The following is a 43,899-nucleotide window of genomic DNA, read 5'->3' as shown; positions in this document are numbered from 1 at the left end:
GCCCAGCTGCTGCGGGCCGACCTGCTGCCGGAGGCGTGGATCGCCCCGCTTCAGGTGCGGCAGCAGCGGGCCCTGCTGCGGCACCGCTGTCAGCTGGTGCGGCTGCGGACCCTGTTGCGCAACCGAATCCACGCCGTCCTGGCGGACCAGGGCAGCGACCGGCCCGGCGGCTGCTTCACCGCCCCCGGCCGGGCCTGGCTGGGCGGCCTGGACCTGCCGGACGCCTCGCGTCACGTGGTCGACGATCTGCTGGGCCTGATGGACGCCCTCAAAGAGCCGATCGACGCCCTCGACCGGCAGCTGCTCGCACAGGCGCGGGGCGACCCCCGGGTCAAGGCGCTCACCCGGCTGCCGGGGGTCGGCACGCTCACCGCCTCGGTGATCGTGGCCGAGGTCGGGGACATCAGCCGCTTTTCCTCCGCGCGCAAGCTCACCGCCTGGGCCGGGCTGACGCCCACCGTCCGCGGCTCGGACCTGACCGTGCGGCACGGGCACATCTCCAAACAGGGCTCGCCCTGGCTGCGGTGGATCCTGTGCGAGGCCGCCCAGACCGCCAAGCGGTCGCCGGAGTTCGCCGATGCCTACCAGCGCCTCGCGCACCGCCGCGGCAAGAAGATCGCCACCACTGAGGTGGCCCGCCGCCTGCTGGCCCGCGCCTACCACCTGCTGCGCGATGTGCAGGCCCCACACGACCGGCGGGGGGCGCGATGACAGCAGCCGACAACCGCCACGGGCGGTCGCAGCCCCCGGGTGAGCTCGCCTTTCCGCATGAGACGGCCGGATGGCCGCGCTCGATGACCTGACTGAGCAGCCCGGATCCCCGCACCATGGTCATGGCGCCGGCCCTGGCGGCCGGACGCCGAATGGGTGCTTGTGAGACCACTCTGCCGACCAGCACGGACTCCGGGGATCGCAACGACCGTATCCACGACCAACGGTGACGCTTCCTCGGCCTCCATTCTCGATCGCCGCTCGTCGGCCTCCACCTCGTTCGTCCTCGCCCCGCTCGTTTCTCGCGGGGCTCCGGGCGCTCCAACTGGACCCCTCCCATGCGGCGATCCCACGGCCTGACACGAGGAAGATCCGCAAGGAAAACGCCCCGGCATCCCACCGAAAAGCCGCAGGCGGGGATCGTCTGCGCCTCTTGACGGGCCCGGCCCTCATGGGTGCGGAAATGTTCTTTCGGTTGTTTCAGGCTCGTGCCCGTTCATGCAGCCGGAAGTCCCAGAAAAGTCCCAGGGGACTCCCGCGGTCCGCGGCCACTCTTTCGGCTCTATGCAGCTTGTGCAGGTGCCGTGTGAGACGGTGATCACGCTTCGATGTCCACGTTCGGCTTTGCCCTGCGCGATCGTGGGCTGACGTGTTCGCGGCGACGCGCGCGGAGTCCACTGAGGCCGGCCGGTGCCACCTCCGGTAGGGACGTTATCCCGATGACCGGGCTGTGCAGACAGTCGCGACCAGTCGGTCATCGCCGGGACTGTGCCTTCGGCGGGCGGCGTCGTGTGGCGCGGGCGGACGGGCCGAAAGCGCACTCGAGATCCGGCTGTATCCCGACCTCCCCATGGTCAGCACCGACCACGCTGACGCCCGTCGGCACCTGATCCGTCACGGACCTCGGTCCGCCACCGTCATTCATGGCGATACAGCCATGAATGGTCACATCGCCCGGAATCCCGTACGGCCACGTTACGTTCGCCATGAACGGCACAAAGTGATTGCTCTCCGATGCGTGTTCGAGAATTCTTGAGCGCGCACTGCGAAGGAATCCATGAGGTCGCCCGGCCACTGTCGAACCTTGAGCGGAGTCCACTGTGATCGACCTGCGGGTGCTGGGACCGGTACGAGCCTTGGCCGACGAGCACGACCTGGACATCGGGCACGCGCGCCAGCGCAGCCTGCTGGCCATGCTGCTGGTGGACGTGAACAACGTGGTGCCCAGCGAGCGGCTCGCCGAACTCGTCTGGGACGACCGGCCGCCGCGGCAGGCACGCAACACGCTGGCCGGGTACGCGACCCGGCTGCGCAAGGTCCTGGCCGCCGCCCCCGGACGACCGGTCCTGTTGTCCGAGGGCGGCGGGTACGTCCTGCGGGTCGACCCGGCGGCCGTGGACCTGTACCGGTTCCGAGACCTGGCGGGCCGGGCCGCCGCGGTCCGGGACGACGAGGAGCGCTGCGGGCTGCTGCGGTCCGCGCTGGCACAGTGGTCGGGGGCCGCGCTCGGCGACCTGTGGGGCACCCGCGTCGAGTCGCTGCGCACGACGCTGGACGGCGAACGGCGGGCCGCCCTGCTGGACTTCTTCGACGCACAGCTGCGACTCGGCCGGCCCCAGGAGATCCTCACGCAGCTCCAGGGACTGACCGAGGAGCGGCCGTACGACGAGGAGCTGGCACTCCGTCTGGTCCTGGCCCACCGCGACAGCGGGAACCCGGCGGCGGCGCTGCGCACGTACGAGGCGGTCCGGGCGCGGCTGGCCCGCGAGCTGTCGACACGTCCCGGTGAGGCGCTGCGCAGGGCGGGTGAGCGGCTGCTGCGCCCGGAGCGGCCGCCGGAGGACGGGGGCGCCGCGCCGTCCGTCACCGCGCGGGCCCACGAGCAGTTACGGATGCCCGACGACACCGGGTACTTCGTCGGCCGGGAGAGGGAACTGCTGGAACTGGACGCGCTGTTGACGCCGCCCCGCGCCTCGACGCCGGCCACCGGGCCACAGGGCGGCAACCTCGCCGTGATCAGCGGCATGGCCGGGGCCGGCAAGACGACGCTGACACTGCGGTGGGCGCAGCGGGCTCGCGCGTCCTTCCCCGACGGGCAGTTCTTCGTGGCACTGCGGGGGCACGACCGGCATCTACCGCCCCTGGAACCCGCCGAGACGCTTGCCCGGGTCCTCCTCGCGCTGGGGCTGCCGGCCGCCGACATCCCGTTCGGGCTCGACGAACGGGCAGCGCTGTACCGTACGTTGCTCGTCGGACGGCGGGTGCTGCTCGTCCTGGACGACGCGGCGGGCCCCGAGCAGGTGCGCCATCTGCTGCCGCCGAGCGTCGACAGCAGCGCGGTCCTGGTGACCTGCCGGGACCGGATGCCGGGGCTGACCGCCGCCTACTTCGCCGGTGAGGTGCTGCTCGACGCCCTGGACGACACCTCGGCGCTCGACCTGCTGGCCTCGCTGGTCGGCAGCGCGCGCGTGGCGAGGGAGCCGGAGGCGGCGGCCGGGATCGTACGGGCCTCCGGGCGGCTGCCGCTGACCGTGCGGCTCAGCGGTGCCTATGCCGCGAACCACCCCGACGAGCCGCTGGACAAGGTGCTCGCACGGGTCCCGATCGCGGACAGCACGGACGCGCGCGGGGCGATGGGCCGGGCGCTGGACCTGTCGTACGGCAAGCTGGCGGCGGCCCAGCGGCAGCTGTTCAGACAGCTGGGTGTGATCCCCGGCACCGAGTTCGGGCGGGACGCGGTGGCGGCGCTGGCGGACTGCTCGTTCGCCGTGCTGGAGGACCGGCTCGGTGCGCTGGTGCGGGCGAATCTGCTGTCCGAGTGTGCCCCGCGCCGGTACCGGATGCACCACATGGTCAAGGAGTACGCCATGGGGCGCGCGGCCGAGGAGGACCCCTGGGAGACGCACCGGGACGTCCTGCTGCGCCTTCTGGAGTGGTACCGGAAGTCGGTGGAGCGGGCCAGCCTCGCCAACGGCATCCAGATGTCGGGGGCGCACCGGGCCGCGGTCGGGGCCTCCCTCGGTCAGGGGGGCGGCCGGGCGGAGGAAGGGCCCGAGACGGGGCCGGATCCCGTGACGGACGATCCGTACGACCCCGGAATGCTGAACGGCAAGGACGGCGAGGTCGGCATCGCCTGGCTCGACCGGGAGAAGGCCAACCTCTGTGCGGCCATCAAGCTCGCCTCGGAGCTGGGGCTGGGACCGGCGAGCTGGCGGCTGGCCGACGCGATGCTCGGCTTCATCCGGCTGCATCCGGGCGGCGACGACTGGTCGGCGGCGGTGGAGGCGGCGCAGAACGCGGCGGCCAAGTCGGGCAACCCGCGGGCGAACACGGCGATGCTGCTCAACATCGCCGACTCGCGGTACCGCAAGGGCCGGTACTCCAGCGAGCGGCGGCTGGCCCGGGAGGCGCTCACCATCAGCCGGGACTCGTCGTGGCGGGCCGGGGAGGCGCTCTCCCTGGCCGTCCTCGGCCGGTCGTATTGGTCAGTGGGGGCGATAGGGCTGGCGAACCGGTACCTGCGCGCCGCGCTGCGCATCCACGAGAGTCTCGGCGACCTGGCGGGGCAGGCCAACGCCCTGGGCCGACTGGCCCGCAACGCCTACGACGCGGGCGACCCGGTGTCCGCCCTGCGCGACTTCCGCAGCTCGCTGGAGCTGGCGGAGCACGCCGGTTCCCGGTTCGGGCAGATCCGGCTGCCCGCCTACATCGCGCTGTCACTGCGTCAGCTGGGTCAGTACGCGAAGGCGGACCAGTGGTGCGAGATGGCGATCACGGCAAGCCACGAGATGGACTTCCACGAGGGCGTGGCCATCGCGTTGACCTGCCGGGCGACCCTCTTCAGCGACCTCGGGGAGCACACCCGCGCGGTGATCACCGCGCGGGAGGCGCACGTCGCCGTGCCCCATCTGTCGGACCCGCGCATCGAGGCGGACTGCCTGATCAGGCTGGGCAGCGTCGAGGCCGCGGCGGAACAAACGGATCTGGCCATGCACAGCTTCGGCAAGGCGCTGTTGCTCTCGGAGCAGATCCACTACTGGCAGGCAGCGGCGCGCGCCCAGGCCGAGAGTGCCGCCGCCTATGTACGGCTCGGCCTGTACGAGGAGGCGCTGGCGGCCGGACGACGCGCCCGGCGCGTCCTCCAGCGATGCGACATGCGCCTGGTCACGGCGCAGACGCTCGTCTCGGAGGCGGACTGCGCGATGGCTGCCGGACGCTGCGCGGCCGCCATCGCCGGCTACCGCCGGGCGGCCGCGCTGTACCGGGCGGCGGGCCACCCCCTGGGTGAGGTACGGGCCCTGCTGTCCTGGGGCCGCGCCGCCGGCACCGCGCCGGACCACGGCCGCCCCGACCGTCCCTGGCGCCGTGCGCTGCGGCTGGCGGAGACCCTCGCCGTGCCGGAGGCGGACACTTTGCGGACCCTGCTGGGCACCTGAGCGCTCAAGGCATGCGTACCACCATCCCGGCGTACGTCAGTCCTGCCCCGAAGCCCACCAGTGCCGCGAGGTCTCCCTGACGGAGGGTGCCGGAGGTGCGCATGCGGTTGAGGGCCAGGGGGATCGACGCCGCCGAGGTGTTGCCCTGGTCCACGATGTCGCGGGCCACGGCGACCCCGGCGGGGAAGCGCACGCTCTCGGTGACCGCCTCGATGATGCGCAGGTTGGCCTGGTGCGGGACGAACGCCTGGACGTCGCCGGGGCCGACACCCGAGCGTGCCAGCACCTCCCGTACGACCTCGGGCAGGTGCGTCACGGCCCAGCGGAAGACCGACGAGCCCTGCATCCGGATGACGGGACCTCCGTGCTCCGGCTCCTCCCGTACGGTGATCGTCTCGCGCAGCCCGGGATCCGTGCCCCACACCACGGTGCCGATGCCCGGCTCCGTGCCGCGCCCCACCAGGGCCGCGCCCGCCCCGTCCGAGAACAGAAAGGCGGTCGAGCGGTCGAGCGGGTCGAGTATGTCCGACATCCGCTCCACGCCGACGACCAGACAGGTGCGGGCCCGGCCGGCCGTGACGGACGCGGCTGCCAGGGCTAGTCCCACGGTGAAACCCGCGCAGGCGGCACCGAGCTGCCAGGCGGGGGCCGGTATCCCCAGCCGGCGTCCGATCTCCGCGGCGAGCCCGTCCGCCGCCGCCCCGGTGCCCGCCGCGCCGATGTCCGACATGGTGGCGACCAGCACCTGGTCGACCTCGGCCGGTGCGACACCGGCGTCGGCGAGCGCCTTCCCGGCGGCCGTGGCCCCCATCTCCGCGAGTGTCTCGTCGGGCCCGGCGAAGCAGCGGGTGCGGATACCGCTGCGGCGCTGGATCCACTCGGGTGAGGAGTCGAGGGTGCGGCAGATCTCCTCGTTGGTGACGATCCGTCGGGGCCGGTAGTCCCCGATGCCGAGCAGAACCGCATGGTGGCGATCCGGCCCGGGGGCATGCGCGGCGTGCGTGGTGTTCACACGGGACTCCTGTCGTCGCCGGCAGCAGCGGCCTCGCTCCCCGCCTGCTGCCTCGCTGGCTGCCTTCCCCTGGGCTACGCGCGGGGACCGCCCCATCCCCCGTGGCTTCCGCTTGACAGTCACATACCTACGGTATGTACTCACATACCCAAGGAATGTTAGTTGGAAGGATCGACAGTGACCTCAGGCACGCTCGCGTCTAACGCCGAGCCCTCGACCGCGGGGAAGACACTGCTGCTCACGTCGGCAGCCACGTTCATGGCCTTCCTCGACACGACGATCGTCAACGTGGCCTTCCCGGCCCTGCACGAGGACTTCCCGAAGGAGTCCGTGACCGACCTGACCTGGGTGGTGACCAGTTACGGCATCCTCTTCGCCGCCCTGCTGACCCCGGCCGGGCGCTTCGCCGACGTCCTGGGACGGCGCAAGCTGTTCCTGTGGTCGGTCGCGCTGTTCAGCGTCGCGTCCCTCGCCTGCGCCGTCGCACCCGACATCGAGACGCTCATCGCCGCCCGCGCGGTCCAGGGCATCGGCGCGGCCGGCATGATCCCCGCCGCGCTGGGGCTCGTCCTGTCCGAGACACCCGCGGAGAAGCGGGCCGAGGCCATCGGCATCTGGGGCGCGGCCGGCTCCATGGCCGCCGCCGCCGGCCCCTCGCTCGGCGGTCTGCTGGTCAGCGAGATCGACTGGCGCGCGGTCTTCGTCCTGAACGTCCCGATCGGGCTCGCCGTGCTCTTGGGCGCCCTGCGTCTGCCCGAGCGCCCGGTGGAGAACTCGAAGCTGCCCGACCTGCTCGGCACGGCCACCGTCACCCTCGGCATCGCCGGCGTCGTCATCGGCCTCACCAAGGGCGGCGACTGGGGCTGGGACGCGGTCAGGACATGGGGCTGGATCGGCGCCGGTGTCGTCCTCGTGGCCTACTCGCTGCTGCGCTCCGGCAAGCACCCGGCTCCGGCCGTGGAGACCGGGCTGTGGCGCACGCCGATGTTCGCTGCGGCCAATCTCACCGCGTTCCTGCTGGGTGCCGGTCTGTTCGTCTGGTTCCTGTCCGGGCCGCTGTATCTCACCACCATCTGGCACTACTCCGTGCTCAAGGCGGGTCTCGCCGTCACCCCGGGCGCGGTGCTCTCCGCGGTCGCGGCCATCTGGGTGGGCCGCCGTCTGAAGCCGGAGCAGCAGCGGCCGGTGGTCATCGTGGCCGCCGCCGCCTTCCTCGGGCTGAGCATCTGGGCGTACACGGGTCTCGGCTCCGAGCGGGAGTTCCTGGCCCTGTGGCTGCCGTACGGCGCCCTCGGCGGGGCGGTGCTCGGTGCGGCGCTCACCAGTGTGACGACCGCGGCGTCCATCTCCGTACACCCGCTGAAGTTCGCCACCGGCACCGGTATGAGCACCACCGCCCGGCAGTTCGGCGGGTCGGTCGGTGTCGCCTCAATGGCGGCGGTGTTCGCGGCGGGCGACCTGAGCAAGCCGCAGCCGTATCTCAACGCCTTCCTGCTCGCGGGCATCTTCATCGCCGCCTCCGCGGTGCCGGCGCTCTGGATGTTCACCAAGAAGTCGATGGCGCAGATCGCCGAGACCCAGCAGCAGATCCATGCCCATATGAGGGCGCAGGCCGAGGCCGCCGCCACGCCGTCCGCGGACCGGGGCTGATACCTGCACCACTCCGAACGCCGGCCACGGTCACATCCCCCGCGGCTGCGGCCGGCCCGGGCGGGGCCGCGACTCCGAAGGAATCGCGGCCCCGCCCCACAGGGTGGCGCGCCCGGCCGACGTCCTCTCTGTTCCCCCGTCACCGGAGCTCACCGGGCGCTTCAGGAAAACCGCGATTGCCGCGAGGGGTGGCATCCCCCAGCCCGTAACACAGGACGAGAGCCCATCGGTTCGATGAGGGGAATTGATGAACGCAGTCCTCGACTGGCTGGACTCCCCCGCGCCCGAGCGTGGAATCCACTACTACCGAAACGGCGGCTGGCACCTGAGCGACTACGCGGGCATCGCCTCGGCGGCCCGCCGGACGGCCGCCTTCCTGCACGCGAACGGCGTCACCAAAGGAGTCGTGTCCCTGCTCATCGAGGAGCCCGAGACCTTCGTCCCGGCGTTCCTCGGCACCATGTACGCGGGAGCCACCCCGTCCCCGATCGCCTCACCCGTCGCCTTCGGCGGGCACGAGGCCTTCACCGAGCACGCGGCCGCGGTCCTCGGCGCCGCCGCCCCGGCCGCCGTGCTGACCGACGGCCGGCTCGCCCCGCTCGCCGGCGCGGCGTGCGCGAAGGCCGGGGCGGGCAGGCCCCTGGTGCTGCCCGCCCCGGCCGGACTGCCCGACGCCGACGGCCTGGCCCGCCGTACGGCGGAACTCGCCCTGCTCCAGTTCACGTCCGGCTCCAGCGGTACCCCCAAGGGGGTCCGAGTCACCGGCGACAACCTCACCGCCAACGTCCGCGCCATCCACGGCTGGCTCGGGGTGACGAGCGAGGACTCGTGCTCGTCGTGGCTTCCGCTCTACCACGACATGGGCCTCATCGGGACGTTCCTGGGCTCCGTCGTGGCCCAGATCGACCTGTGGCTGATGAGCCCGGTCGACTTCATCCGCTCCCCGGCCCGCTGGCTCGACTGCCACGGTCGGCACGGGGTGACCATCACCACCGCACCCAACTTCGGCTACGGATACGCGACGTCCCGCGTGCGCGACGAGGAACTGGAGAACACCGACTTCTCCAACTGGCGGGTCGCGATGAGCGGCGCCGAGCGGGTGGACGCGCGGGTGGTCGCCGACTTCACCGAGCGGCTCGCCCCGTACGGCTTCGACTCCCGCGCTCTCACGCCCTGTTACGGCATGGCCGAGACGACGCTCGCCGTCACTGGCGTCCGCCCGGGCGTCGGGGCACGCATGGTCCGGCCGGCCGGCCCGCTGAACACCGGGGTGCCGGTGACCGTCGTCGGCTCGGGCACCCTGGGCCTCGACCGGCCGGAGGACGCCGCGGGCTGGATCGCCTCCTGCGGCACGCCGGTGCCCGGGACCGCCGTCGATGTCGTCGACGACGACGGGGCACCGCTGCCCGACGGCACGTTCGGGGAGATCCGGGTCCGGGGCACGTCCGTGGCAGACGGCTACGAGTCGTCCGACCCCGCTGCCAACAGGCCCTTCGGCGAGGACGGACTGCGCACCGGCGACGCCGGTTTCCTGCTCGACGGCGAGCTGTACGTGGTCGGAAGGATCGGCGACAGCCTCAAGGTCCGCGGGCGCAAGGTGCACGCCGAGGACCTGGAGGCGGCGCTCGTCTCGGTCCCCGGGGTGCCACCGGGCCGCTGCGCGGTGGCGCTCGGCGCCCGCGACGGACGCCCGGGCGCGGTGATCGTCGTGGAGGCGCCCGGCGACGGCTGGCTGGAGGCCGTGACCGGCACGCTGCGTTCCGCCCTGGACACCTCGGTCGCCGTCACCGTGGTGCGGGCCCGGCGCGGCACGATCCCGCGGACCTCCAGCGGCAAGCCGCGCCGCCGGCTGCTGTGGCGCCGGGCGGGCGAGGGCACGCTCGCCGGCGACGTACTGCACAGCACACACCAGCACCACCACCTGACAGAACCGACCGCACCGACCGCACCGCAACTGGATGGGGCAGCAACATGAGCGTCACGACCGCCGGGCTCGTACTCGACGTCACCGAGACAGCCCCCGAGACCGCCGCCGAGCAGCGCGGCCGACTCGCGAACTCCGCGGCTCTGTACCGCCGCTGGGAGCGCCAGCAGTGGGCCGTCGCACAGGTCGACCCCGCGCGGGACGCGGCGACCTGGCAGGCCCTCACCCCCTTCTCGCGTGAGCAGATGCTCGGCTCGCTCGGCGAGCTGGAGGTGGGCGAGGTCACGGTGACGCACACGCTGGGGGCGCTGATCGACGCGCCGCCCACCGAGGACGACCGGATCTTCCTGTGCACCCAGCTGGCCGACGAGGCGCGGCACGTGCGGTTCTTCCAGACGTATCTGGAGGAGAGCTGCCGGATGACTCTGGACTCGGTCGAGGAGGGTGCCGACTACTCGGACGTGTTCGCCCCCGTGCTCACCCGGGCCACCGACGCGGTGCGGGCCGACGGGGAGGACCGCGAGTCCTGGTACCGCGCGCTCATCTACTACCACCTGATCACCGAGGGCGTGCTCGCGGCGACGGCCCTGCGCACCACCCGCTTCATGGCCCGCCGGCTGAAGCTGGAGGCCCTGGAGGAGGGGCTCACGAACGTCACCCGGGACGAGTCGCGGCATGTCTCCTTCGGTCTGCGCGCCGCGCAGGACGGGGTCGCCGGCGGGTTCGCCCAGGTGATCGAGGACGCGCACTTCGAGTCGCTCGGTGCGGCGGCCTGGGTCCTGATCGGCCCCTCCCGGCACAACCCGGCGCCCGCACTCCGCGCGGCCCTGCTCAGCCGCGCCGCCCAGATCCGGGGCAGCGTCGAGATCGCCCGGGAGCGCCTGGCGAAGCAGCTGCGTCTGGTGGGTCTGCCGCACCTGACCGAGAAGGCCGTCGCCTCCTGGGACCTTGCGGTGGAGACCGCCCTCGACGCCTACGCGGAGCGCTGGAACGCACCGCACCCGATCCGCGCCGCCTCGGCCTGAGGAACGCCGGCCCCGACACACGAAGCAGTCAGCGGGCCTGAGATCAGAGATACACGGAAAGGAACAAAGGGGACATGGACAACGGTACGTTGCGCGCACAGGTCCGTCGGATCGTCGGGGAGATGAGCCCGCTCGGCGCCCGTGAGGCGCACTCCGGGGACCGGCTCGTCGAGGAACTCGGCTACGACTCGCTCGCCGTCATCGAACTCTCGCTCCGGATCGAGCAGGAGTTCACGCTGATCGACCTCGGTACGAGCGCCACGGCCGACATCACCACGGTCAAGGACATCGAGGACTTCGTCGAGCAGCAGCAGGCGGCACCGAGCGACGCCGCCTGATCCACCCACCCGCCCAGAGAGGTACGACGAGAAGATGACGACATTCGATCTGCGCAGCGAGACGGACGACCCACTGACGCTCTCCCGCGAGGAGTCGGTACGCCTGCTGCGCGGGGCCCCGTGGCAGCGGCTCGCCGTGATGGGCGACAGTTTCGCCGCCGGTCTCGGCGACCCCAGCGAGGGGTACGCCCCGGTGCCGTGGCCGCTGCGGATCTCGGCCGCCCTCGGCTCCGGGAAGCCCGACTTCGGCTATCTGAACACCGGAGTCAAGGGCAAACGGACCGGCGAGGTGCGGGTCGAGCAGCTGGACCAGGTCCTCGCCTTCGAGCCGGACCTGGTCAACGTGGCGGCCGGCGGCAACGACCTGTTCGACGCCGAGCCGGACCTGGACGGTGTCGAGGCCGACCTGGACGCCATGTACCAGGCGCTGCGGGCCCAGGGTGCGGACATCTTCACGTTCACCGTGACCAACGTCTTCGAGTCGGTACCGGAACTGGCGGTCTTCAGCGACCGTACGGCAGCCCTCAACGAACGCATCCGCGCGGTGGCCCGGCGCCACGACGCCGTGCTGATCGAGATGTGGCACCACCCCGTACGGCTGCGGCCCAACCTGATGAGCGCCGACGGCATCCACTTCGCGATGGAGGGGCATGCCGCCCTCGCCGCCGAGATCGTCAAGGCCCTCGGCGCGCGGATCGCACACCGCGCGGAGACGTGATGGGCGCCGAACGCACCGTGCGCTACGTCGTCATCGGCGCGGGCTCGGCCGGCTGTGTGCTGGCCGAGCGGCTCAGCGCCGGCGGCGACGGACAGGTGATGCTCATCGAGGCGGGCGGCCCGGACCGGCGCGCCGAGATCAGCATCCCCGCGGCGTTTCCCGCCCTGTTCGGCACGTCGGCGGACTGGGGTTACCGTACGACCCCGCAGCCGGGGCTCGACGGGCGCAGTCTGAACTGGCCGCGCGGGCGCACCCTCGGCGGCTCGTCCTCGCTCAACGCCCAGATCTGGACCCGCGGCCACCGCGCGGACTTCGACGGCTGGGCCGAGGACGACGGGTGCACGGGCTGGTCGGCCGAGGAGGTACTGCCGTACTTCACGCGGGCCGAGGACCGCTCCGGCACGGGCGCCTACGGATCCGGCGGGCCGATCCGCATCGAGAACCTGCGCGATCCGAGCCCGGCCACCGCCGAGTTCCTGGGCGCCTGTGCCGAGGCGGGACTGCCCACCCTGGACGACGGGCATCCGCTGGAACCGGAGGGCGCCGGGCCGGTGCGGGCCACCCAGCGTGAGGGACGGCGGTGGAGCGCGGCCGACGGCTATCTGCGGCCCGCGCTGCGGCGCGAGAACCTCACCGTCCTCACCGACGCCCGCGTCGAGCGGATCCTGATCGAGGACGGCCGCGCGGTCGGCGTCGCCTGCATGACCGCCGACGGACCGGCCGAGGTGCGTGCCGACGGCGAGGTCATCCTGGCAGCGGGGGCGATCGGCTCCCCGCAGCTGCTGATGCTGTCCGGCGTGGGGGACGCGGACGAACTGCGCGGGCACGGCATCACCGTGCACGCCCACTCTCCCCGGGTCGGGCGGGGCCTTGCCGACCACCTCTACGTCCCGCTGGCGTTCGAGGCCCACGGCCGGGTGACCCCGGGGGTCACCGACCGGCGGGGCGAGATCGCCGACTTCCTGCGCGGCCGGCGCGGGCGGCTGACGTCCAACCTCGCGGAGGCCGTCGCGTTCCTGCGCAGCGACCCCGAACTCACGGCGCCCGACCTGGAGTTCGTGTGGATGCTGGTGCCCTTCCTCGACCAGGGGCGGGCCCCGCAGGCACACGGCGTCACCCTGGGCGTCGTGCTGCTGCGGCCGCGCAGCCACGGCACCGTCCGGCTCGCCTCCGCCAACCCGGCGGCGCACCCGGTGATCGACCCGCGCTATCTGTCCGACCCGGACGGCGACGACCTGCGGGTGCTGTCCGAGGGGATGCGCCGGGCCCGGCACGTCCTGACCCGGCCCGCGCTGGCGGGACGGCTCGGGGCGGCGCTGACGCCGGGGGCCCTCGACCCGGACTCCGCCACGGTGCATGCCCTGGCCCGGGCCCACGCGGAGACCCTGTACCACCCGGTCGGCACCTGCGGCATGGGGGCGGAGCCGGACGCCGTACTGGATCCGCTGCTGCGGGTGCGGGGTGTAGCGGGGCTGCGCGTGGTCGACGCCTCCGCGCTGCCGTCCCTGCCGCGTGGGCACACCCACGCGCCCACCGTGATGCTCGCGGAGCGTGCGGCCGACCTGATTCTCGCCGACGCGGCACCGCGCCGCCCCGGTGTCCTGGCCCATCGCTGACCCGCCGCCCTCGATGACCAGCCTTTGACCAGCCTCATGAGACGAAAGGCAGTACGACTGTGACCGTTCAGAACCCGCAACTGTTCATCGACGCCTTCCGAGCGGCCCTCACCGACGCGGAGTTCGCGGCCCTGCTCAAGGAGCGCGACTTCTCCCTCCAGTTCGTCCTGACCGAGGGCGCCGACACGGCCTTCCTGCTGGATTCCGACGGCGTGCACGACAGCGCGCCCCGCCCGGCGAGCCTGCGGCTGGAGGTGCAGCCACAGGCGCTGCACCTCATCCTCCTCGGCCGGCTCGGCGTGACCCGGGCGATCGTCGCCCGCAGCCTCGCCGTGAAGGGCCCGGTGTCCCAGGTTCGCCGGCTGGCGGACTACCTGCCGTCGCTGGGACGCGCGTACGCGCAGCTCGTCCCGGCACCGTCCGCCGCCTGACACAGGTTCCGTGTCGCGCGGCGGCGGGCACGGCACCGGCCGTACCCGCCGCCCGCGACGTCACCGCCACCGTTCACCACCATCGCCCGCCACCACAGAAAGCCGGCTGCTGTGATCGCGACCACCACCACCGCCGTCCCGAACGCCCCGACCCTTTCCGACCTGCGCGCACTCAACGAAGCGGCCATGCCGTCGCTGTTCCAGCTCCCGCCCGAGGTGGAGGAACTGCGCGACGAAGTGCGTGAGTTCGCGCAGACCGTGGTGAAGCCGCGGACCCTCGCCAACGACCTCGCCCCGGCCGACGACTTCGACTGGGAGATGGTCGAAGCCGGCCACCGGCTGGGCCTGCTGCGCCTGACCATCCCCAAGGAGCTCGGCGGCCGGGGCATGGGCGTGCTCGGCGTGGCCGTCGCCATGGAGGAACTGGCCTCGGTCTGCGCCAGCACGGCGCTGATCTTCGGCGCCTCGCTGCTCGGCCAGACATCCGTGCTGTTCTCCGGCGACCAGCAGCTCCAGTCCCGCTTCCTTCCCGCGTTCCTCGGGGACGCGCCGGTCCTGGCCTGCAACGCCATCACCGAGGAGACCGCTGGCTGCGACCTGCTGATACCGGAGCACGCCGAGCTGGCCGAGGACGTGATGACGGCCCGCCGGGACGGCGACCACTTCGTTCTCAACGGCGTCAAGCGCTTCATCACCAACGGCAAGGTCGCCGAGTGGGCGGCCGTGTTCGCCAACATCGAGGGCAACCCGGGCGCCACCGGACTGACCGTGTTCATCGTGCCGCTGGACAGCGGGGGAGTCACCCGCGGCGACGTGGCCGACAAGATGGGCTACCGGGCCTGCCTGGGCACCACACTCCACTTCGAGGACGTCCGGGTGCCGGAGGAGAACATCGCCTTCGGGGAGGGCGGCGGCTGGAACTACCTGACCGTCCAGTCCAACCAGGCCCGTTCGATCGTCGCCGCGCTCTCGACTGGGGTCGCCCGGGGCGCCTTCGAGATCGCCAAGGAGTGGGCGGGCGAACGGGTCCAGGCCGGCAAGCCGCTGTACGAGCACCAGTTCACGGCCCGCAAGCTGGCCGAGATGTCCTCGAAGATCGAGGCCTCGCGGCTGCTGTATCTCCAGGCGGCCCACCAGGCGGACAATATGCTGCCCGCCCCCGTCTACGGCCCGGCCGTCGCGAAGCTGTTCGCCGACCGCGCGGCGATCGAGGTGGCCGAGGAGGCGATGTCCATCGTCGGGGCGCGCGGCTACTGCCGTGACCACGCGGTGGAGAAGCTGGTTCGGGAGTCGTTCGGCGCCCGGATCTACGAGGGCACGCCGGAGGTGTTGGCCCTGGCCATCACCGGTGCGCTGTACGGGCGCCGGCTGTGACGCCGGCACCGCACACCGACCGGCCGACGGCGCCCCGGACGGCGGCGGGCCGGGCCACGGCACCACAGGCAATCACGGCCCGGACCACCGCTCCGCGGACGCCGCCGGCCCGGACCACCGCGCCCCGGGCCCGGGCCGCCGCGTTCTCGGCCGCGTCGTACATCGAGGCCACGGTGGCCTCGGCGGCCCGCTGCACCCGCCTGTCGCTGGACCCGGACCTCGTGCCGGAGTCCGCGCCCGCACCTGCCACGACGCCGCCGTCCTCCGACACCTCCGGGGAGGGGAGGCCGGCATGACCTCGCAGACCGTCACCGGCGCGACGCCGCCGGCCGGGACCCCGGCGGCCGCCGAGGACGCCCGCCGCGCACGCTATGTGGCACACATGCTGGCCCTGCACGACCGGATGAGCCTGGCGGGCCTGGCCGAGCAGGCCGATCCGCTGTACCTGACCCGCCGCCCCGACGGCCTGACCGTGCTCGCGGTCCCGCAGTCCCGGCTGCCCGAGCGCTACCGGCTGGCGATCTACGGGTTCCGGCTCGCGCAGTACCTCCGGTCCCGATTCGCCAGCGACCGTGTCGCCTTCGCCCGTGGTCTCTTCGCCGAGCCGCTCGGCACGGGACACGGCGAGGAGATCCACGTCATCGGCATGGAGGAGTCGGCCGGCGCGATCCTGCGCTACGTGTCGGTCATCGCCACGACCGACACCGCCCCGCTGCCCGTGACCCACCCGGATCGTGCCCCCTTCCCGTGCGAGGTGGCCCACGGCATCAACCTCTTCCACCACGTGCCCCTGGACGAGCCGGTCACGGGGCACGAGGTCTGGGAGATCAAGCGTCTGATGCAGCGCCCCTCGCAGCGTGACACTTCCCCGGCCCTGCGACTGCGGCTGTCGCTGGAACTGATGCTCGGCTTCTACACGGTCCTCTCCGGCCTCTCCCCGCAGCCGCGGTTCCTGGTCGGCGACGGCGAGGAGGGCCTGGCCGTGCGGCGCCTCACGCGCAGCCTCCAGGAGGTCACCGTCATCGAGGGCACCCGCCCCTCGCTGCCCGAGGACGACCTGCTCTTCCCGGCGTACGTGGAGCGCGCGGTGGTCAAGCCGTTCGTGGCGCGCGTCCCCCGCGGGACGGAGCTGGACCGGCTCGTGCACTGGCTGGAGCGCGCGCTGGACGCGTCGAACCCCCTCGCCGGCTTCCAGCAGCTGGTCGGCCGGGTCGGAGGAGAGATCCGGAGGGTGAGGATATGACCACCGCCGCCGCAGCCCCCGCGGCCAGAACGGGCCCGGCCGACGTCCCCGAGGACCCGGAGGCCTACTACCGGGTCCTGACCGAGCGCAACCGGGGCCTGATCCCGGGCGACGTGCAGGAACGGCTGCGCACCGCCACCGTGCTGGTGGCGGGGTGCGGCTCGACGGGCGGCGCGGTCGTCGAACCGCTCGCCCGCCTGGGCACGGGACGCTTCGTGCTCGCCGAGCCCGGGGCGTACGAGCTCAACAACCTCAACCGGCAGAGCGCCACGCACGCCGACATCGGCCGCAACAAGGCGGAGGTGGCCGCCGAGCGCATCCGGTCGGTCAACCCGTTCGCCGAGATCCGGGTCGACACGGTGGGTGTCCGCCCGGACGCCCCCGACCTGCTCCTGGACGGTGTGGACGTGGTCGTCGACGGCGTGGACGTCACGACTCTCGGCGGCTGGCAGGCCAAGTACGCGCTGCACGTGGCGGCGGCACGCCACCGGCTGCCCGTGGTCTCTGGCTACGACCTTTCGGGCACCCAGCACGTGCGCTACTACGACTACCGCGCCGAGCCCGTACCGCTCGCGGACGCGATCAGCGATCGGGACATCACCGAGGGCGCCCTGTGGACGCTGCTGCTGAAGGTGATCCCCCGGGAGATCGTCCCGCCCGACCTGGTCGCCGACGTCACCGCGCACCGCACGGACCCGGACTACAGCGTCCCGCAACTCGTCTACGCATCACACCAGTTCGGCGTGCTCGCGGCCCGCTACGTGGTCGAGATCCTGGCCGGCCGCCCGGTCCGCGAGCAGCTCACGGTCGATGTGCACCAGCTGGTCTCGGCGGACGCCGACCGGCCGGACACCCCTTTGGAAAGCACTCAGCGAGCACAGGACAAGGAGTCGTGATGACCACCGCCACCGACCGCCCGGGCCGCCGCTCGGAGGACCCTCTCGTCCGCCAGACCAAGAAGGCCACGCAACTCCTCGTCGCGTCGGCCCGGCACTCCTACGACCCGCGTGTCGACGTCAACTGGGACGAACCGCTGGAAGAGGGCAAGTGGTTCCTGCCCGAGAAGCGGATCTCCCTGTTCGGCACCGAGCTGTACGACTCCCTGTCCCTGGAGCAGAAGCTGCTGCTCAGTCGTGAGGAGCTGGCGTCGTCGCTGGCCGCGGGCGTGTGGACCGAGCACATCCTGCTTCACCTGGTGTCGCGGTACGCCTACAAGCGGGACATCACCAGCCCGCAGGTCCAGTTCGCGCTGACCGAAGTGGCGGACGAGGTGCGCCACATGATCATGTTCGCCCAGCTGGTGGAGAAGACGGGCTCGGAGTTCTACCCGCTGAACCCGAAGACGCAGCGCGCCGGGCTGCTGCTGAAGACCTTCGCGCCGGTGCCCGCGCTGTGGGCGATGCTGCTGCTCACCGAGGAGTTCTTCGACCGCTTCCAGCGCGAGCAGGCGAACGACGAGACGGTGCAGCCGCTGGTGCGCACGGTGGCCCGCATCCATGTCGTGGAGGAGGCCCGGCACATCAGCTTCGCCCGCACCGAACTGGAGCGGTTCGTGCCGACGCTCTCCAAGCGGCGCCTTCAGCTGCTCCGCGACTTTCTCGCCTCCGTGGTGAAGTCCATCCGCCGGGACCGCTACAACCCGCTGATGTACGAGCGGGCCGGCCTCGACCCGAAGGTCTGCGTCGAAGCGGGCCGCAGCAACCCCGTCGGCCTGGTCAACGGAGCCTACGGCGCCGAGCGGATCGTCCCGTACTACAAGTCCATCGGCCTGATCGGCGGCCGCTCGGAGAAGGTGTGGCGCGAGGCCGGTTGGCTGAAGGACGCCTAGGACGAAGGGAGTCGACTGTGGAGGATGACGGATACGAGGGTCCGGCGGTGCTGGTCGTGGAAGGCCGTACCGAGTTCACGATCCGGGCCCGGCTCACCGGCCGCTTTCAGCCGCTGGACGGCCGCTACCGCTGGTACGGACGGCTGGAGGCGCACGAGGAACTGACCCGTCTGGTGGGGGACCGCAGCGCCGGCGTGGTGCTGCGCACGGCCGAGGGAGACGCGACGGGCCGCATCACCGAGCCCGACCTGTGGAACCGCTACCGGATCGAAGGCATGAGCGTGCCCCCGTTCCGGGTTCCGTTCAGCCTGGAAGAAGTTGGAGAAAGCGATATTTCCGAACACTAGAAACCCGCACTGAACCGAGCGAGAAGAAACACAGAACTACACAGAACGACGGAGGCCCTCGGCCCATGTGCTTCGACGAAGACGCCATTCCACCGGTACCGCAGATTCCGGATTCCGTGATCGAGAGCCGGTATCTGGAATTGACCGCGGACGACGGTAACACCTTCGCCGCTTTCACCGCCGCCCCGGTCGGCGGCACGCGCACCGCGATCGTGATCCTGCCCGACGTCCGCGGGTTGTACGGGTTCTACACGGAGCTGGCGAAACGCTTCGCGGAGAACGGCGTACGGGCGCTCGTCATCGACTACTACGGCCGTACGGCAGGCGCCGGAAAACGGGAAAGGGATTTCCCCTACGCCGAGCACATGGCCAAGCTCAGCCCCCGCCAGCTCTACGCCGACCTGAGCGCGGGCATCGCGCACCTGCGCTCCGAGGAGGGCGGCGCCGCGAGCGCCGTCCTCACGGTCGGCTTCTGCATCGGCGGCCGGCTCGCGGTGATGGCGGCGGCCGGGCACTTCGACCTGGCCGGCGTGATCGGCTTCTACTGCTGGCCGGCGGACGGACCGGACGGCTCCCCCGGGCCGACCAGCCGGGCCGCCGACCTGAGGGCACCGGTCCTGGCCCTGATGGCCGGGGACGACCCGGGCATCCCGCCGGCCCACGTGACGGCGTTCGACGAGGCCCTGGCGGAGGCGGGCGTCGACCGCGAGGTCGTCACCTACCCCGGCACCCCGCACAGCTTCTTCGACGCCAAGCGCGACACGTACGCCGACGCCTCGGCGGACGCCTGGCACCGGGTCCTGCGGTTCGTGAACCGCGTCGGCGCGGGCTGAGGGCCGACGGGACCGGGGACAGCGGCGACCGGAATACATACGTATGGAAGGAATGAAACTGAGTGTAGCCTGGAAGGCCAGCTCAAGGCGGTCCGACCTCGGGAAGTGTGAACATGCCCACGACTCGTACGAGAACGCGTCTGACGCAGCGTGAGCGGTCCGACGGCACCATCGAGGAACTGCTGCGCGCCGCCCGCACGCTGTTCGCGGAACGCGGCTACAGTGCGACCTCGCTGGATGCCGTCGTGGAGGTCGCCCACCTCACCAAGGGCGCCCTCTACCACCACTTCTCCGGCAAGCAGCACCTCTTCAGAGCGGTGTACGAACGCGAACAGACCCGGCTGTCCCACATCGTGGCCCACGCCTACCTGGAGGCGAAGCCGGGCTCCTGGGAGGCGGTGTTCGTGGGCGCGAAGGCCTTCCTCGTGGAGGTCCTCGCGCCCGACGTCCAGCGCATCAACCTGCTCGACGCCCCGGGCGCGCTCGGCACCGAGGAGATGCGCGAGATCAACTCCGGCTGCCTGAAGATGATGGAGGAGGGGGTCCGGCGCGCCACCGAGACCGGCGACATCGCTCCGCACTCGGTGACCGCCCTCACCCACCTGCTGTACGGCGGACTGTGCGAGACAGCGATGGCGGTCGCGCGCGCCGAGGACCAGCAGCAGGCCCTCGACGCGGGCATCACCGAACTGCGCACGCTCTTCGACGCGCTGGCGGTTGCGCCCTGAAAGGGCGCGGCACGTCCGGCTGAACGCTCAGCGGCCCCTGGCCGCCATCGTCGCCGCCAGGTCGGCCAGCGGCAGCCAGGGCCTCACGAGCGCCTGTTCCGCCGCCACGCTGAGCGCCAGCGGAGTACCACGGCACAGCTCGATGATCCGGGACACAGCCCCCGGCTCGGCGTCGACGCGGTGCTCGCCGAGGATCCCGGCGAGCACCCGCTGGGACTGCTGGACACTGAGTTCCCGCAGCGCCACGGTACGTAGCGGGCCGATCCCGGCGAGGCGGTCGGCGTTGCGCGTGGTGACCAGGAGCGCTCCGGCGGACGGGCCCGGCAGCAGCACCTCCAGCTGCTCCGGCGAGGCCAGGTCGTCCAGAAAGACGAGCACCCTCAGGTCCTTCAGGACCTCCCTGCCGAACGCGGCCACATCGGTCTCTCCCCGCGGCACGGTCACGCCGAGGCTGCGCAGCACGAACCGCAGGACGTCCTCGCCCGAGGGGATCCGCTCGCGTGAGGGTGCGGCCGTCCGGACACCCCGGACCGGCTCGGCGGGCACATGCCGCGCGGGCGCCCGCCCCGCCAGGTGCGCGCACGCGTGCCGCACCCCGATGCTGCTGCCGTGCAGGGCCACGAAGATCTGCCCGTCCGGGAAGCGGTGCGCGACCCGGTGCGCCCACTGGACCGCCAGAGCCGTCTTGCCGATGCCTGGCGGCCCCTCGATGACCCGGGTGACCGGCCGGCCGTCGTCGGCGGTGACGAACCCGTCGAACATCGCCAGTTCCTGCTCCCGGCCCACACAGCGGATGCCCCGCGGCAGCTGCCGCGGCACGGTCGGAGGCGCGTCGGCGTGCGACCCGGCCGTGCCGAAGTGCGGGTCAGCGCGCAAGATCCGGGCGTGCAGCGCCTTGGTCTGGTGCGCCGGATCCACCCCCAGCTGGTCGGCGAGCCGCCGGCGCAGCGCCTCGTACGCCTCGACGGCCTCCGCGCGGCGGCCGAAGCGGTGGAGCGCGGTCATGAGGTTGCGGATGACCAGCTCGTTGTCCGGGTGCTGGTCGGCCAACGAGTACAGCTCGTCGAGGAGTGCGATGCGGCAGCCGAGGCGCAACTCGCCCTCGTGGCACTCCACGAGGGCCGACAACCGCTCCCGTTCGAGCAGCCGCCGGGTCCGGGCGGCCCACTCTCCCACGACCCCGGCGAGCGGCCTGCCGCGCCAGATGCCGAGCGCCTCCCGGAACAGCCGTACGGCGGTGCGGGTGTCCGGCCCCGCGGCACGGGCGCTCGCCACGATCCGGCGGAAGCGGTGCAGATCGACCGAATCGGCCTCGACTTCCAGTACGTAACCGCCGTGCCGGCGGCGCAGCGTGGCCCCCTTTCCGCCGTCGGCGCCCTCCAGGGCACCGCGCAGCCGCGATATGTAGGAATGAACCATGTTCCGTGCCGATTGGGGCGGGTCGGCTCCCCACGTCCAGTCGATCAACTCGTCGGGCATGACGGCTTCATTGGCGCTCACCGCGAGCATCGCAAAGATGCAACGCTGCTTGGCCTGTCCCAGTTCGACTCGATTTTCCACGGCGGCCCGGTACTCCACAGGCCCCAACAACTGAACAAGAACCACGCTTGCCCACTCCCCCGTGTGCGCGCTGTCTCGGATCGTTGTGCCACCGATGTGGTCGGCTTCGTGCTCGTGAATGAAGCCCGTCACGATGTGGCTTTTCTCTTTTTTCACTGAACGGTACCTGCCGCCGGCCGAACCGCCGCACGCATACGTCAAGGTTTCCCGCACCGCCCCCGTCGAGGCTGGCCGCTGCCACCACGACCTCGCACGCGGGAGATGATGTGACGCACGCCCTGTCCCACCCCTGCACGAAGACGGAACGGCACCACCACCGCTGGAGCCTGGTACTCGCCGAGCGCGAGCGCCTGCTGCGCCTGGCCACCAGCCGGCTGGGCCACACCACGGACGCCGAGGACTGCGTCCAGGAGGCGATGATCCGCGCGGTGACGTTCGAGGCGCTGGACGAGTCCCGGGTCGCCGCGCTGCTCACCACGATCACGCTGCGCCTCTGCGTGGACCACCAGCGCGGCACCCAGCGCGACCGCCGGCTCGCCCACCGGGTCCAGATCCTGCGCCGCTCCGAGCCGGACACCGGCTCGGAGGTCGAGCACAGGGTCTGCGAACGGGCCGCGGGCGCCTGGCTGCTGACTCAGGTCACGGGCCTCGGCAACCGCGAGCGCGACGTCCTGCTCGCCCGGGCGCGAGGCATGAGCACCTCCGAGACGGCGAATGCGCTGGAGATCACGTACAAGTCGGCGGAGAGCGCCTTCACCCGGGCCCGCAGCCGCCTGCGCGTCCTGTACCACGAGGAGATGGCCCGCTGACGCGCGCAACCCGCGGGGACCGCTCAGGCGTCCCCGTACGCCTCCCCGCCGAGCTCGAACCCGGCCGTCTCCGCGGTCGCGTCGGCGAGCCAGGCGCGGAAGGCCGGCACATCGACGTCCGGGAGGCCGATCCCGATCGTGACCTCCTCGCCGTAGCACACGTCCCGCACCTCGCGTCCGGTGGCGCGCAAGTCGTTCTGGAGCTTGCCGGCCCGCTGGTGGTCGACGGTCACCGTGGCCAGCCGGAAGCGGCGCCGGGTGAGGGTGCCGATCGTGTCCAGTGCCTCGCCGACGGCGCCGCCGTACGCGCGGATCAGCCCGCCCGCGCCGAGCTTGACGCCCCCGTAGTAGCGGGTGACGACCGCGACGACGTACCGCATGTCACGGCGCAGGCGCATCTGGAGCATGGGGACGCCCGCGGTGCCGCCGGGTTCCCCGTCGTCGCTGGCCTTCTGGACGGAGGCATCGGCTCCGATGACGTACGCCCAGCAGTTGTGGGTGGCGTCGGCGTGCTCCTTGCGGACGGCGGCGACGAAGTCCTGCGCCTCCTGTTCGGTGCCGGCCGGGACGGGGACTGACACGAAAATGACTCGTGGGTGAGTCGGTCGGTCAGGCCGTGATGGGCTCGAAGCGGATGGTCAGACCCAGGCTGTTGGCTTCCTTGAGCATGCGCCGCATAGCGCGTTCGGAATCTCGTCGGGTGAAGTGGTCGGCGCCGAGTTCCCGGTAGTGGGTCTTGTCGTGCAGGACGTGCCAGATGGCGATGGCGAGTTTGTGCATCACGGCGACCAGGGCTCGTTTGCCGCCGCGTCGGGCGGCCAGGCGTCGGAAGAAGACGCCGAGGTAGGAGTTCTTGTTCCTGATCGCGACCATGGCGGCGATTCCGAGCAGCCGTTTGAGGTTGCTGTTGCCGGGGCGAGTGCGGCCGGACCGGCTCACCCCGGCCGACTCGTTCTGCCCCGGGCAGACCCCGACCCAGGAGGCCAGGCGGTGAGCGGAGGCGAACTGGGTCATGTCCCCGCCGGTCTCGGCGATGATGATCTCAGCTCCCAGGCGGCCGATCCCGGGGATGGTGGCGAGATTGGCCAGGTCCTGCTCGCGGTCGGCCAGCAGCCGGGCGATCCGGGCGTCGAATCCGGTGATGACCTGCTTCCAGCGGTCGATCTCGTCCAGGCAGTGCCGGACCATGAACGCATGGTGATCGGTGAACTCGCCGTCCAGTGCCTCGACGAGGGCGGGGATCTTGTTGCGGGCCCGGCCGACCGCAAGGTCGGCGAGGCGCCGGGGATCGCGTTCCCCGGCGATGAGGGCCTCCAAAATGGCCCGGCCGCTGGTGCCGGCGATGTCGCTGAGGACCGCCGAGAGCTTCATTCCGGTGTCCTCGAGCTTTTTCTCCAGCCGCTGTGCCTCCCAGCCGGCCGCCCGGACCAGCTCGGTGCGGCGCCGGGTCAGATCACGTAATCCGCGGATGTCCCGCTGCGGCACGAAGGAGGCCATCACCATTCCCGAGGCCCCGGCCCGGGCGAGGAAGGCCGCGTCGTTGGGGTCGGTCTTGCGGCCTCGGATACCTTTCAGGTGAGCGGGGTTGACCAGCATCAGGTTCAGGTGCGGCTGCAGCCGGTAGTAGACGCCGCGCCAGTAGTCCGAGGTCGCCTCCATCACCACCACCTCCACCTGCCGGTCCACCAGCCAGGCCGGCAGGCGCCGTATCTCGGCGGTGGTGGTGCCGAACCGCTGGGTCTCCAACGACCAGCTGCCGACCCGCTTCAAAGACGGGGTGCGTACGCAGGCGAGCAGGAACCGCTTGCCCAAGTCCACTCCCGCAGCCCGCAGATGGATAATGTCGTCCTTCATGTCCTGATGCCGGGGCATCCTCGTCTCCCTCCCGATGCGTCCGTGCTCACGGACGCCCCGGAGGGGCCAAGGGAGAAGGCGGAGTCTGACACGCGTGCTCCCGGCAGCGGATACCGATGCCCTGGCAACAGTCCGTGGTCCCCTGGTCGGCCCCCATCGCCATCCTGCAAAACGAGCTCGCCCGCATCGCAGGCCCATCGGCTGACCGGGACGTCCAACCCCATTTTCCCGTATCCGAGGTGATCAGCGCAGCGATCCCGCCCACCTGTAAAACGTTCGATGGCGTCCCTTGTCGTGGTGTAGCCGATCACGGTAGGGAGTGCGCCGGAGGCGTGTGCCGATGGAGTTTCGCTCCCTGCCCGCAAGGTGGGTCATCGTGCGACTCTCCGTGGTGAACCGGAAGTTCAACGTAGACGGTGCAGGATGCCCCTGTCTCAGCATGACCTAATCCGGCTGCTTGAGTCACTACGTTCAGCAGACGGGCTTGAGCTCGTCCGCAATGTGGCCGAGCGGATGCTCCGGGAGCTGGTCGAGGCCGAGACCACGGCCCGGATCGGCGCGAAGTGGAACGACTCGAGGGGCCGCAGCGGGGGTATTGAGAACGCCATGCCCTGATCGAGACAGGCCAGTCGGCCGTGCTTCCTGGGAACCAGGAAGCACGGGGCGGGCAGGGGCGCAGTGCCTGCAGCACGGTGCACACGGCACGCTGACCTGTTCACGCCGACTTCCAGCCGGGACCATCGAGGCCGAGCGTGTCGGGACGTATGAGGGCTGGCTCCAGTTGATCAGTCGATGTCCGGACTATCGGCCTCTTCGAGGAGACGGGCCGCGAGGCCGTCGGCCCACTCCACGGCCCAAGCGCGGAGTGCGGTGACAGTGGCGTCATCGAGACCGTAGGCGGCGAAGGCTTCGTCGTCGGTCCACTCGGCGCCGGTGAGGTTCGCCTGCAGATCCTCACGCTCGAAGCGGCCGCGGGCGTGGCGGCGGCCGAACTCCTCGAGCTCGGCATTGGTCCATCGGCGGGAGGCTGCGAACACGTCGATCAGATCGCGGGGCGCGCCGCGGTCGGCGAGGGCGCGGACCTTGGTCCCGATCACGTCCTCCTCCGCGAGGACGGGCCCGTACGGGCTCTGGGCGACCGGCCGCCAGAAGATCTCCTTGAGGATGTCGACCTCGCAGTCCTGTCCGGTGGCCGGGTCGGACACGGTGAAGCGGGCGGACAGCGGGGCGGTCTCCAGCGCGTGCACCTTCCAGCCGCGGGCCTCCAGGCCGGCGCGGAGCGTGGCCGCGATGTCGGCCATGGGCGCCGGGTTCTCGGTGGCGACATCGAGGTCCTGGCTGGGGCGGCTCACGAGGCGATGCGCCCGCACGGCGTATCCGCCGGTGAGGACCAGGGGATACGGGGAACCGAGCGCGATCACATCCGCCAGAAGCCGCGTGTGCAGCTCCGGCATGTCCGTCACGCGGCTGCCCGGGTTCGGGAGGTGAGCTGGGGGAAGGCGTCTTCCCATACGGTGCGCACGGTGCGGCCGATTAGGGTGCGCAGCACCGGCCACAGTTGGAGGAGCAGGCCCTGGTTGAGGTAGCGGGGCAGGTCGTCGTGCAGGCCCTCGTGCAGGACGGTGCGGTAGAGGCCCATGCGCTGGCGAGGCTTGCCCAGGTCGTACGACGTCATTCCGGACCAGGCCATGTGCAGCGGTAGCTCCACGACCCCCTGGGCCGGGCCGTGCAACTCGTCCAGTGACTCCGGCAGACGCCTCCGGAACTTCTCCCGATACAGCGCGAGGTCCTCGACGTCCGTGCGAGAGAGGTCCATCGGCGCGGGGGCGGAGTGCTGTGGGCTGGAGGACATGACTCCATTATGACGGCCGGGATGTGGTGCGGGCCATGATCTGCGAGCCGGTGTCTGGAGCGAGCAGCGTGGGCCCGTGCCGGGTGAGCATGGCTGTGGCAGCGTGTTCTGCCCCGACCAGAGGCACGGGCTGTCGGTCATGACGCTCGTCTGACGCTCTGGGCGCCCGCACGCGGGGCAGTGAGCCGGGAAAAGGTCCTGCCCTGACCCTTCTCCCGGAATCGCTCCGGCCCACAAAATGAAGCCTTCGGTTCCGGTCAAAAGTCCCAGAAAAGTCCCAGAGGCGCCGCCACGCCCCCTTTTGCCTCGCGTTCATGCGGGTCAGAAGGGGTATGGCGGCGTCTTTTCCGAAGACCTTCAGATGTCCCGGAAGATCTCGATCTGGGCTCCGACCGAGTTCAGTCGCTCCGCCAGGTCCTCGTAACCGCGGTTGATGACGTAGACGTTGCGGAGCACCGAGGTGCCCTCGGCGGCCATCATCGCCAGGAGGACGACCACGGCGGGGCGCAGGGCCGGGGGGCACATCATTTCGGCCGCGCGCCAGCGGGTGGGGCCCTCGACCAGGACGCGGTGGGGGTCCAGGAGTTGGAGGCGGCCACCGAGGCGGTTGAGGTCGGTCAGGTAGATGGCGCGGTTGTCGTAGACCCAGTCGTGGATGAGGGTCTGGCCCTGCGCGACCGCCGCGATCGCCGCGAAGAACGGGACGTTGTCGATGTTCAGGCCCGGGAACGGCATCGGGTGGATCTTGTCGATCGGCGCCTCCAGCTTGGAGGGCCGGACCGTGAGGTCGACCAGCCGGGTGCGGCCGTTGTCGGCGACGTACTCGGGGCTGCGGTCGTGGTCGAGGCCCATCTCCTCCAGGACCGCGAGCTCGATCTCCAGGAACTCGATCGGCACCCGGCGCACCGTCAGCTCGGACTCGGTGACGACGGCCGCGGCGAGCAGGCTCATCGCCTCGACCGGGTCCTCGGAGGGGGAGTAGTCCACGTCGACGTCGATGGTGTGCATGCCGTGCACGGTGAGCGTGGTGGTGCCGATGCCCTCGACCCTGACGCCCAGCGCCTCCAGGAAGAAGCACAGGTCCTGGACCATGTAGTTGGAGGAGGCGTTGCGGATGACGGTGACGCCGTCGTGCCGGGCGGCGGCCAGCAGTGCGTTCTCGGTGACCGTGTCCCCGCGTTCGGTCAGCACGATCGGGCGGTCCGGGCGCACGGCGCGGTCCACCACCGCGTGGTACTGCCCCTCGGTGGCGGCGATCTCCAGGCCGAACCGGCGCAGCGCGATCATGTGCGGCTCGACGGTGCGGGTGCCGAGGTCGCAGCCGCCCGCGTACGGCAGCATGAAGCGGTCCTGGCGGTGCAGCAGCGGGCCGAGGAACATGATGATCGAGCGGGTGCGGCGGGCCGCGTCCGCGTCGATGGAGTCCAGGTCCAGCGTGGCGGGCGGCACGATCTCCAGGTCGACGCCGTCGTTGATCCACCGGGTGCGGACGCCGATGGAGCCCAGCACCTCGAGGAGGCGGTACACCTCCTCGATGCGGGCGACGCGGCGCAGCACCGTGCGGCCCTTGTTGAGCAGGGAGGCGCACAGCAGTGCCACGCACGCGTTCTTGCTCGTCTTCACATCGATGGCGCCCGAGAGGCGGCGGCCGCCGACGACCCGCAGGTGCATGGGGCCGGCGTAGCCCAGAGAGACGATCTCGCTGTCGAGTGCTTCGCCGATGCGGGCGATCATCTCAAGGCTGATGTTCTGGTTGCCGCGCTCGATGCGGTTGACGGCACTCTGGCTGGTACCGAGAGCCTCCGCCAGTTGCGCCTGTGTCCAGCCGCGGTGTTGCCGGGCGTCGCGGATGAGCTTGCCGATGCGTACGAGGTAGTCGTCTGACATGAGGCTGAGGCTATCTCAGATATGAGATGGCGCCTCCTGGGGCCCCTTGGGTGGGTCCATTCGGGTGATAAAACGTCAATATTACCCGGTGCGGCGGGTGCTGCGCGTGCGGCGCCATCCGAAAGGTCCGGGCAAATCCACCGATGTCGTACGACGTCCCGTGCTGCTCACGGTGTGGCGCGGGCCGCGCCTCCCGCCGGTGGTGATGGACCAGGAGCGCTTGTTGATGTTCAGGCGCACTCCCGGAAAGATCCTGAAGCTCTTGCGGAACGTGAGCGGCATCCCCGTCTCCCTTCCTGGGGTCATGGCGCCGGGTTCGCGGCGTCGTCCCGGTGCGTATACCCCGTCCGGGTCCGGTGATGACGGGATCGAGGGGGAGGGGGGATTCGGGGATGGGGGGAGGGTCCGGAACGGGGTACCCGGGAGGGCGGTATCCGGGTGCCGTGAGCGGGCCCACGCATGACCATTCGGCCGCGGTGTACTAGAGTTATCTCGACATCGAGATATCTGCCGAGGTGCACCGCAGCCGCCACCCTGGTAAGGGGTACCTAACTTAGCCTTACCTTAGCGGATCGGTCGAGACGTGGGTGGCGGCACCACGCGGCGGTAGCCGCACACGGTTTGCGGTGTGGTGGTACGCGTACATCAATGAAGGAGACTGTCGTGTCGGCGAACAGCTTCGACGCCCGCAGCACGCTGCAGGTGGGCGACGAGTCGTACGAGATCTTCCGGCTGGACAAGGTCGAGGGCTCCGCACGCCTTCCCTACAGCCTGAAGGTGCTGCTGGAGAACCTGCTCCGTACCGAGGACGGCGCGAACATCACCGCCGACCACATCCGAGCGCTCGGCTCCTGGGACTCCCAGGCCCAGCCGTCGCAGGAGATCCAGTACACCCCGGCCCGTGTGATCATGCAGGACTTCACCGGTGTTCCCTGTGTCGTGGACCTCGCCACCATGCGCGAGGCCGTCAAGGAACTCGGCGGCGACCCGGCGAAGATCAACCCGCTGGCCCCGGCCGAGCTGGTCATCGACCACTCCGTCATCGCCGACAAGTTCGGCACCAGCGACGCCTTCAAGGTGAACGTCGACCTGGAGTACGGCCGCAACAAGGAGCGCTACCAGTTCCTGCGCTGGGGCCAGACCGCCTTCGACGAGTTCAAGGTCGTCCCGCCCGGCACCGGCATCGTCCACCAGGTGAACATCGAGCACCTGGCCCGTGTCGTCATGACCCGTGACGGCAAGGCCTACCCCGACACCCTGGTCGGCACCGACTCGCACACCACCATGGTCAACGGCCTCGGCGTCCTCGGCTGGGGCGTCGGCGGCATCGAGGCCGAGGCCGCCATGCTCGGCCAGCCGGTCTCCATGCTGATCCCGCGCGTCGTCGGCTTCAAGCTGACCGGTGAGCTCAAGCCCGGCACCACCGCCACCGACCTGGTGCTGACCATCACCGAGATGCTGCGCAAGCACGGCGTCGTCGGCAAGTTCGTCGAGTTCTACGGCGAGGGCGTCGCCGCGACGAGCCTGGCCAACCGCGCCACCATCGGCAACATGTCGCCGGAGTTCGGCTCCACCGCCGCCATCTTCCCGATCGACGACGAGACGCTGAACTACCTGCGCCTGACCGGCCGCAGCGACCAGCAGGTCGCGCTCGTCGAGGCGTACGCCAAGGAGCAGGGCCTCTGGCTGGACCCGAAGGCCGAGCCGGACTTCTCCGAGAAGCTCGAGCTCGACCTGGCCACGGTCGTGCCCTCCATCGCCGGCCCGAAGCGCCCGCAGGACCGCATCGTCCTCGCCGACGCGAAGGCCCAGTTCGCCCAGGACGTGCGCAACTACGTCAAGGACGGCGGCGACGTCGACGAGGCCGGCGAGGAGTCCTTCCCGGCCTCCGACGCCCCGGCCGTCTCCGACGCGGCCCCCAGCCACAAGGTGAAGGTCACCGCCGCCGACGGCACGGAGTACGAGCTCGACCACGGCCACGTCACCGTCGCCGCGATCACCTCCTGCACCAACACCTCCAACCCGTACGTCATGGTCGCCGCCGCCCTGGTGGCCAAGAAGGCGGTCGAGAAGGGCCTGACCCGCAAGCCGTGGGTCAAGACCACCCTCGCCCCGGGCTCCAAGGTCGTCACCGACTACTTCGACAAGGCGGGCCTGACCCCGTACCTCGACAAGGTCGGCTTCAACCTCGTCGGCTACGGCTGCACCACCTGCATCGGCAACTCCGGCCCGCTGCCGGAGGAGGTCTCCAAGGCGGTCAACGAGCACGACCTCGCCGTCACCTCGGTGCTCTCCGGCAACCGCAACTTCGAGGGCCGGATCAACCCCGACGTCAAGATGAACTACCTGGCGTCCCCGCCGCTGGTCGTGGCCTACGCCATCGCCGGTTCGATGAAGGTGGACATCACCCGCGAGTCCCTGGGCCTGGACCAGGACGGCAACCCGGTCTTCCTCAAGGACATCTGGCCGACCGAGGCCGAGGTCAACGACGTCGTCGCCAACACCATCGGCGAGGACATGTTCTCCAAGTCCTACGCCGACGTCTTCGCCGGCGACGCCCAGTGGCAGGCGCTGCCGATCCCGACCGGCAACACCTTCGAGTGGGACGCCGAGTCCACCTACGTCCGCAAGCCCCCGTACTTCGAGGGCATGGGCATGGAGCCGGCCCCGGTCGAGGACATCGCCGGCGCCCGCGTCCTGGCCAAGCTGGGCGACTCGGTCACCACCGACCACATCTCCCCGGCCGGCGCCATCAAGGCCGACACCCCGGCCGGCAAGTACCTCACGGAGCACGGCGTCGAGCGTCGCGACTTCAACAGCTACGGCTCCCGCCGCGGCAACCACGAGGTCATGATCCGCGGCACGTTCGCCAACATCCGCCTGCGCAACCAGATCGCGCCGGGCACCGAGGGCGGCTACACCCGCGACTTCACGCAGGACGGCGGACCGGTGTCGTTCATCTACGACGCCTCGCGCAACTACATCGACCAGGGCATCCCGCTGGTCGTCCTGGCCGGCAAGGAGTACGGCTCCGGCTCGTCCCGCGACTGGGCCGCCAAGGGCACCGCGCTGCTCGGCGTCAAGGCCGTCATCGCCGAGTCGTACGAGCGCATCCACCGCTCGAACCTCATCGGCATGGGCGTGCTGCCGCTCCAGTTCCCCGAGGGCCACACCGCCGAGACGCTCGGTCTGACCGGCGAGGAGACCTTCTCCGTCACCGGCGTCACCGAGCTCAACGACGGCTCCATCCCCGGCACGGTGAAGGTCACCACCGACACCGGCGTCGAGTTCGACGGTGTCGTCCGCATCGACACCCCCGGCGAGGCGGACTACTACCGCAACGGCGGCATCCTGCAGTACGTGCTGCGCAGCCTGATCAGCAAGTGACTCGGTCGGCGAGTGACCTGATCAGCAAGTAAGCGGTACCGCAAGACAGTTGAGGGTCGCATCCCCGTCCGTCGGGGATGCGGCCCTCGCTGCGTCAGCCGTTTACAACCGGAGCGTACGGCGCTACCTTCCCTGACGAGTGGGATGGGAGCGCTCCCATATTTTCGGCGGACCGGAACCCGCCGCAGGCGCGCTCCCGTCCCGCTCGGTCCCACGCACCCCTGCGCACGACCCGCAACCGCAGCGACGGACAGGTGTGTCATGATCCCGACAATGATGGGGCGGGCTGACGCTCCCCGACCAACCCTCCCCACCCGCACCAGAGCCCTCTTCCTCGTCCTGGTCTCCCTGCTCGCCACCCTCCCGGCCGTCGGCCTGGTCATGACGGCGGGCGGCGAGGCGGAGGCGCACGGCACGCCCATGAAGCCCGCCAGCCGGACCTTCCTGTGCTGGCAGGACGGGCTGACCGACACCGGTGAGATCAAGCCGGTCAACCCGGCGTGCAAGGCCGCCGCACAGGTCAGCGGCACCACGCCGTTCTACAACTGGTTCTCCGTACTGCGCTCCGACGGCGCCGGCCGCACCGAGGGCTTCGTGCCGGACGGGCAGCTGTGCAGCGGCGGCAACACCAGCTTCACCGGCTTCAACCAGCCGCGTGACGACTGGCCGCTCACCCACCTCACCTCGGGTGCGACCGTCGACTTCTCCTACAACGCCTGGGCCGCGCACCCGGGTTGGTTCTACGTCTACATCACCAAGGACGGCTTCGACCCGACCCGGACCCTCACCTGGGACGACATGGAGAAGCAGCCCTTCCTCTCCGTCGACCACCCGCCGCTCAACGGGTCCCCGGGCACCGTTGAGGCCAACTACTCCTGGCCCGGGCGGCTTCCGGAGGGCAAGTCGGGCCGCCACATCGTCTACATGGTCTGGCAGCGGTCGGACAGCGCGGAGACCTTCTACTCCTGCTCCGACGTCGTCTTCGACGGCGGCAACGGCGAGGTGACCGGCGTCAAGCAGCCCGGCAACCCCCCGACCGAGCCGGTTCCCGGCCAGTGCACCGCCACCCGCAGCACGACGGGCAGTTGGAACGGCGGCTACCAGTCCCAGGTGACCGTCACCAACAGCGGGAACGTCCCCATGCTCGGCTGGATGGTCGACTGGACCCTCCCGGCCGGTCAGCGAATCGACAGTCTGTGGAGCGGCAACGCCACCTACCAGGGCCAGAACGTCATGGTCCACAACGCCGACTACAACGGCGCGCTGGATCCGGGGGAGAGCGCCACCTTCGGCTACGTCGTCTCCGGTTCCGGTGGCGACAGCACGACGAGCCTGCCCTGCCGGGTCGGCTGAACCCGATGCACGACGAAGCGGGTCCGGGCCACCACGGCCCGGACCCGCTTCCCGCGCGGTCGGCTCGGCCGAGCCCGGATCAGCTCAGGAGTTCCACCTCCGTCAGCGCCGACTCACCGGTGAGGACCAGTCGGTAGTGGCCGTAGGCCTTCGGCTCGTCGACCGAGAAGGCCCGCGTCTGCCGGTCCCAGCGGAAGGACTCGCCCGCCCGCTCGTCCAGGTCCTTCCACGTCCGGCCGTCCGAAGACCCCTGCAGCACCCAGCCCGTGGGCGCCTCGGCGGCGTCCGAGGACGTCAGCGTGTACTGCACCGCCTTCGGCTCCCCGGTCACGGGCAGGTCGACCGTGGAGACCGTGGCGCCGGTCGCCGACGTGTCGTCGAACAGGGCTCCCTCGCCCTTCAGCACGTCCTTGCGGGGCGTGGGCACCTTGTCGTCCTGGGTGATCGACACCGGCGCCGCGCCCTTGCCGGTGCCCCACGACGACGGCCGCGGGCCCATGTCGAACTCCAGGACGCCGCCCTTCGCGATCAGCGAGTGGGGGAGCGAAGTGGAGTTCCAGCGCTTGCCGTTGACCTTCAGACCCTGCACGTAGACGTTCTTCGCGCTGTTCTTCGGCGCCTTGACGACCAGTTCGCGGCCGTTCTCCAGGTGCACGGTCGCCTTCGTGAACAGCGGGGAGCCGATGGCGTACTCGCCGCTGCCCATCACCAGCGGGTAGAAGCCGAGCGAGGAGAACAGGTACCAGGCGGACTGCTCGCCGTTGTCCTCGTCGCCGTGGTACCCCTGCCCGATCTCGCTGCCGGTGTAGAGCCGGGAGAGCACCTCACGGACGTTCTTCTGGGTCTTCCAGGGCTGTCCGGCCGCGTCGTACATGTACAGGGCGTGGTGGGCGACCTGGTTGGAGTGCCCGTACATGCCCATCCGGACGTCCCGCGCCTCGGTCATCTCGTGGATGACTCCGCCGTAGGAGCCCTTGAACTCCGGGGAGGCGGTCTCCGGGGTGGCCAGGTACTCGTCGAGCTTGTCCGCGAGGCCGTCCCGCCCGCCGTAGAGGTTGGCCAGGCCGCGGCTGTCCTGGGGCGCGGTGAAGGCGTAGCCCCAGCCGTTGGTCTCGGTGTAGTCGTGACCCCACACGCGCGGGTCGTACTTCGAGGACTCCACGCGCCAGCCGCCCTCGAGATCGCGGCCCTGGAAGAAGCCGGCCTCGGGGTCGAAGAGGTTGACGTAGTCCCGGGCGCGGTCCAGGAAGTACGCGGACTCCTCCCGGTAGCGCTTGTCGCCGGTCTTCTCGTACAGGGCCTCGCCCATCTTCGCGATGCCGTAGTCGTTGAGGTAGCCCTCCAGCGCCCACGACAGGCCCTCGTGCGTCTCGGTGCCGGTGTAGCCGAGGAACGGCGAGGTCGCCATGCCCTTGCGGCCCACACCGGACGACGGGGGCACCACGGTGGCGTTCTTCACCGCCGCGTCGTACGCCGCTTCCGCGTCGAAGCCGACGCCCTTGACGTAGGCGTCCGCGAACGCCACGTCCGAGGAGGTGCCGGTCATCAGGTCGGCGTAGCCGGGGGAGGACCAGCGCGAGGTCCAGCCGCCGTCCTTGTAGTGCTGCACGAACCCGTCGACCAGCTCACCCGCCTTGGCGGGGGTCAGGAAGGAGTAGGCGGGCCAGGTGGTCCGGTAGGTGTCCCAGAAGCCGTTGTTGACGTACACCTTGCCCTCGACGATCTTCGCGCCGGTGTGCGTCGGGGTGTCGGGCCCGGGCATCTTCGAGAACGGCGAGGCGTACTTGTAGGTGCCGTCGACCTTCTCGAAGCCGGAGTTCGGGTACAGGTACAGCCGGTACAGGCTGGAGTAGAGCGTGGTCAGCTGGTCCGGGGTGGCGCCCTCGACCTCGACCTTGCCGAGGATCCGGTCCCACTGCCGCTGGGCGCTCTTCTTGACCGCCTCGAAGGACCGGCCCTCGGGGACCTCCTGGCGCAGGTTGTCCTTCGCCTGGTCGACGCTGATCAGGGAGGTGGCCAGGCGCAGGGTGACCGTACGGTCCTTGCCCGCGTCGAACCGCAGATGGCCCTTGACGCCGCTCGCGCCGCCGCCGGTGACCTCCTTGTCGAACTCGCCGTACACGAACAGCCGGGTGGCGCCCGTGGACAGCCCGGACTTGACGTCCGAGTAGCCGGTGAAGGTGCCGTTCTCCTTGTCGAGGGTCAGGCCGGCCTGGTCGGTGACGTTGTCGAACAGGACGCTCGCGTCGTCGCCGGGATAGGTGAAGCGCATGACCGCCGCGTGGTCGGCCGGCGCGATCTCGGCCTTCTGGCCGTTCTCGAACCGCACCCCGTAGTAGTACGGCCGCGCGGTCTCGTTCTCGTGCCGGAAGGCCAGCTCGCGTTCCTCCCGGCCGAGGTCCGGGGTGCCGGAGGCGGCGGAGGGCAGCACCTGGAAGGTCTGCCGGTCGCCCATCCAGGGGCTCGGCTCATGGCTCGCGCTGAACGCCTGGATCGTCGGCAGGTTGTCCGCGTTGTTGCCGCGCGCGTAGTCGTACAGCCAGCTCAGCGAGCCGGCGTTGGTCACCGGGGTCCAGAAGTTGAAGCCGTGCGGCACGGCCGTCGCCGGGAAGTTGTTGCCGCGGGAGAAGCCGCTGCTGGAGTTGGTGCCCCGGGTCGTCACCGCGTAGTCGGACAGGTGGACCTCGGTCCGTTCGGGTTTCACCGTCGTCAGCGAGATGTCGTCCAGCCAGCCGCGGAACTTGGCGGGGCCCTTGGGGGAGTCGTACGCCACCAGGATCCGGTCGACGGTCCTGCCGGCCGCGACCGAGCCGATCCGGGAGGTCACGTTGTTCCACTGGTTGACGTACAGGACCTTCGAGGCGCCCTGTCCGCGCGGGGTCAGCGGGAAGCCGTGCTGGTCGGTGGCGCGCAGGTCGCTCAGCCGGGAGCCGTCGGTGAAGACCAGGTCCACGGAGACGTGGGTGGCGTCGTAGTCGAGGTCGCCGTCCGCCATGGACGGGAAGACGCGGTAGGCCAGTCGGGTGTTCCGGCCGACCGCCACATCGACGTCGAAGACCTTGTTGTACGAGTACGCCCGCCCGTCGGCGGTGTGCCGTCCGGCGTAGCGCAGTGCGCGCTTTCCGGTGAATCCGGCGCCCGACTTCGCCGTCGGGGAGCCGCTCGGGCCGCGGTCGACCAGCGAGAGCATGTCCTGCGGGACGGGCTCTTCGGTGTCGCCGGTGGAGAACTGGACGTCGGCGAGCTGGAGCGCGTCCGCCCCGCCGTTCTTCGTGATCTCCAGCCGGAAGTGCCGGTACGCGGCGACGGCCGACGCGTCGAGGTCGTAGACCTTGGTCTGGAACCGCTCGGTGAACTTCTCGCCCGAACGGGTGTCGAGGGTCTTCCAGTTCTCGCCGTCGGCCGACCCCTTCAGGGTCCAGTCCCGCGGGTCGCGTTCGGCGTGGTCGTTGGCCGAGGTGAGCGCGTACCGGACCACCTCGGCCGGGGCGTCCAGGTCGAACTCGGCCCAGCCGGTGGACGTGAAGGCCAGCCACTTGCTGCCGGGCTCGCCGTCGGCGAGGTTCTCCTTCACCTCCCCGGCGCCCGTGTTCTCCGAGCTGGCGCGCACGTCCGTGACATGGTCGGTGACATTGCCCGGAATGCCGCTGCTGTAGCCGCCGTCGACGCCCGAGGCGCGCTTCTCGCCGCCCGGTGCGGTGTCGACCGTGTTCAGCCAGTCGGGGGCGGGCTCCCCCGGCTCGAACGACGAAGCGAACTCCCGGTCGGCCTTGGCGGGGGCCCCGGGCAGGGCGACCGCGACGCCCGGTGAGGCCGCTGCCACGGCGAAGGCGGTCGCCGCGACGACCGCCGGACCCCATCTGAGTCGAACTCTGTGCCGAACTCCGTGCTGCATGCGCGAGCACCCTCCCTGTGCTGGACAACGTTGTCAAAATTGCTGCGCAAGCACCAGTAGTGGGCCAAGTGGCGAGTGGTGTCAAGGGTGTTGGCTGCGGCGTTCGCGTCCGGGGGCAGGGATTCTTCCGCTGCGAAACGCGACGACCGATCGTTTTTCCGCCAGGTCTCAACTCGGAAAAGACCGGTGGTGAACCTTGCGTTCGATCTTGCTCCGTCGGAGGGAAGTGGACTATACCTGTCGGCACTCCGGGGCATCCTCACAGCACCTCGAACAGCAGACGTCCCGTACCACCGGTGCCGCCGGCACCGGCCGCACTTCCTGCACGACCCAGCTTGACCCGAACGCGGTGCCGGGAAGGATCCGGTTCACCGCCTGAGTCCTGGAGAAGGCGAGGACTTGAGCATGGGATCCACTTCCGCCGAGAACGACGGCACCCGTGACCACGGCACGCGTACCCACGGCATTCTCGGCCACAGCACCACCGGAGTCGGCCGCCGCGACCTGATCAAGCGGTCCGCGGCGCTCGGCCTGGTCTCCGTACCCGCGATGGGTTTCCTGTCCGCGTGCGCCAGCGGCGGCGGGGAGGACCAGGACAAGGCCAAGGCGGGCAAGAAGACCGAGCAGAACCCGCTCGGCGTCAATGACACCGCGCAGATGGAATTCGTCCTGTTCGACGGCGGCTTCGGCAAGGAGTACGCCGAGGACGCGGTCAAGGTCTACGAGAAGGCGTTCTCCGGGGCGGCGGTCAAGTTCTCCGCCACCCAGAAGATCCAGTCCACTCTGCAGCCGCGGTTCAACCAGGGCAACCCGCCCGACCTCATCGACAACTCCGGTGCCGAACAGATGGACATGGGCGTCCTGGTCGGCAAGAAGCAGCTCGCCGACCTCACCGAGCTGCTGGACGCCCCCTCCTACGACGACCCGGCCAAGAAGGTCCGGGACACGCTGCGCCCCGGCATCGTGGAGATGGGCCAGTTCGACGGCGAGCAGGTCTGGATCCTCTACTACGCCTACACCGTCTACGGCGTCTGGTACTCGCAGAAGGCCCTGGCCTCGCTCGACGAGCAGTATCCCGAGACCTGGGACCAGATGCTCGCGGTCTGCGCGAAGGCCAAGAAGAAGGGCATGGCGGGCTGGACGTACGCGGGCAAGTACCCGTACTACCTCCCCTTCTCGCTCTACCCGATGATCGGCAAGGTCGGCGGGCGCGAGGTGCTCGACGCCATCGACAACCTGGAGCCGAACGCCTGGAAGCACCCCGCCGTCAAGGCGTGCTTCGAGGCCTACTACGAGCTCCAGCAGAAGGGCTACGTCCTCAAGGGCACCCCGGGCCTGGACCACGTCCAGTCCCAGACCGCCTGGGCCCAGGGCAAGGCGCTGTTCATCCCGAACGGCTCCTGGGTGGAGAACGAGTCGGCGAAGGTCATCCCCGCCGACTTCGACCTGGCCGTCTCCGCGCCCACCGGTCTCGACTCCTCCGACAAGCTGCCCTTCGGCACCATCTGGGCCTCCGGCGGCGAACCCTTCGTCGTCCCCGCCAAGGCGAAGAACGGCGCCGGCGGCATGGAGCAGCTGCGCATCATGCTCAGCGAGGCGTCCTCGAAGAACTTCACCAGCAAGGTGAAGTCTCTGACCGCGTACAACGGCGGCACCGACGGCATCGAACTCACCCCCGGCCTGAAGGCCGGTGTCGCCGCGCTCGACAAGGCCGGCGAGAACGTGGTGAACCCGCGTATCCAGGACTGGTACGTGCAGCTCCAGAAGGAGAAGATCGGCGTCTCCGGGATCGGCGAGATGATGGCCGGCCGCGCGACCCCGGCCGAGACCATCAAGAAGATCCAGGGCTTCGCCGACGAGGCGGCCAAGGACTCGTCGATCAAGCACTACAAGCACCAGTGAGAATCCGCCGCCAGGGCCCGTCCGGCACCCTCGTGCCGGGCCGGCCCCGGCGGCGCCCGCGCGCAGAACGGGGTCACCAGCAATGCAGCACGGCAAGTACCGGTTCATCGTGGGGTTCCTGGCGGCCCCCCTGGGGCTGTACGCGCTCTTCGTCGTCTGGCCGTTCATCCAGTCGATCTACTACTCGTTCACGGACTGGACCGGTCTGAGCCCCGATTTCACGATGGTGGGGCTCGACAACTACGCACGCATGCTGGACGACGACATCTTCTGGAAGTCGCTGCAGCACAGTCTGCTGTTCGCCCTGCTGGTACCGGTGGTGACGATCGGTCTGGCGCTGTTCCTCTCCTTCATGATCAACGTGGGCGGCCGGCGGCGCCGCGGCGGACCGGTGATCTCCGGGGTCCGCGGCTCCGCGTTCTACAAGATCGTCTACTTCTTCCCGCAGGTCCTGTCGATCGCGATCGTCGCCCTGCTGTTCGCTTTCGCGTACAACCCGGACAGCGGTGCGATCAACTCGTTCCTGCGGGCGGTCGGGCTCGACGACGTCCAGCCGCTCTGGCTGGGCGACCCGGATCTCGCCCTGTGGGCCGTCATGGCGGTGATCGTCTGGTCCACGGTCGGCTTCTTCGTGGTCCTCTTCTCCGCCGGTATGGCCTCCATCCCGATGGACCTCTACGAGGCGGCGCTGCTCGACGGCGCCAACCGGATCACCACCTTCTTCCGCATCACCCTGCCGCTGCTGTGGGACACCGTGCAGTCCGGCTGGGTCTACATGGGCATCCTCGCTCTGGGCGCCGAATCGTTCGCGGTCGTGCACATCATGACGACCGGGCCCGGCGGCCCCGACTACTCGACCACCGTCATGGTCCTGTACGTGTACCAGAAGGCGTTCCGTGACGGTCAGGCCGCCTACGCCACCACCATCGGTGTCGCCCTGCTCGTCGTCACGCTGGCCTTCGCCGCCGTCGTGATGAAGCTGGGGCGGCGCGAGCGGCTGGAGTACTGATCAGATGAAGACGACCGAGACCCCCGCCCCGGTACCGGCCGAGTCCGGTGTCACCGTCACCAAGACCGACAGCGCCGGCGGCGCGCCCCCCAGGGAGGAGAAGACGGGCGGCGTCCTCAACGTCTTCTCCCACGGCATCCTCGTGATCTGGGCGGTCATGGTGGCCCTGCCGCTGGTGTGGGCGGTGATGACGTCCTTCAAGGACGACGCCGCCATCTTCGGCTCGCCCTGGTCGCTGCCGGACAAGCTTCACTTCGAGAACTGGTCGAGGGCCTGGACCCAGGCCCACATGAGCGAGTACTTCCTCAACACCGTCCTGGTGGTGGGCGGTTCACTCATCGGCACGCTGGTGCTCGGTTCGATGGCCGCCTATGTGCTGGCCCGCTTCGAGTTCCCGGGCAACCGGTTCATCTACTACCTGTTCGTCGGCGGCATGAGCTTCCCGATCATGCTCGCCCTGGTCCCGTTGTTCTACGTCGTCAACAACATGGGCCTGCTGAACACGATCCACGGGCTGATCCTGGTCTACATCGCGTACTCGCTGCCGTTCACGGTGTTCTTCCTGACCGCGTTCTTCCGGACCCTGCCCAGCACCGTGGCGGAGGCCGCGTTCGTGGACGGTGCCTCGCACACCAGGACGTTCTTCCAGATCATGCTCCCGATGGCCAGGCCGGGCCTGATCAGCGTGGGCATCTTCAACTTCCTGGGGCAGTGGAACCAGTACATGCTGCCCACCGTGCTCAACACCGACGAGGACAAGCACGTCCTCACCCAGGGCCTGGTGCAGCTGGCCGTCAGCCAGGGCTACAAGGGGGACTGGTCCGGCCTCTTCGCCGGCCTCGTGATGGCGATGCTCCCGGTGCTCGCCGCGTACATCGTCTTCCAGCGCCAGGTGGTGCAGGGCCTCACCGCGGGCGCCCTGAAATGACGTCCCGGGCTGTCCCGGGCCCTCCCGGGGCAGCCCCGCGGCCGCCTCGTGGAGCGCCCCCGGGGATCCTCTGAAGTCACCCTCTGAATTTGCTCACGCACCCGCCGTACCCGCCCCTGGGAGCGGCGGGTGCCGACGTGTACAAGTACTCGGAAACGGTTCAACCTCTTGACGGGAGGCAACCGGAACAGCTCATCTTAGAGTTCACTAGTTGGACACGGAATGGGGCCCCCCATCGAAGCGGCCCCGCGCGCAGGAGGTCGTCGTGGAGACTCCGGGGTCGCAGTCGTCGCTGCACCGAGCCAATCTGGAACGGGTCGTTCGAGCGGTACGGCTGGCCGGCTCCCTCACCCAGGCCGAGATCGCGCGGACGACGGGCCTGTCCGCGGCGACGGTGTCCAATATCGTCCGGGAACTGAAGGAAGGCGGGACGGTCGAGGTCACGCCCACTTCGGCGGGCGGCCGCCGGGCCCGCAGCGTCTCGCTCAGCGGGGACGCCGGGATCGTCATAGGGGTGGACTTCGGGCACGCCCACCTGCGGGTGGCCATCGGGAACCTCGCCCACCAGGTGCTGGCCGAGGAGTCCGAGCCGCTGGACGTGGACGCCTCCTCGACGCAGGGCTTCGACCGGGCGGAGCAGCTGGTCAACCGGCTGATCGAGGCGACCGGGGTGGACCGCACGAAGGTCGCCGGGATCGGCCTCGGCGTGCCCGGCCCGATCGACGTGGAGTCCGGCACCCTGGGCTCGACCGCGATCCTGCCCGGCTGGACCGGCACCAAGCCCGCCGAGGAGCTGCGGGGGCGGCTCGGCGTGCCCGTGCACGTGGACAACGACGCGAACCTCGGCGCCCTCGGCGAGATGGTCTGGGGCAGCGGCCGGGGCGTGCGCGACCTCGCGTACATCAAGGTCGCCAGCGGTGTCGGCGCCGGACTGGTGATCAACGGGAGGATCTACCGCGGCCCCGGCGGCACGGCGGGGGAGATCGGACACATCACGCTCGACGAGTCGGGCCCGGTCTGCCGGTGCGGCAACCGCGGCTGCCTGGAGACGTTCGCGGCGGCCCGCTACGTGCTTCCGCTGCTCCAGCCCAGCCACGGCACGGACTTGACGATGGAGGGCGTCGTACGGTTGGCGCGCGAGGGGGATCCCGGCTGTCGTAGGGTGATCGCCGACGTCGGCCGTCACATCGGCAGTGGAGTCGCCAACCTCTGCAACCTGTTGAACCCGAGCAGGGTCGTGCTGGGCGGCGACCTCGCCGAGGCCGGTGAGCTGGTGCTCGCACCGATAAGGGAATCCGTCGGCCGCTACGCGATTCCCAGCGCGGCGCGTCAACTCTCCGTTCTCCCCGGGGCACTTGGGGGCCGTGCGGAGGTACTCGGCGCGCTCGCCCTCGCGTTGGGTGAAATGGGCGATTCCACCCTGTTGGACGGCACGGCCACCGGGACCCTCACCGCGGCCTCTCCTGCCTTCACTTAGAGAACGATTGGCACCGTTGCCATCTCGTTAAGGATTTACTTCTTGACGTCGCACGTGCGGCCGAGTTGACTTCCAGCCACCTCGGCCGCACCGTCGCGGCCTCGTCAGGGAGGTTTCTGAAGTGAACACGCGTATGCGTCGTGCCGCCGTCGCCATCGCCGCCGGTGCGATGGCCGTCTCTCTCGCCGCTTGCGGCAGCGCCGCCGAGTCCGGCGACAAGAGCGACAAGAGCGACTCCGCCGCCAAGAAGGGCGACGACATCAAGGTCGGTCTGCTCCTGCCGGAGAACCAGACCGCGCGGTACGAGAAGTTCGACAAGCCCTTGATCGAGAAGAAGGTCAAGGAGCTCACGAACAACAAGGCCGAGGTCGTCTACGCCAACGCCAAGCAGGACGCCAGCCTGCAGAACCAGCAGGTCGACACGATGGTGACCAACAAGGTCGACGTGCTGATCCTGGACGCGGTGGACGCCAAGGCCATCGCCGGCTCGGTGAAGAAGGCCAAGGAGGCCGGCATCCCGGTCGTGGCCTACGACCGCCTGGCCGAGGGGCCGATCGACGCCTACACCTCGTTCGACAACGTGACCGTCGGCAAGACGCAGGGCGAGGCCCTGCTCGAGGCGCTGGGCGACAAGGCCAAGGACGGCCAGATCGTCATGATGAACGGCTCCTCCACCGACCCGAACGCCGCCCAGTTCAAGGAGGGCGCGCACGCCGCCCTCGACGGCAAGGTCAAGGTCGGCCGCGAGTACGACACCAAGGAGTGGAAGCCGGAGAACGCCAACGCCAACATGGAGGGCGCCATCTCCGCCCTCGGCAAGGACAAGATCGTCGGCGTCTACTCCGCCAACGACGGCATGGCGGGCGGCATCATCACCGCCCTGAAGGCCGCCGGCATCAAGGTCCCGGTCACCGGCCAGGACGCCGAACTCGCGGGCGTGCAGCGCATCGTGACCGGTGAGCAGTTCATGAGCGTCTACAAGCCGTACGCCCCGGAGGCCGAGGCCGCCGCCGAGATGGCCGTCGCGCTCGCCCAGGGCAAGTCGCTGGACTCCGTCGCCAAGGACACGGTCGACAGCCCCACCACCCAGGGCGTGCCCTCCGTGCTCGTCCCGGTCGTGTCGCTGACCCAGGAGAACATCAACGACACCGTGATCAAGGACGGCGTCTACACCGTCGAGGAGATCTGCACGGGCAAGTACAAGGCCGCCTGCGACAAGCTCGGTCTGAAGTAAGCAGTCCCGAAGTCCCATGAGACGTACGGGAGTCCGCCCCGGACTCCCGTACGGGACCGGACTGCCGCGAACTCCGCCGGCGCCCCGCACACACCAGCCCCGCAAGCTACGCGGGGCGCCGGTCGGAACACCCCCCAAACTTCTTTCTGCACAACCTCCCGCCGGGTCAGGCGGCGAAGGAGATGGTTCACGTGTCCGCTACGCCCGTGCTGGCGTTGCGCGGGGTCTCCAAGCGTTTCGGTGCCGTCCAGGCGCTCACCGACGTAGAGCTTGAGGTCCGCGCCGGTGAGGTGGTCGCCCTGGTCGGCGACAACGGCGCCGGTAAGTCCACGCTGGTCAAGACGATTGCCGGCGTGCACCCCATCGATGAGGGCGTCATCGAGTGGGACGGCAAGGCCGTCCAGATCAACAAGCCGCACGACGCCCAGAACCTGGGCATCGCGACGGTCTACCAGGACCTCGCGCTGTGCGACAACATCGACGTCGTCGGCAACCTCTACCTGGGCCGGGAGATCCGCAAGCGCGGCGTCCTGGACGA

At 70.3% G+C, this 43,899-nt stretch carries 35 protein-coding genes (1 of these 35 cut by a window edge); 25 read left to right on the top strand and 10 right to left on the bottom strand.

Features of this window, described 5'->3' with window-relative positions:
• Together JL475_RS18870 and JL475_RS18865 are read left to right on the top strand one after the other, a co-directional pair.
• On the top strand, positions 1-711 hold a 711-nt coding region (locus JL475_RS18870), incomplete at its 5' end, for an IS110 family transposase (RefSeq protein ID WP_202278903.1).
• Between the two features lie 1,100 nt (positions 712-1,811).
• Positions 1,812-5,147: a BTAD domain-containing putative transcriptional regulator gene (locus tag JL475_RS18865; protein ID WP_202278902.1), complete on the top strand. Its 3,336-nt coding sequence runs from the start codon at positions 1,812-1,814 to the stop codon at positions 5,145-5,147.
• A gap of 4 nt (positions 5,148-5,151) precedes the next feature.
• On the opposite strand, the gene JL475_RS18860 is transcribed toward JL475_RS18865, so the two are convergent.
• Positions 5,152-6,159: a beta-ketoacyl-ACP synthase 3 gene (locus JL475_RS18860; protein WP_307825101.1), complete on the bottom strand. Its 1,008-nt coding sequence runs from the start codon at positions 6,157-6,159 to the stop codon at positions 5,152-5,154.
• 177 nt (positions 6,160-6,336) lie between these two features.
• Here JL475_RS18860 and JL475_RS18855 point away from each other — a divergent pair, with 177 nt between their 5' ends.
• The 8 genes from JL475_RS18855 to JL475_RS18820 all read left to right on the top strand — a co-directional run bounded on the left by JL475_RS18855 (position 6,337) and on the right by JL475_RS18820 (position 15,235).
• Positions 6,337-7,809, top strand: a complete 1,473-nt coding sequence (locus tag JL475_RS18855; protein ID WP_202278901.1) for a DHA2 family efflux MFS transporter permease subunit — start codon at positions 6,337-6,339, stop codon at positions 7,807-7,809.
• Positions 7,810-8,056: 247 nt separating this feature from the next.
• Complete coding sequence (locus tag JL475_RS18850) at positions 8,057-9,784, top strand: AMP-binding protein (RefSeq protein WP_202278900.1); 1,728 nt, start codon at positions 8,057-8,059, stop codon at positions 9,782-9,784.
• Entirely contained in the window at positions 9,781-10,758 is a 978-nt protein-coding gene (locus JL475_RS18845) for a ribonucleotide-diphosphate reductase subunit beta (protein ID WP_202278899.1), read from the top strand. Before JL475_RS18850 ends, JL475_RS18845 begins: the two co-directional genes overlap by 4 nt.
• 74 nt (positions 10,759-10,832) lie before the next feature.
• Entirely contained in the window at positions 10,833-11,096 is a 264-nt protein-coding gene (locus JL475_RS18840; RefSeq protein WP_202278898.1) for an acyl carrier protein, read from the top strand.
• Positions 11,097-11,130: 34 nt separating this feature from the next.
• Entirely contained in the window at positions 11,131-11,814 is a 684-nt protein-coding gene (locus JL475_RS18835) for an SGNH/GDSL hydrolase family protein (protein WP_202278897.1), read from the top strand.
• The gene (locus JL475_RS18830; RefSeq protein WP_202278896.1) at positions 11,814-13,430 is read left to right on the top strand and encodes a GMC family oxidoreductase; all 1,617 of its coding nucleotides are present in this window, start codon (positions 11,814-11,816) and stop codon (positions 13,428-13,430) included. Before JL475_RS18835 ends, JL475_RS18830 begins: the two co-directional genes overlap by 1 nt.
• Positions 13,431-13,489: 59 nt before the next feature.
• A complete protein-coding gene (locus JL475_RS18825) occupies positions 13,490-13,861 on the top strand; it encodes an SCP2 sterol-binding domain-containing protein (protein WP_202278895.1) in 372 nt (123 codons plus the stop codon).
• A 111-nt stretch (positions 13,862-13,972) separates the two neighbouring features.
• Positions 13,973-15,235 (top strand): acyl-CoA dehydrogenase family protein, encoded by a 1,263-nt coding sequence (locus JL475_RS18820; protein WP_202278894.1) that lies wholly within the window; start codon positions 13,973-13,975, stop codon positions 15,233-15,235.
• On the opposite strand, the gene JL475_RS18815 is transcribed toward JL475_RS18820, so the two are convergent.
• A complete protein-coding gene (locus JL475_RS18815; RefSeq protein WP_202278893.1) occupies positions 15,204-15,485 on the bottom strand; it encodes a hypothetical protein in 282 nt (93 codons plus the stop codon). The two genes, JL475_RS18820 and JL475_RS18815, sit on opposite strands and share 32 nt — an antisense overlap.
• Before the next feature lie 42 nt (positions 15,486-15,527).
• On the opposite strand from JL475_RS18815, the gene JL475_RS18810 reads away from it, so the two are divergent.
• The 6 genes from JL475_RS18810 (at position 15,528) to JL475_RS18785 (ending at position 20,214) form a co-directional block, all read left to right on the top strand.
• Positions 15,528-16,478 (top strand): hypothetical protein, encoded by a 951-nt coding sequence (locus tag JL475_RS18810; RefSeq protein ID WP_202278892.1) that lies wholly within the window; start codon positions 15,528-15,530, stop codon positions 16,476-16,478.
• Entirely contained in the window at positions 16,475-17,374 is a 900-nt protein-coding gene (locus JL475_RS18805) for a ThiF family adenylyltransferase (protein WP_202278891.1), read from the top strand. Before JL475_RS18810 ends, JL475_RS18805 begins: the two co-directional genes overlap by 4 nt.
• Complete coding sequence (locus tag JL475_RS18800) at positions 17,374-18,306, top strand: diiron oxygenase (RefSeq protein ID WP_202278890.1); 933 nt, start codon at positions 17,374-17,376, stop codon at positions 18,304-18,306. The genes JL475_RS18805 and JL475_RS18800 overlap by 1 nt, the downstream gene beginning before the upstream one ends.
• A 17-nt stretch (positions 18,307-18,323) precedes the next feature.
• Entirely contained in the window at positions 18,324-18,653 is a 330-nt protein-coding gene (locus JL475_RS18795; protein WP_307825100.1) for a DUF4873 domain-containing protein, read from the top strand.
• Positions 18,654-18,718: 65 nt separating this feature from the next.
• A complete protein-coding gene (locus JL475_RS18790; RefSeq protein ID WP_202278888.1) occupies positions 18,719-19,486 on the top strand; it encodes a dienelactone hydrolase family protein in 768 nt (255 codons plus the stop codon).
• Between the two features lie 113 nt (positions 19,487-19,599).
• Complete coding sequence (locus tag JL475_RS18785) at positions 19,600-20,214, top strand: TetR/AcrR family transcriptional regulator (protein ID WP_202278887.1); 615 nt, start codon at positions 19,600-19,602, stop codon at positions 20,212-20,214.
• 27 nt (positions 20,215-20,241) lie between these two features.
• On the opposite strand, the gene JL475_RS18780 is transcribed toward JL475_RS18785, so the two are convergent.
• The gene (locus tag JL475_RS18780; protein ID WP_307825102.1) at positions 20,242-21,774 is read right to left on the bottom strand and encodes a BTAD domain-containing putative transcriptional regulator; all 1,533 of its coding nucleotides are present in this window, start codon (positions 21,772-21,774) and stop codon (positions 20,242-20,244) included.
• Between the two features lie 266 nt (positions 21,775-22,040).
• On the opposite strand from JL475_RS18780, the gene JL475_RS18775 reads away from it, so the two are divergent.
• On the top strand, positions 22,041-22,583 hold the full coding sequence (locus tag JL475_RS18775; protein ID WP_307825099.1) for a sigma-70 family RNA polymerase sigma factor: 543 nt from the start codon (positions 22,041-22,043) through the stop codon (positions 22,581-22,583).
• A gap of 23 nt (positions 22,584-22,606) precedes the next feature.
• Here the strand turns inward: JL475_RS18775 and JL475_RS41500 are convergent, their stop codons facing one another.
• The 6 genes from JL475_RS41500 to JL475_RS18745 form a co-directional block, all read right to left on the bottom strand.
• Positions 22,607-23,164 carry a YigZ family protein gene (locus JL475_RS41500; protein ID WP_307825098.1) on the bottom strand — a complete coding sequence of 186 codons (558 nt, stop codon included), beginning with the start codon at positions 23,162-23,164 and terminating at the stop codon, positions 22,607-22,609.
• A 28-nt stretch (positions 23,165-23,192) separates the two neighbouring features.
• A complete protein-coding gene (locus JL475_RS18765; RefSeq protein ID WP_202278885.1) occupies positions 23,193-24,437 on the bottom strand; it encodes an IS110 family transposase in 1,245 nt (414 codons plus the stop codon).
• A 785-nt stretch (positions 24,438-25,222) separates the two neighbouring features.
• Positions 25,223-25,891 carry a nucleotidyl transferase AbiEii/AbiGii toxin family protein gene (locus JL475_RS18760; protein WP_202278884.1) on the bottom strand — a complete coding sequence of 223 codons (669 nt, stop codon included), beginning with the start codon at positions 25,889-25,891 and terminating at the stop codon, positions 25,223-25,225.
• 5 nt (positions 25,892-25,896) lie between these two features.
• On the bottom strand, positions 25,897-26,289 hold the full coding sequence (locus JL475_RS18755) for a hypothetical protein (RefSeq protein ID WP_202278883.1): 393 nt from the start codon (positions 26,287-26,289) through the stop codon (positions 25,897-25,899).
• Positions 26,290-26,646: 357 nt separating this feature from the next.
• Positions 26,647-28,176, bottom strand: a complete 1,530-nt coding sequence (locus JL475_RS18750; RefSeq protein ID WP_202278882.1) for a UDP-N-acetylglucosamine 1-carboxyvinyltransferase — start codon at positions 28,174-28,176, stop codon at positions 26,647-26,649.
• A gap of 81 nt (positions 28,177-28,257) precedes the next feature.
• Positions 28,258-28,458, bottom strand: coding sequence for a DUF4236 domain-containing protein (locus JL475_RS18745; protein ID WP_202278881.1), 201 nt, complete (start codon positions 28,456-28,458; stop codon positions 28,258-28,260).
• A gap of 381 nt (positions 28,459-28,839) precedes the next feature.
• On the opposite strand from JL475_RS18745, the gene acnA reads away from it, so the two are divergent.
• Complete coding sequence (acnA, locus tag JL475_RS18740) at positions 28,840-31,563, top strand: aconitate hydratase AcnA (protein ID WP_307825097.1); 2,724 nt, start codon at positions 28,840-28,842, stop codon at positions 31,561-31,563.
• A gap of 261 nt (positions 31,564-31,824) precedes the next feature.
• The gene (locus tag JL475_RS18735; RefSeq protein WP_202278879.1) at positions 31,825-32,916 is read left to right on the top strand and encodes a lytic polysaccharide monooxygenase; all 1,092 of its coding nucleotides are present in this window, start codon (positions 31,825-31,827) and stop codon (positions 32,914-32,916) included.
• Between the two features lie 79 nt (positions 32,917-32,995).
• Here JL475_RS18735 and JL475_RS18730 read toward each other — a convergent pair whose 3' ends face one another.
• Entirely contained in the window at positions 32,996-36,811 is a 3,816-nt protein-coding gene (locus JL475_RS18730) for a GH92 family glycosyl hydrolase (protein WP_202278878.1), read from the bottom strand.
• Between the two features lie 405 nt (positions 36,812-37,216).
• Between JL475_RS18730 and ngcE the strand changes: the two genes are divergently transcribed.
• From ngcE to JL475_RS18700, 6 genes are all read left to right on the top strand, one after another.
• Complete coding sequence (gene ngcE / locus JL475_RS18725) at positions 37,217-38,713, top strand: N-acetylglucosamine/diacetylchitobiose ABC transporter substrate-binding protein (protein ID WP_237407559.1); 1,497 nt, start codon at positions 37,217-37,219, stop codon at positions 38,711-38,713.
• An 82-nt stretch (positions 38,714-38,795) separates the two neighbouring features.
• Complete coding sequence (locus JL475_RS18720; protein WP_202278877.1) at positions 38,796-39,722, top strand: carbohydrate ABC transporter permease; 927 nt, start codon at positions 38,796-38,798, stop codon at positions 39,720-39,722.
• A 4-nt stretch (positions 39,723-39,726) separates the two neighbouring features.
• Positions 39,727-40,650, top strand: a complete 924-nt coding sequence (locus JL475_RS18715) for a carbohydrate ABC transporter permease (protein WP_202278876.1) — start codon at positions 39,727-39,729, stop codon at positions 40,648-40,650.
• 265 nt (positions 40,651-40,915) lie between these two features.
• Positions 40,916-42,127 (top strand): ROK family transcriptional regulator, encoded by a 1,212-nt coding sequence (locus tag JL475_RS18710; protein WP_202278875.1) that lies wholly within the window; start codon positions 40,916-40,918, stop codon positions 42,125-42,127.
• A gap of 133 nt (positions 42,128-42,260) precedes the next feature.
• The gene (locus JL475_RS18705; RefSeq protein ID WP_202278909.1) at positions 42,261-43,361 is read left to right on the top strand and encodes a substrate-binding domain-containing protein; all 1,101 of its coding nucleotides are present in this window, start codon (positions 42,261-42,263) and stop codon (positions 43,359-43,361) included.
• Between the two features lie 182 nt (positions 43,362-43,543).
• Positions 43,544-43,899, top strand: partial view of an ATP-binding cassette domain-containing protein gene (locus tag JL475_RS18700; protein ID WP_181383847.1) — the beginning only. The gene runs 436 nt beyond the window's last position; 356 of the gene's 792 nt are visible here — the first part of the coding sequence; its start codon is at positions 43,544-43,546; its stop codon lies off the right edge, out of view.

This window comes from Streptomyces sp. M2CJ-2, assembly GCF_016757295.1.
Lineage (GTDB): Bacteria > Actinomycetota > Actinomycetes > Streptomycetales > Streptomycetaceae > Streptomyces.
Note: the sequence above shows the minus strand (reverse complement) of the source record. Positions and strands in the feature narration are given on the sequence as shown.

What these genes read in the sequence shown, in the direction of transcription:
- JL475_RS18850 (WP_202278900.1), top strand. Translation starts at nt 8,057, where the DNA reads ATGAACGCAGTCCTCGACTGGCTGGACTCCCCCGCGCCCGAGCGTGGA.
- JL475_RS18845 (WP_202278899.1), top strand. Translation starts at nt 9,781, where the DNA reads ATGAGCGTCACGACCGCCGGGCTCGTACTCGACGTCACCGAGACAGCC.
- JL475_RS18840 (WP_202278898.1), top strand. Translation starts at nt 10,833, where the DNA reads ATGGACAACGGTACGTTGCGCGCACAGGTCCGTCGGATCGTCGGGGAG.
- JL475_RS18835 (WP_202278897.1), top strand. Translation starts at nt 11,131, where the DNA reads ATGACGACATTCGATCTGCGCAGCGAGACGGACGACCCACTGACGCTC.
- JL475_RS18830 (WP_202278896.1), top strand. Translation starts at nt 11,814, where the DNA reads ATGGGCGCCGAACGCACCGTGCGCTACGTCGTCATCGGCGCGGGCTCG.
- JL475_RS18810 (WP_202278892.1), top strand. Translation starts at nt 15,528, where the DNA reads ATGACCTCGCAGACCGTCACCGGCGCGACGCCGCCGGCCGGGACCCCG.
- JL475_RS18805 (WP_202278891.1), top strand. Translation starts at nt 16,475, where the DNA reads ATGACCACCGCCGCCGCAGCCCCCGCGGCCAGAACGGGCCCGGCCGAC.
- JL475_RS18800 (WP_202278890.1), top strand. Translation starts at nt 17,374, where the DNA reads ATGACCACCGCCACCGACCGCCCGGGCCGCCGCTCGGAGGACCCTCTC.
- JL475_RS18790 (WP_202278888.1), top strand. Translation starts at nt 18,719, where the DNA reads ATGTGCTTCGACGAAGACGCCATTCCACCGGTACCGCAGATTCCGGAT.
- JL475_RS18785 (WP_202278887.1), top strand. Translation starts at nt 19,600, where the DNA reads ATGCCCACGACTCGTACGAGAACGCGTCTGACGCAGCGTGAGCGGTCC.
- JL475_RS18765 (WP_202278885.1), bottom strand. Translation starts at nt 24,437, where the DNA reads ATGAAGGACGACATTATCCATCTGCGGGCTGCGGGAGTGGACTTGGGC.
- JL475_RS18760 (WP_202278884.1), bottom strand. Translation starts at nt 25,891, where the DNA reads ATGCCGGAGCTGCACACGCGGCTTCTGGCGGATGTGATCGCGCTCGGT.
- JL475_RS18755 (WP_202278883.1), bottom strand. Translation starts at nt 26,289, where the DNA reads ATGTCCTCCAGCCCACAGCACTCCGCCCCCGCGCCGATGGACCTCTCT.
- JL475_RS18750 (WP_202278882.1), bottom strand. Translation starts at nt 28,176, where the DNA reads ATGTCAGACGACTACCTCGTACGCATCGGCAAGCTCATCCGCGACGCC.
- JL475_RS18745 (WP_202278881.1), bottom strand. Translation starts at nt 28,458, where the DNA reads ATGCCGCTCACGTTCCGCAAGAGCTTCAGGATCTTTCCGGGAGTGCGC.
- JL475_RS18735 (WP_202278879.1), top strand. Translation starts at nt 31,825, where the DNA reads ATGATCCCGACAATGATGGGGCGGGCTGACGCTCCCCGACCAACCCTC.
- JL475_RS18730 (WP_202278878.1), bottom strand. Translation starts at nt 36,811, where the DNA reads ATGCAGCACGGAGTTCGGCACAGAGTTCGACTCAGATGGGGTCCGGCG.
- ngcE (WP_237407559.1), top strand. Translation starts at nt 37,217, where the DNA reads ATGGGATCCACTTCCGCCGAGAACGACGGCACCCGTGACCACGGCACG.
- JL475_RS18720 (WP_202278877.1), top strand. Translation starts at nt 38,796, where the DNA reads ATGCAGCACGGCAAGTACCGGTTCATCGTGGGGTTCCTGGCGGCCCCC.
- JL475_RS18715 (WP_202278876.1), top strand. Translation starts at nt 39,727, where the DNA reads ATGAAGACGACCGAGACCCCCGCCCCGGTACCGGCCGAGTCCGGTGTC.
- JL475_RS18705 (WP_202278909.1), top strand. Translation starts at nt 42,261, where the DNA reads ATGCGTCGTGCCGCCGTCGCCATCGCCGCCGGTGCGATGGCCGTCTCT.